The sequence below is a fragment of the Nocardioides aquiterrae genome, assembly GCF_039526625.1.
GTDB lineage: Bacteria > Actinomycetota > Actinomycetes > Propionibacteriales > Nocardioidaceae > Nocardioides > Nocardioides aquiterrae.
On sequence record NZ_BAAAJE010000019.1, the window covers coordinates 63386 to 106657 of the forward strand.

Genomic DNA, 43272 nt, shown 5'->3' on the forward strand with positions numbered 1-43272 from the left:
GCCGACTCGGCATTTGGTCCGGGTCCGAGTGGGACCTCTTCCCCTGTGGGGCGGCGGGCGGCGGCGCTGGGATGGAGACGTGCCCGAGTCCGACGTCCTCCGCATGCCCTCGACCCGCCCGCCGGCGGCCCGCGCCGTCGACCTCCTGAAGGTGTACGGCGAGGGCGCGGCCAGAGTCGCCGCGCTCGACGGGGTCAGCCTCGAGTTCGGCGCCGGCGAGTTCACCGCGGTGATGGGGCCGTCGGGCTCGGGCAAGTCGACGCTCATGCACTGCATGGCGGCGCTCGACACCCCGACGTCCGGCCACGTCTACCTCGGTGACGTCGACCTGTCGGGCCTCGGCGACAAGGCGCTGACCCGGCTGCGCCGCGACCGGATCGGCTTCGTGTTCCAGGCGTTCAACCTGGTGCCGACGCTGACCGCGCGGGAGAACATCGAGCTGCCCCTGGCGGTGGCCGGCCGCCGGCCCGACCGGGACTGGTTCGACGCGGTCGTCGACGCCGTCGGCCTGCGCGAGCGCCTCGGCCACCGGCCCGGTGAGCTCTCCGGCGGTGAGCAGCAGCGGGTGGCGTCCGCCCGGGCGCTGGTGAGCCGTCCCGAGGTCGTCTTCGCCGACGAGCCGACCGGCAACCTGGACTCCAACGCCGGCGCCGAGATCCTCGCCTTCCTGCGCGAGAGCGTCGACGAGTTCGGCCAGACCATCGTCATGGTGACCCACGACGCGTCGGCCGCGGGCTACACCGACCGCGTCGTCTTCCTCGCCGACGGCCACATCGTCGACGAGCTGGCCGACCCCACCGCGCAGCGGGTCCTGGAGAAGATGGCCCGCCTCGGCGCGGACGTCGGGGAGCCCCACCCGGTCCTGGGACGCTGACATGTGGCGCGTCAGCCTGCGCAACCTGCTGGCCAAGAAGGTGCGGCTCGCGCTGAGCGCGTTCGCGATCGTGCTCGGCGTCGCCTTCGTGGCCGGGTCGTTCATCTTCACCGACGCCCTCGGCAGCGCCTTCGACGGGATCGTCGGCGGCACCACCGCGGACGTCGAGGTGATGCCGAAGGGCGCCGGCGAGGTCGACGCGTTCGGGGTCGACGCCCGCACGATCCCCGCCTCGGTCGCCGACGACCTGCGCCAGCTCCCCGGCGCCGCCAAGGTGGCGGCCGTCGACAACGTCCTGGGCGTCTACGTGATCGGCGCCGACGGCAAGCTGGTCGGCGGCAACGGCCCGCCCGGCCTCGCGTTCAACTACACCGAGCTGACCGCGATCACCGGTGATCGGATCCTCACCCTCGCGGAGGGGCGGGTCCCGAGCGCTCCCGGCGAGATCGCGCTCGACCTCGAGACCGCCGACAAGGCGGGGTACGCCGTCGGCGACGAGGTCACCCTCGTCACTCCCGCCGACCCGCCCACGATGCAGGTCCGGCTCGTCGGCCTGGTCCGGTTCGGCTCCGAGGGCGGGCTGGTCGGCGCCACGCTGACGATCTTCGAGCGGGAGTGGCTGCAGGAGCTGTTCTTCGACGGCCGCGACGTCTACACCAACATCTCGATGACGGCCGCGGACGGGGTGTCCCGGGCCGAGCTCCGGGACGCGGCGGCCGAGGTCGTCCCGGCCGGTGTCGAGGTGAAGACGGGGGACGCCTACGCGGAGGAGACCAAGAGCGCGATCGGCGAGATCCTCGGCTTCGTCAACACCTTCCTCCTGGTGTTCGCGGCCGTCTCCATGGTGGTCGGCACCTTCCTCATCGTGAACACCTTCTCGATCCTGGTCGCCCAGCGCAGCCGGGAGCTGGCGCTGCTCCGCGCCCTCGGTGCGTCTCGGTGGCAGGTCAACCTCTCGGTGCTGCTGGAGGCCTTCGTCATCGGCGTCTTCGGCGCCACGGTCGGGATCGGCTTCGGCTACCTGCTCGCGATCGGCCTCAAGACGCTGTTCGGCGCGGTCGGCCTCGACCTCGGCCAGGCGAACATGCCGCTGGAGCTGCGCACGGTGCTCGTCTCGTACGCCGTCGGCGTGACGGTCACGCTGCTCGCGGCGTACCTGCCCGCTCGGCGCGCCGGGCGGGTGGCACCGGTCGAGGCGATGCGCGAGGACGTCTCGGTGCCCGAGTCCGCCGTGCACCGCCGGATGCTGCTGGGCGCCGTGATGGCACTGGCCGGCACCGGCCTGATGGTGCTGGGCATCCTCGGCGAGGGCTCGCGCGGGCTGCTGCTGATCGGTCTCGGCATGCTGGTCATCCTCGTCGGCGTCTCGCTGACGGCGGCGGTGCTCGGCCGGCCGGTGATCGTGGGGCTGGGCGCGGTGTTCCGGCGTACCTCCGGGATGGTCGGGACCCTCGCCGGGCAGAACTCGCTGCGCAACCCGCGGCGGACCGCCGCCACCGCGAGCGCGCTGATGGTGGGCCTCACGGTCGTGACGCTGATGTCGATCCTCGGTCAGTCGGCGAAGACGAGCACGGACCAGGCGATCGAGAAGAACCTCAGCGCCCAGCTCGTGGTCTCGAACGTGACCGGGCAGTTCTTCTCGCCGCAGTACGCCCGGGAGATCAGGAAGGTGGACGGCGTGGCGAACGTCGTCGCCGTCCGGACGGCGAGCGCGAAGTACCGCGGCAGCACGGTGTTCCTCGACGCGGCCGACCCGCGGCTGCTCGGCTCGGCCGTGCGGGTGCCGGTGATCGCCGGGTCCCTCGCCGACCTGCGCGACGACACCGTGCTGGTGCGGCAGTCGGTCGCCGAGGACCGGGGGCTGGCGGTCGGCGACGACGTGACGCTGACGTTCCCGGGCGGCCGGCGGACCTACCAGGTGGCCGGGGTCTTCCCGACGACCGGCTCGGCCACCACCGACCCGTTCCTGACCACGCTCGGCGGCCTGCGCAGGGCCGGCTTCGTGCCCGAGGACTCGGTGCTGTTCATCGTGACCGAGCCGGCGGCCGACCAGGCCGCGGTCCGGTCCGCCATCGACGACATCCTGGTCGACAACCCGACGGTGACGCTGAAGGACCAGCAGGAGTTCGCCGACGAGCAGAAGGCGCAGATCGACACGTTCCTCTACCTGATCTACGCGCTGCTCGGCCTGGCGGTGGTCATCGCGGTGCTCGGCATCACCAACACGCTGGCGCTCTCGGTGATCGAGCGCACCCGGGAGATCGGGCTGCTGCGCGCCGTCGGCGTCAGCCGGCGCCAGCTGCGGACGATGATCCGGCTGGAGTCGGTCGTGATCGCCGTCCTCGGCGCCGTGCTCGGGGTGGTGATGGGGCTGGTCTTCGGCTGGGTGCTCCAGCGGGAGGTCGCGGACGACGGGATCGACGTGCTGGCGATCCCGTGGGTCCGGCTGGCGGTGTTCATGGTGCTGGCGGCCCTGGTGGGCGTGCTCGCGGCGGTCTTCCCGGCCCGGCGGGCGGCGCGGCTGGACGTCCTGCGCGCGATCGCCACGGAGTAGGCGGCCCCCACCGATTGACCTGATCGAACAGATGTTCGAAGATGGGGTGTGGCCAGCACCCTCGACACGATCGCGCAGCTCCGCAGCCGGATGGCGGGCATGCAGGACGGCGTGCCGCGGCTCCCGCTGGAGACCCACCCCGCGCTGGCCGGGCTGGTCCAGCTGCGGGCAGGAGGAAGCTACTCGGTCGACAGCGCGAGTCTCGCGCTGGCCCTGCTGGCCGGCCCGTCGCGGGCGGGGGGCTGGTCGGCGGTGGTCGGCGTGGCCGACTTCGGGGCGGAGGCGGCGGCCGCGCTCGGCGTCGACCTGGACCGCACCGTCCTGGTGCCCGACCCCGGCGACCAGTGGCTCGAGGTGACCGCCGCCCTGGTCGACGTCGTCACCGTCGTGCTGGTCAGGCCGCAGGGACGGGTCCCCGAGCGGGTGGCCGAGAAGCTCGGCGCCCGGCTGCGCAAGCGGTCCGCCGCGCTGGTCGTCCTGGGCGACTGGCCGCGCGCCGAGGTGCGGCTGACCACCCGCGAGCCCGCGTGGAGCGGGGTCGGCGAGGGGCACGGCCACCTGCGCGCCCGCCGGATCCTGGTCGAGGCGCACCGCGGGTCGGCGCCGCCGCGGCGGGGAGCCCTGTGGTTCCCGGCCGAGGACCAGTCCTACCGCCGTGCCGAGGCTCCGTCGTTCCAGGGGGCCCCGGTCGCGGAGGTCGAGGTGGCCAGCTGATGAGGGTGATGGCGGTCTGGTGCCCGGACTGGCCGGTCGTCGCGGCGCTGGCCGACGAGGGCCTGCCCACGCACCTGCCCGCGGCGGTGTTCAGCGCGAACCTCGTGCAGGCGTGCAACGACGGCGCCCGCGCGGCCGGCGTACGCCGGGGGATGCGGCGGCGTGACGCACAGTCGCGCTGCCCGGAGCTGAAGGTGTACGCCGTCAACCCGGACCGCGACGCCCGCGCGTTCGAGCCGGTGCTGGCCTCGATCGAGGAGATCCGCCCGGGCGTCGCGCCGCTGCGGCCGGGGCTGGTGGCGCTGCGGGCGCCCGGCCGGTTCCACGGGGGCGAGCCGGCCGGTGCCGCGATCCTCGCCGAGCGGCTGGTCGGTCTGGGCGTGTGGGACTGCCGCTTCGGCACCGCCGACGAGCTGTTCACCGCCGAGCACGCCGCCCGCCGGGCCGAGCGGCAGGACTGCCTGGTGGTCGAGCCGGGGGAGTCGGCGCCGTTCCTGCGCGGGCTCCCCGTGGAGGTGCTGGAGGACCTCGACGCGGTCAGCCTGATGAAGCGTCTCGGGCTGCGCACCCTCGGCGACCTCGGTGACCTGTCGGCGACCGACGTGCGCGACCGGTTCGGCCCCGGGATCGCCTGGGTGCACCGGGTCGTGGGCGGCGACGGCGCGGTCCCGCTGCGCACCCGGACGCCGCCGCCCGAGCTCGCCTGCCACGTCGACTTCGAGCCGCCGCTGGACTCCGCGGAGACGATCAGCTTCAGCGTCCGGCAGACCGCCGACCGGTTCGTCGCCGGGCTGGCCCGGCAGGGGCTGGTCTGCACCGAGGTGCTGGTCGAGGCGCGCTGCGAGGGCGAGGCCGAGCCGGCGTCCTCGCGGGCCTGGCTGCACCCGCGCTGGTTCACCGCCGCCGACCTCGTCGACCGGCTGCACTGGCAGCTGCAAGGAGGGTTCAAGGCGGGCGACGTACGCGCTCCGGTCGACCGGGTGCTGTTCACGCCGCTGACCGTGGTGCCCGACGCGGTGCACGCCGACGGGTTGTGGGGCGGCACCGACGAGCGGGTCGAGCGCGGCATCGCCCGGGTGCAGGGGATGCTCGGCCACGAGGCCGTCGTCCGCCCGGTGCTCCAGGGCGGCCGGGCCCCGCGCGACCGGCAGGCGCTGGTGCCGTGGGGCGAGCGGCCGACCGGTCTGCGGTCCTGCTCCGGTCAGGGGGGCCCGCCGTGGCCGGGCAGCATCCCGCCGCCGGCTCCGGCGCGGGTGCTCGCGACACCGGTGGCCGCGCAGATGCTCGGCGCCGGCGGCCGCAGCGTCGACGTCGACGAGCGCGGGTCGGTCACCGCCGAGCCGGCCCGGTTCCGGCCCGGCCCGGCCGGCGACTGGCAGCCGGTCGCCGCGTGGGCCGGCCCGTGGCCGGTCGAGGAGCTGTGGTGGGAGTCCCCAGGAATGACAGAGCCGCGACGGGTCGCCCGCTTCCAGGTCGTCGGCGTCGACGGCCGGGCCTGGCTGATGACGTGGGACTCGGGCGTGTGGTGGACCGAGGCGGCGTACGACTGATGGGCTGGAGCAACCCCGCGATCTCCTGGGGCGAGCTGGAGAAGCGGCTCTCCGGGCGGATGGTCACGCCCCAGGACCCCGAGGCGCCGATCTCGCAGCGCAAGCGGAAGAAGCAGAAGGTCGACGTCGAGCGGCCGGCCGGCCCGGTCACGCCGTACGCCGAGCTGCACGCGCACTCGAGCTTCAGCTTCCTCGACGGCGCCAGCGGGCCCGACCACCTGGTGCTCGAGGCGATCCGGCTCGGGCTGCACGCGCTGGCGATCACCGACCACGACGGGTTCTACGGCGCGCCGCTGTTCGCCGAGACCGCGCAGCTGCACGGCGGTCTCGACACCGTGTACGGCGCCGAGCTGTCGCTCGGCCTCACCAGGCCGCAGAACGGCGTCGCCGACCCCGAGGGCAGCCACCTGCTGGTCCTCGCGCGCGGGGTCGAGGGCTACCACCGGCTGGCCGGCGCGATCACCGACGCGCAGCTGCGCGGCGACGAGAAGGGCAAGCCGGCGTACGACCTGCGCGAGCTCGCCGAGCGCGGCCGCGGGCACTGGCTGGTGCTGACCGGCTGCCGCAAGGGGGCGGTGCGCCGGGCGCTGGCCCGCGGCGCGTCGTACGCGGCCGACGAGCTGGACCGGCTGACCGCGCTGTTCGGCCACGAGAACGTCGCGGTCGAGCTGATCGACCACGGCTTCCCGACCGACTCCACGCACAACGACCTGCTCGCCGGGCTGGCCCGGGACCACGGGCTGCCGGTGGTGGCGACCAACAACGTGCACTACGCGCGGCCCGAGCTGCACCGCGTCGCCGACGCGATGGCCGCCGTCCGCGCCCGGCGCAGCCTGGCCGAGATGGACGGCTGGCTGCCGGCGTCCGGGATGGCCAGCCTGCGATCGGGGGACGAGATGGCGCGGCGGTTCGCGCGCCACCCCGACGCCGTACGCCGCAGCGTGGTGCTCGCCGACGAGGTGGCGTTCGACCTGCAGAAGGCCTCGCCGCGCCTGCCCAAGTTCGTGCCCGACGGCTGGACGCCGTCCGGCTGGCTGCGCGAGCTGACCGAGCGCGGCTTCGCCGAGCGCTACGCCCACGAGCCGCACGCCCGCGAGGCGCGGGCACGGGTGGAGCACGAGCTGCGGGTGATCGCGGAGAAGGACTTCGACGGCTACTTCGTGATCGTCCACGACATCGTCGCGTTCGCCCGGTCGCAGGGGATTCTCTGCCAGGGCAGGGGATCGGCGGCCAGCTCCGCGGTCTGCTACGCGCTCGGCATCACCGCGATCGACCCGGTCTTCTACCGGCTGCCGTTCGAGCGGTTCATCTCGAAAGCCCGCGAGGAGGAGCCCGACATCGACGTCGACTTCGACTCCGACAAGCGGGAGCAGGTCATCCAGTGGGTCTACGACAAGTACGGCCGGCACAACGCCGCGCAGGTCGCCAACGTCATCGGGTACCGGCCCAAGATGGCGGTCCGCGACGCCGCCAAGGCGCTGGGCCACTCCCCGGGCCAGCAGGACGCGTGGTCGAAGCAGATCACCTCGTGGACCGAGGTGGCGGTGCGCGAGGGCGGCGAGCACGACGTACCGGCCTCCGTCGTCGGGCTGGCCAACGGCCTCCTCGGGGCGCCCCGGCACCTCGGCATCCACTCCGGCGGGATGGTGCTCACCGAGCGGCCGATCGGGGAGGTGGTGCCGATCGAGCGGGCCCGGATGGACAAGCGCACGGTCCTGCAGTGGGACAAGGACGGCTGCGAGTTCATGGGGCTGGTGAAGTTCGACCTGCTCGGGCTCGGGATGCTCAGCGCCCTCGACCACATGATGACGATCGTCCGTGAGCACCTCGGCGAGGACTGGACGCTGGCCTCGATGCCCAAGGAGGAGCCGGCGGTCTACGACATGCTCTGCCGCGCGGACTCGGTCGGCGTCTTCCAGGTCGAGAGCCGGGCGCAGATCGGCACGCTGCCTCGGCTCCAGCCGCGCGAGTTCTACGACCTGGCGATCGAGATCGCGCTGATCCGGCCCGGTCCGATCCAGGGCGGCGCGGTCCACCCCTACGTGCGCCGGGCGACCGGGCGCGACCCGGTCGAGTTCGCCCACCCGCTGCTGATCCCGGTGCTCGAGCGCACCCGCGGCGTACCCCTGTTCCAGGAGCAGCTGATGGACATGGCGCGGGTGCTCGGCGACTGCAACCGCGACGAGGCCGACCTGCTGCGCCGGGCGATGGGGTCCAAGCGCGGCATCGAGCGGATCGAGTCGGTCAAGGAGAAGCTGATGGCCGGCATGGAGGCCAAGGGCATCACCGGCGCGAAGGCCGACGCGATCTACCTGCAGATCCTGTCGTTCGCGAACTTCGGGTTCGCCGAGAGCCACGCGCTGTCGTTCGCGAAGCTCGTCTACGCCAGCTCCTGGTGCAAGCTGCACTACCCGGGCGCGTTCCTCGCCGCGCTGCTGCGCGCGCAGCCGATGGGCTTTTACTCGCCGCAGTCGCTGGTGCACGACGCGCGCCGGCACGGCGTCGAGGTGCTGCGCCCGGACCTGCTGCGGTCGCGGGCGACCGCCGACCTGGAGCTCGTCGGCGCCCCCGGCCCGACGGGGCTGCCCTCGTGCCTCAGCGACGGCGAGCGCACCGAGTGGGTCCCCGGCACGCCCGACCCGACGCCCGAGCACCGGCGCGACACGGCGTACGCCGTCCGCCTCGGGCTGGACTCGGTCCGCGGGATCAGCACCGAGGTGGCGGCGCGGATCGTGGCCGCCCGCGAGGAGCGGCCGTTCGCCGACCACGCGGACCTGTCCCGGCGGGCCGGTCTCGACGCGCGGCAGCTGGAGGCGCTGGCGACGTCCGGTGCCTTCGACGGGACCGGACTGTCGCGGCGGCAGGCGCTCTGGAACGCCGGCTGGACCGAGACCGAGGAGCACCTCGAGGGCATCCGGGTCGCCGGTCCCGCGCCGACGCTGCCGGACATGGACGACGTCGAGATCACCATGGCCGACATGTGGGCGACCGGCATCACGCCCGGCGGCCACCCGTTCGAGCACCTCCGGCCGCAGCTGCGGGCGGCCGGGATCAAGTCGGTCGAGGACTGCAACACCTGTGAGCCCAACCGCCGCGTGCACGTCGCCGGGCTGGTCACCCACCGGCAGCGGCCGGGCACCGCCGGCGGGGTCACGTTCCTCAACCTCGAGGACGAGACCGGGATGCTCAACGTGGTCTGCACGGTGGGGGTGTGGCGGCGCTACCGCACCGTCGCCAACTCCGCCGCCGGCATGGTGATCCGCGGCATCCTCGAGCGCCAGGACGGCGTCACCAACCTGGTCGCCGACCGGATGGAGCCGATCGAGCAGGTGCACGCCGCGGCCGGCCGCGCCCTCCAGGCCCGCCACCGCTCCCGCGACTTCCACTGACGTTTGACGGGTCGTCCGCCTCTCGAGCGGTCATACGCCACCCTCAGGCGGACGACTCGAGCACACCGAGCGCGATGAGGTCCCGGACGACTCGCTCGGGGTGCTCCCGGAGCTCGATCGCGGTGCAGCGCACCACGATCACGCCGGTTGCGACCAGCTGGCGGTGTCGTTCGATGTCGGCACTCCAGTGCTCCACCGTCATGTGGAAGCCGCCGTCCACCTCGAGCGCCACGACCCGGCCGTCCGCGAGCCGCCACTCCGCGTCGGTGAAGCGCAGCCGACCTGCGGAGTCCGTCCGCCGGGTCTGGTGGTGCGGTCGAGGGATGCCGAACCGGTCGCACATGGTGAGTACATCGCGCTCGGCCGCGGACTGGACCCCGGCGGCCAGGTCGCCCAGGAGGCGTCGGAACGGCTTGGCCCTGCGCAGCGGCCTCATCCGGGTGATCCAGCCGTCCAGGCGGTAGGGCGTCGTCAGGCCCTGCTGCACGCACGCGGCGAGGAGGCCGTACGCGGATCGGGTCACGGGTTGGTACCCCGCCCACAGGAGCGCTGCCGGCTCGACCCGCCACGTGGGCAGCGGCTTCGACGACGTCAGCAGCTGGACCGGGCGTCGGGTCTCGACGAACCGCACGCCCGCGATGGGCTCCAGGTTGTGGGACTTCGCGACCAGCACCGTGACCTCGTCGCGGCTCCACCGCTCCAGCCCGTGACGTTCGAGCGCGGTCAGCCCGCCGAGAGCGCTCGCTGGCCCGGCGTGCAGGACACCCGCCCACATCAGTTGGGTCCTGGTGAGCTCGCCCGTCGTCGTCGCGAGCACCGTGCCGCTGATCTCCTGCCACCTCCCGGCGTCCAGCTGGGTGTCGACGTAGTGGTGGCTCAAGCCCAGCCGACGCAGCTGACGACGTGTGACCAGGCCGGCCTGCGCGTTCGCGGCCGGGAGCCACGGAGGAGGACGATTCGCCATGCCCAGACCATGCCCCGATCGCCGCACCTGGCGGGTTCGTCCTCCACAGTGGCTTGGGTCGTCCGCCTGAGTGTGGCGCATAGAGGTGCGAGAGGCGGACGACCCGACTTCGGCGATCCGGAGGGGTGCGCGCGAGAATGGGTCGGTGCCGTCCGCCCTGCCCGCTGGTGACCCCGTGCCCGAGGACGGGTCGCTGCCGGAGTCGGCGCTGGCGGGGGTGGGCACGCGGCCGTTCGGGTTCTACGTGCACGTGCCGTTCTGCACGGTCCGGTGCGGCTACTGCGACTTCAACACCTACACCGCCGACGAGCTCGGGCCGGGCGCGAGCCGGGCGTCGTACGCCGAGACCGCGATCGCCGAGGTCCGTCGGGCCCGCCGCGTGCTCGGCGACCGGGACGTCCCTGTCGAGACGGTGTTCTTCGGTGGGGGTACGCCGACGCTGCTCGACCCGGCCGACCTGGGCAGCATCCTGCGCGCGATCGACGACGAGTTCGGGCTCGCCCCCGGAGCGGAGGTGACCACCGAGTCCAACCCGGACAGCGTCGACGCGACCGACCTCCACGCCCTGCGGGCGGTCGGGTTCAACCGGCTCAGCTTCGGCATGCAGTCCGCCGTCCCGCACGTCCTGAAGGTCCTGGACCGCACGCACGACCCGCTCCGGGTGCCGAAGGTCGTCGCCTGGGCCCGCGAGGCGGGGTTCGAGCAGCTCAGCCTCGACCTCATCTACGGCACGCCCGGGGAGTCCCTCGCCGACTGGGCGACCTCCGTCGAGGCCGCGCTCGCCTGCGCACCCGACCACGTCTCGGCGTACTCGCTCATCGTCGAGGAGGGCACCGCGCTCGCCAGGCGGGTCAAGCGGGGCGAGCTGCCGATGCCCGACGAGGACGACCTCGCCGACAAGTACGTGCTCGTCGACGAGCGCCTGGGCGCCGCCGGGCTGGAGTGGTACGAGGTCTCCAACTGGGCGAAGGACGCGGCGAGCCGGTGCCGTCACAACCTCCTGTACTGGACCGGCGGCGACTGGTGGGGCGTCGGCCCGGGCGCGCACAGCCACGTCGGCGGCGTCCGCTGGTGGAACGTCAAGCACCCGGCGGCGTACGCCGAACGGATCGCCGCGCAGCGCAGCCCGGCGTTCGCGCGCGAGGTCCTCGACGACGAGAGCCGGCGGGTGGAGCGGGTGCTGCTCGAGCTGCGCCTGCGCGACGGCCTCCCCGCGGACGTCCTCGACGAGCTGGGCCGCGCCGCCGTCCCGGACCTCGCCGGGCGCGGCCTGCTGACCGAGGAGCGGGGCCGCCTGGTGCCCACCCGCGCCGGACGACTGCTGGCCGACGCGATCGTGCGCGACCTCCTGCCGTAGACCCCCGAACGGGCCTAGGGTGTGCGCCATGACCCAAGGCCCCGAGGAACCTCTCGACCCGAACCAGCAGCCGCCCGAGGGAGGCCAGTCGGCGCCGCCGCCGTACGGCCAGCCGACCCCGCCGCCCTACGGCGAGCCGACCCCGCCGCCCTACGAGCAGCAGCAGCCGCCGCCGTACCAGCAGCAGCCCTACCAGCAGCAGCCCCCGCAGCCGGGCTACGCGCCCGGCTACCCCCCCAACCCGGCCGCGCCGTACGGCCTGCACCCGGTCACCGGCGTCCCGTACTCCGACAAGACCAAGCTGGTCGCCGGCCTGCTGCAGATCCTGCTGCCCTTCGGCATCGGCCGCTTCTACCTGGGCGACACCAAGACCGGCGTGTGGCAGCTCGTCGTCACGCTGGTCACCTGCGGCATCGGCGCGCTGTGGCCGTTCATCGACGGCATCATCATCCTCGCCACCGACAACGTCACCGACGCGCAGGGACGGCCGTTGCGAATGAGCTGACGCTTCTGTCGGCAACCGAACAGAACGACGACCTCCGTCGGCTCCACGATGAGCGCGGCGCTCCCACCGGGGGAGCCGCCGGGAGCCACGGAGGTTCGTCATGTCAGGTCAGCGTGGATCGATCGTGCGGGTGCTGAGGAGCCCGGCCCTGCGCAGGATCCAGCTCGCGTTCTTCGGGTCGACCCTGGGTGACTGGGCCTACGGCATCGCGGTGATGGTGTGGGCGTACGACGAGGGCGGCGCCGCCGCGGTCGGCGTCTACCAGGCGCTGCGGTTCGTCGTCGGTGCCGTCGCCGGACCGCTCGGCGCGCACGTCGCCGACCGGGTCGGTTCGCGCAAGCGCTTCATGATGGCGAACGACGCCACCCGCGCCGGGCTGGTCGCGGCGGCCGCAGTCGTCGTCGGGCTGGACGGACCGGCGTTCCTGGTCTTCGGTCTCGCGCTGCTGGCGGCCGGCGTCGGGGCGAGCTTCCGCGCCGCGCAGTCCGGCCTGGTGCCCCGGCTGGTCGACGACCCGGCCCAGCTGACCGCCACCAACGCCGTCACCTCGAACCTCGAGACCGTCGCGATGTTCGCCGGCCCGGCGGTCGGAGCGCTGCTGCTGGCGGTCGTCGACGTGCAGGCCGTGTTCTGGCTCAACGCCCTCACCTTCGTGTGGTCGCTGTCCCTCGTCGCCGCGGTCCGCGTCCCCGTCCGCGAGGCGGAGCCGGTCGCCGAGGGCGGGGAGCACGAGGGTTTCCTCCGCGAGGTGACCGCGGGCTTCGCGCAGCTCGGCCGCGACCGCGACCTCGGCACCGTGTCGCTGCTCGCCGCGTCCCAGGGCGCCATCTGGGGCGCCCTGACGGTCTTCCTGGTCGTGCTGTCCGTGCAGGTCCTGGACGCCGGCGCCGCGGGCGTCGGCTACCTCAACACCGTGATGGGCCTGGGCACCGTTGCCGGCGGCCTGGTCGTCCTCGGCATGAACGGCGGTGGCCGGCTCGGCCGGGACATGGCGTACGGCGTCCTCGGCTGGGCGCTCCCGCTGATCGCGATGGCGCTGTTCCCGAGCCCGGTCGTCGCGATCGCCGCGCTCGCCGTGATCGGCCTCGCCGACCCGTGGGTCAACCTCGGCCTCGACACCATCCCGCAGCGGGTGGCCCCCGAGCGGATCATCTCCCGCGTCTTCGCGGCCGTGGACAGCTCGCTGATCGCCGCGATGGCGCTGGGCGCCGCCATCGCCCCGCTGCTCGTCCACCTGCTCGGCCTGCGCGGCTCGATGGCCGCCCTCGGCGTCACCGTCGCGTTCGTCGCCGTCGCCAGCATGCCGCGGATGAGCCGCCTCGACGCCCGGCTGGCCGCGCCCCCGTTCTCCGAGCCGCAGCACGTCGACCTGCTCGCGGGCATCGACATCTTCGCGCCGCTGCCGCCCGCGGCGGTCGAGGCGCTGGCCCGCAAGCTCGAGCCCGCGCCGTACGCCGCCGGCGCGACCGTGATGACCGCCGGCGAGCACGCCGAGGGCTTCTACGTGATCCTGTCCGGCCGGGTCGAGGTGACCCAGGACGGACGGCTGCTGCGGACCGAGGGCCCGGGGGAGTACGTCGGCGAGATCGGGCTGCTGCGCGACGTGCCCCGCACCGCGACCGTCACCGCGACCGAGGACACCGTCCTGCTCGGCCTCGGCCGGCCCGACTTCCTGGCCGCCGTGACCGGGACGCCGGCCGCCGCCCGGGCGGCAGATGCGGTGATTGCCGACCGGCTCGCGGTCTGATGCGCCATCCTGAGGCGGTGACGAGCTGTGGCGGCTGCGGCGCCTCGGGTCAGCCGGCGGGAGCCCGGTTCTGCTTCGCGTGCGGCGCGGCGCTCCAGGCGCCGGCCTGCCCGACGTGCCGTGCGGAGGTCGTGCCCGGCGCCCGCTTCTGCAGCAGCTGCGGCGCCGAGCAGGGTCCGGCGGCGCCCCGCCAGCCGGTCGCGTCCCGACGGGTCACGAGCGTGCTGTTCGGCGACCTGGTCGGCTTCACCGCGCTGTCGGAGACCCGCGACCACGAGCAGGTGCGCGAGCTGCTGTCCCGGTACTTCGACGAGTGCCGCGCGATCGTGGCCCGGTACGGCGGGGTGCTCGAGAAGTTCATCGGCGACGCGGTGATGGCCGTGTGGGGCGTGCCCACGGCCCACGAGGACGACGCCGAGCGCGCGGTGCGCGCCGGCCTGGAGCTCGTGAACACGATCGCCGCGATGGGCTCCGACCTCGGCGTCCCCGACCTCGCGATGCGGGTCGGCATCGTCACCGGCGAGGTGGCGGTCACGATCGGGGCGGAGCAGCAGGGCATGGTCGCGGGCGACGCGGTCAACACCGCCTCCCGGGTCCAGTCGGCGGCGCAGCCCGGCCAGGTGTGGGTCGACGAGACGACCCGGCTGCTGACCTCCTCGGCGATCACGTACGTCGACGTCGGCAGCCACCCGATGAAGGGCAAGGCCGATCCCGTGCCGCTGTGGGCGGTGCGAGCCGTGGTCGCCGCGGTCGGCGGCGCGCAGCGCGCCGACGGCCTCGAGGCGCCGCTGGTCGGCCGCGACCGCGAGATGCGCCTGGTCAAGGAGCTCTTCCACCGGGTCGAGGAGAACCGGCACCCCGCGCTCCTCGTCGTCGACGGCGAGGCCGGCGTCGGCAAGTCCCGCGTCGCGTGGGAGTTCGAGAAGTACGTCGACGGCCTCAACGACGACGTCCGCTGGCACACCGGCCGCTGCCTGTCGTACGGCGAGGGCGTGGCGTTCTACGCGCTCGCCGAGGCGATCCGCACCCGCCTCGAGAACACCGCCCTCGACCAGATCGTGCCCGACCCCGAGGAGCGGGCCTGGCTCGAGCCCCGGATCGCCGCGCTGCTGGGCGTCGGGGCGGTCGGGTCGTTCCAGCGCGAGGACCTCTTCGCGGCGTGGACCACCTTCCTGGAGCGGGTCAGCGGCGCCGGCGTCCCGGTGGCCTTGGTCATCGACGACGCGCAGTACGCCGACGACGGCCTGCTCCGCTTCGTGGAGCACCTGCTCGCAGCCGCCACCTTCCCCTGCTTCGTCGTGCTGCTCACCCGGCCGGAGCTGCTGGAGGCCAACCCCGCGCTCGCGACCAACCGGCGCTCGACCGTGGTGCACCTCGAGCCGCTGGCCGACCGGGAGATGGGCCAGCTGCTCGACGGCCTGGTCGCCGGGCTCGAGCAGGACGTCCGCGACGCCCTGGTGCAGCGGTCGGAGGGCATGCCGCTGTTCGCCGTGGAGACGGTCCGCTCCCTGATCGACCGCGACCTGGTCATCCCGCGGGGCGGGCAGTACGTCCTCGCCGGTCACACCCCGCTCGACCTGGACGCGATCGGCGCGCCCGCGTCGCTCCAGGCGCTGATCGCCGCCCGCCTCGATCAGCTCCCGGCCGAGCAGCGCCGGGTGCTCGACCGGGCCAGCATCGTCGGGCGCCCGTTCTCGCGCGACCTCATCGCCGCGCTCTGCCCGGACGTCGCGGACCTGGACCGGGCGCTCGGGTCGCTGGTGCGGCTGCAGCTGCTGCGCCAGGAGACCGGCCGCTTCAACAGCGAGGCGGGGCTGTACCAGTTCGTGCAGGCCGTGGTCCGCCAGGTCGCCTACACCACCCTGGCCCGTCGCGACCGCAAGGCCGGTCACCTCGCCGTCGTCGACCTGCTCGACGACGAGAACGCCGCGATCGCCGCGCAGCACCACCTCGAGGCGATCGACGCCGTGCCGGAGGACCCGGACGCCCCGGACCTGACCGAGCGCGCGGTCGAGCTGCTCCGGAGGGCGGCCGAGCGGGCCCGTGTCCTCGGGGCACCGAGCGAGGCCGCGGGCCACCTCCGGGTCGCGCTGGGGCGGGCGACCGACCCGCTCGTGCGTGCCGACATCCACCTCGAGCTGGCCCGCGCCCTGCAGGACACCGAGGACCCGGCCGCCGCGATCGAGCCCGCGGAGGCGGCCCGCGACGCGTTCGACGCGATCGGCGACGAGCTCAAGGCGGCCGAGGCGGTCAACGTGCTCGTCTACACGATCGCGGTCGGCCGGGGCGACTACGAGACGCCGGCGACGATGGCGCAGGAGCGGTACGACGCGCTCCGCGACCGCGAGGACGCGGCGCGGGTGCGGCTGGAGCTCGCCCAGAACCTGACGCGCATCAAGCTCCGGACCCAGCACGGGTTCGGCGACCACGCCGCCGAGCACGTCCGGCTGGCCGAGCAGTACGGCGAGGAGGCCTACATCGCGGAGGCGTACATCGGCTTCGCCCTGCACCACATGGTCAGCGGCATGCGTGGCCTCGGCCGGGTGCTCTTCACCGCCGCCGCCGAGATCGCCCGCCGCAACCACCAGGTCGTGATTTTGGCGCGCGCGCTGGTGAACCTCAACGTCACCTGGGCGTCCGACGACGCGGCCCGCGCTCGCGAGTACGGCCTCGAGGCGGTCGAGGTGTCCCGCCAGGCCGGGGTGGCGATCGGGCTCTCCAGCGCGATGTCGAACCTGGCCCTGGCCTGCCTGGTCACGGGCGACTGGGACGACGCGCTGCTGTTCGCCGACGAGGCGGTCGTCGACGAGCCCCTGGCCGAGCTGGTCCGCGCCCGGATCGCCGGCGCGCGCGGGACGGGGTGGCGGCTGCCGGCCAACCTCGACGACCCGAAGTACGCCGGCGACGACCTGTCGCTGCGCTGCTTCGTCGAGCTGACCCGTGCGCTCGAGGCGCAGGGCGCCGGCCGTCCGGCGGGCGCGCTCGCGCGCCAGGCCGCGGAGACCGCGTTCTCGGTCGGCGGGATGTACGACGACTTCACCCTGATCTGGAAGGTGGCCACCGAGGTCGCCTGGGCGGACGGGGACCGGGAGGCCCTCGCCGGGCTGATCGCCATCGTCGACGGCTACCGCGGCGGCGGGCTGCCGGTCGGCGTGCGTGCGCAGCGCAGTCGGATGGCGGGGCTGCTCGCCGCCTCGGCCGGCGACGACGAGGCGGCCGAGGCGCACCTGCGCGACGCGATCGCCCTGGCGGTGCAGTGGCACTCCGAGCCGACGGTGGCGCTCTGCCGCGCCGACCTGGCCGCGGTGCTGCAGCGCCAGGGCCGCGCCGACGAGTCGGTCGAGCAGGCCGGTCAGGCGCAGCAGATCTTCACCCGCCTCGGGGCCGCCCGGTGGGCCACCGACCAGGTGTCAGCCTGAGAGGTCTGCCAGCCGGTCCCGGTCGAGCACCGTCACCCGGCCCCGGCCGAGCTCGACGATCCCGTCCGCTGCGAGGCGCTGCAGCACCTGGTTGACGCTCGGCCGGGTACCGCCGACCAGCTCCGCGAGGTGCTCCTGGGTCAGCGGAACGACGACCGCGCCGGGCCGTCCGTCGTCGTAGAGCTCCGCGAGCTCGGCCAGCCGCCGGTGCACCCGGCGGTCGAGGCCGTCGTACATCGCCTCGAGCAGCCGCGCCGACAGCTCCTCGACGCGGCGGGCCATCAGGGAGAGCAGGAGCTGGTTCGCGGCCGGGTGGCGGCGGCGCAGCTCGCGGAACTCCGCGGCCGACAGCGACAGCGTCTCCGCGGGCTCGAGGGCCACGATCGTGGCCGAGCGGACCGGCGGGCTGCCCTCCAGCAGCGACAGCTCGCCGAAGTAGTCGCCCGGCCCGAGCAGGTTGATCGTCGCGTTCTCGCCGTCGCTGGTCGACACCCGTACGGCGAGCCGCCCGGACGCCACCAGGTGCAGGCTGTCGGACGGGTCGCCGTCGTTGACCAGCACCTCGCCGCGACCGTAGCTGCGCCGGCGCGCGGCGGCCAGCACCCGGCGTCGTTCGTCCTCGTCGAGCGAGGCGAGCAGCGACCACTCCACGGGAACCAGTGAACCGCAGTGTCAGCGAGCGAACGGAACGACCGGCCGGACAGGGGCAGAGTCGTCCGTACCGACTCAGAGAGGGGAGAGAGCGATGACCAGCACCGTGCAGCCGCCGCGTGACCTCGACATCGACCGCTGATCCGCCCCGGACTGAGCTTGCGAAGTCCGGCCAGCCAGGTCGCATCGAGACAGCACCGACGTCACCCGGTCGATCGTTCGCGCCACGAACTGGGTTTCGAGACGGGTCGCTCGGACATCGCAGGCTCCGTCCGAGCCGAGCCTCCTCAACCTCCCCGCCCCAGCGCCGTCGTGAGCGGGCTCAGTTCCTTCGCCCGCTCACCCCGGGGAGGCGGTGACGAAGTCGATCAGCTCCTCGACCCGGCCCAGCAGGGCCGGGTCGAGGTCGTGGTACGAGGAGACCTTGCTCAGGATGTGCTGCCACGCGCGGGCGATGTCGGCCTGGTCGCGGTGCGGCCAGCCGAGCTGCTGGCAGACGCCCTTCTTCCACTCGATCGAGCGGGGGACGTCGGGCCACCTCGGCAGGCCGAGTCGGTCGGGCTTGACCGCGGCCCAGATGTCGATGAACGGGTGGCCGACGATGAGCACGTGCTGCCCGACCGGTGACTTCGCGATGCCCTGGGCGATCCGGCTCTCCTTCGAGCCCGCGACCAGGTGGTCGACGAGCACGCCGACCTTGCGGTCCGGCCCGGGCCGGAAGTCGCGGAGGTGGTCGGCCAGGTCGTCGACGCCGCCGAGGTACTCGACGACCACGCCCTCGATCCGCAGGTCGTCGCCCCAGACCTTCTCCACCAGCTCCGCGTCGTGGCGGCCCTCGACGAAGATCCGGCTGGCGCGGGCGACCCGGGCCTTCGCGTCGGGCACGGCGACCGAGCCGGAGGCGGTCCGGGTCGGCTTCGCGGGCGCCGCCGTGCGCACCGGCGCGGTGAGGATCACCGGCCGGCCCTCGAGCAGGAAGCCGGGCCCGAGCGGGAAGGTACGCCGCCGGCTGCGCCGGTCCTCGAGCGTGACGGTGTGCAGGTCGCGGTCGACCGCGACGATCTCGCCGCACCAGTCGGTCGTGACCTCCTCGACGACCGCGCCCAACTCCGCGGGCGCCTCGACGGCGCGGCCGCGCTTGGGGGCGCGCCAGTCGGTGGAGAGGACGTCACTGCCGTACCGGTCCGAGCTCATCCCGCCACGCTAGGAGAGCCCGCCGACAGTCGGCGGACGGCGCGCCGTCAGTCGGCGGCGTCGTCCTCGTCACGCTGCTCGGGCGTCTTGCCGCCGAGCACGTCGAGCTCCTCGCGCGACTTCGCCTCGTCCGGGTCGAGGTCCTGGGCGAGCGGGTTGTCGTCGGTGGGCTGGAGGTCCTCGGGGAGGTCCTCGTCCTCGATCCCGGTGTTCTCGGTCATGCCGGGGGAGTACCCGCTCATAGGAGCGGCAACCGCTTCTGGCTGCGCGGCAGCTGCTCGTAGCCGCGCCGGACCGCGTCCGCGAGGCCGGCGCGCGGCCACGGCCAGTCGCCGGCGTCCAGCGCCTGGTCGACCGGGACGCCGCGCGCGGCGAGGTCGCGGATCGTCTCGGCGACGATGCCCACGGTGTTGCGCTGCTCCTCGACGAACGCACGGCCGACCGGTGCGCCGTGGCCGGGCACCACGACCGTGGCCGGGGTCGTGAGGCCCAGGACGACGTCGAGCGAGAGCGGCCAGTCCATCGGCCAGCTGTCGGAGCCGAACGACGGGGGAGCCGACTCCTCGACCAGGTCACCGGCCAGCAGGACGTCGGCGTCCGGCACCCGCACCACCAGGTCGCCGCCGGTGTGCCCGCGGCCCGGGTGCACCAGCTCGACCTGGCGGTCGCCGAGGTCGAGCACGATCGCGCTGGAGAACGTCCGGTCCGGCGGGACCGCGACCTCGGCGTCACCCCACTCCGCCAGCTCCTCGGCGGCCGTCTCGTGCGCGACGATCGGCACCTCGCCGTACGCCGCCCGGAAGGTGCCGTTGCCGTAGGTGTGGTCGAAGTGCCAGTGGGTGTTGACGATCCCTGTCACCCCGCCGGCGCCGACCGCGCGCACGTCCTCGACGACCTCCCGGGCGTGCTCGGCGGAGCCGTGGGTGTCGACGACCAGCAGCCCGCCGGACCCGCCGACGAGGGTCACGTTGACGTCCCAGTCCGGGTAGCGGCCGACCCAGACGCGCTCCGCCACCTCGGTGAACCTCACATCGACACCCTAGGGCTTGTAGGATTGGCACTCCCGACATTCGAGTGCCAGCAAGGAGGCGAGGGCCCATGCAGGAGGAGCGCAGGCTCGCCGTCCTCCGCGCGATCGTGGAGGACTACGTCGCCACGGAGGAGCCGGTCGGCTCCAAGGCGCTGGTCGAGCGGCACGGCCTCGGCGTCTCGCCGGCGACGGTGCGCAACGACATGGCGGCCCTGGAGGACGAGGGCTACATCACCCAGCCCCACACCAGCGCCGGCCGGGTGCCGACCGACAAGGGCTACCGGCTCTTCGTCGACAAGCTCGCGTCGGTCAAGCCGATGAGCGCCGCCGAGAAGCGCGCGATCGCCACGATCCTGGACGGCGCCGTCGACCTCGACGACGTCGTGAACCGGTCGGTGCGGCTGCTGTCGCAGCTGACCCGGCAGGTCGCGGTCGTGCAGTACCCCACGCTGTCCCGCTCGACGGTCCGCCACGTCGAGGTGATCGCGCTGGCGCCGTACCGGCTGCTGGTCGTGCTGATCCTCAGCACCGGCCGCGTCGAGCAGCGCCTGGTCGAGGTCGGCGGCGAGCTCTCCGACGACGACCTCACCGACCTGCGCTCGCTGGTCAACCGGGCCGCGGTCGGCGAGGTCATCGCCGACGCGGCCACCGCGCTGCGGGCGCTCGTGCCCGCCGAGGGCGGCACCCCGGTCACCGCGGCGGTCGTCGAGACGCTCGTCGAGGCGATGTCCGACCACCGCTCCGACGAGCGGATCGCGGTCGGGGGCGCGGCCAACCTGGCCCGGTACGGCGACAACTTCGACTCGGCCGTGCGTCCGCTGCTCGAGGCGCTCGAGGAGCACGTGGTGCTGCTCAAGCTGCTCGGCGAGGCGACCACCGGCGAGCTGCTGACGGTCCGGATCGGCCACGAGGGGCCGTACCAGGAGCTCGCGTCGACCAGCGTGGTCGCGACCGGCTACGGGCCGGGCGACGAGGCGTTCGCGCGACTCGGCATCGTCGGCCCCACCCGCATGGACTACCCGGGCTCGATGGCCGCGGTGCGCGCCGTCGCGCGCTACGTCTCGCGCATCCTCGACGAGGCCTGAGTGCCCGCCCCCGAACACGCACAGACAGAAGGAAACCGATCTTGAGCCAGGACCTGTACGAGCTTCTCGGTGTGGACCGCGGTGCGGATGCCGACACCATCAAGAAGGCCTACCGGCGGCTCGCGCGTCAGTACCACCCGGACGTCAACCCGGACCCGGATGCGCAGGAGAAGTTCAAGGAGATCTCGCTCGCCTACGAGGTGCTCTCGGACCCGGGCAAGCGGGCGTCGTACGACCGTGGCGGCGACCCGTTCGGCGGCATGGGCGGGGGCTTCGGCGGCCAGGGCGCCGGCTTCTCGTTCACCGACATCATGGACGCGTTCTTCGGCGGCGCGGGCGCGACCGGTGGCCGGGGCCCGCGGCCCCGCGAGCGGCGCGGCCAGGACGCGCTGATCCGGCTCGAGGTCGAGCTGGCCGAGGCGGCGTTCGGCATCACCCGCGAGATCATGGTCGACACGGCGGTGCTGTGCAGCACCTGCCACGGCGAGGGTACGGCGCCGGGCACCCACCCGGTCCCGTGCGAGACCTGCCGCGGCGCCGGCGAGGTGGCGCACGTGCAGCGCTCGTTCCTCGGCGAGATCCGGACCCTGCGGCCGTGTGCGGCCTGCCGCGGCTACGGGACGATCATCCCGGACCCGTGCCGCGAGTGCTCCGGCGACGGGCGGGTCCGCTCGCGGCGCACGCTGACCGTGAAGATCCCGGCCGGCGTCGACAACGGCACCCGCGTCCAGCTGACCGGCGAGGGCGAGGTCGGCCCGGGCGGCGGTCCCGCCGGCGACCTGTACGTCGAGATCCACGTCGCCCCGCACCCGACGTTCACCCGGCACGGCAACGACCTGCACTGCACGGTCACGCTCCCGATGACCGCGGCCGCGCTGGGCACGACCCTCACGCTGCCCACGCTCGAGGCCGACGTGGTCGAGGGCGAGGACAGCGACACCGGGCTGGAGCAGGACTTCGAGATCGACGTCCGGCCCGGTACCCAGTCGGGGACCGAGCAGGTGCTCCGCGGCCGCGGCGTACCCGGGCTCCGGGGCGGGCGGGGCGACCTGGTCGTCACCGTGGTGGTCGAGACGCCGACCCGGCTCGACGCCCGCCAGGAGGAGCTGCTCCGCGAGCTCGCCGCGATCCGCGAGGAGGAGTCGCCGTCCGGCCAGGTGCGGCCCAGCCACAAGTCGATGTTCGGCCGGATCCGCGACGCGTTCAACCAGCACTGACATGTCGCTGCCCGTCCACCTCGTGCCGAGCCTCGACGGGGTCGCGGTGGGCGTCGAGGTCACCGTCGACGGCGACGAGGCGCACCACGCGGTCGCCGTCCGCCGGCTGCGGGCCGGTGAGCAGGTCGTGCTGACCGACGGCCTCGGCACGACGGCGCGCGGCGTCGTGGTGTCGACCGGCAAGCGGGTGTTCACGGTGGCGGTCGAGGAGCTCGCCCGCCACGAGCGCCCGGCACCCGAGGTCGTGGTCGTGCAGGCGATCCCCAAGGGTGACCGCGGCGAGCTCGCCGTCGAGGTGCTCACCGAGGTCGGCGTGGCGGAGATCGTGCCGTGGGCGGCGTCCCGCAGCGTCGCGGTGTGGAAGGGGGAGCGGGCGGCGAAGTCGCTGGCGCGCTGGCGGGCCACCGCCCGCGAGGCGTCGAAGCAGGCCCGGCGCCCGTACGTCGCGACCGTCGCCGAGCTGGCCTCGACCGACGAGGTCGCGGGCCTCGTCGCCGACGCCGACCTCGCCGTGGTGCTGCACGAGGAGGCCACCGCGTCGCTCGCGGCGCTCGACGTGCCGGCGTCCGGCCGGATCGTGGTCGTGGTCGGCCCCGAGGGCGGGCTGACCGACGACGAGGTCGCCGCGCTCGTCGCCGCGGGCGCGGTGTCGGTGCGGCTCGGCGCCGAGGTGCTGCGCACCTCGACCGCGGGGGTGGCGGCGGTGTCAGCCCTGCTGTCCCGGACGGCTCGCTGGGGCTGACAGCTTCGTCGCCAGCGAACCCCGCCGCGGGCCCCCGGCCGCCAGCGCGCGAGCGTCCGGACGAGCTGCCGGCGGTGAGCCTCAACGCACGTCGTCCCGACGGGCGAGGAACACCATCTCCTTGCCCGGACGGTCGGGCGCATCCCGGACCTCGACGACCGTGAACCCATGACGCGCGAGATCGCGCTCGACCTCGGCGCGCTCGCGGAAGCGGAGGGTCGACGTCGACGGAACGTCCACGCCGTCGAGGGTCGTGACCGACTCGAAGGTGACCAGCGGCAGGGCGACGGCGGTGACGGTCCGCCGTACGACGACCTGCCGGCCGGCGCCCAGAACGACGGTCGTGGGCGCGACCTCCCACCGCTCCCAGTCGCGCATCTCGGGCCGCCGGGTCTCCATGACGAACCACCCGCCGGGACGAACGCACGTCCGCACCGCGGCCAGCGTCCGGTCTCAGTCCTCGTCGGACACGAAGACCTGTGCCACGTTGCCGGTCATCACCGCGGCGTCGGCGACGATGCCGAGGCTCGGGAGGACGGTCGCGTCCCCGTCGACCCAGGTCACCTGCTCGGCGCGTGGTTTCGATCTCGCGACGTCCAGCGACGCCGTGGCCGGGTCGACACCCGTGACCGTGAGTCCGGCCGCCGCGAGACGCACCGCGAGCGATCCGGTCCCGCAGCCGATGTCGACGACGGAGGAGACCCCCAGCTCCTCCACGATCGCGAGGTACGCGTCGAGGTCGGCCCGGTCGCCGTCGAGGTCGTCGTACAGCGCGGCAAGACGAGGATCGGCGAAGGCCGGGTCCGGGGCGCGCACAGGACGACGCTATGCCTCCGTGGGCCGGTCGTCATGCGCGTATCCGGGTCGTGTGCCTGAGCACGCGCCATGGCGCGTCGTCAGGCACACGACCCACATCCTGCGGCCCGCCTACTGCACGGTGATCGACTTGGTGTCCACCATCGGGCCGGGGCCCTCGCCGCCGGACGGGTCGTCGGTCATCACCGCGAACGTGTACTGGCCCGGCTCGAGGCCGGACACGTCGACGTCGGTCTCCCACGGGTAGAGCTTGTCCATCCAGCCGTCGGCCATCGCCGAGCCCTGGAGGACCGCCTTCCCCGAGGAGTCGCGGACCTCCCAGGGCGTCGTGGCCTCGAAGGAGCTGGAGACGCCGCTGGCCGTGAAGGACCCGCTGACGGTGGCCCCCTCCTCGGGCGCCGTGACGTTCACCAGCGACAGCGTCTTGATCGGGTCGGCGGCCGTGAACCCGTCCTCGGACGCGATCCCGAAGATCTGCGTCGCCGCGCCCGAGGAGTCGGTGAACGTGATCGGGTCGCGGGACTGGAGCACGCCCTGCGCGGTGTAGACGAGCTGCTGGACGGCGACGAGCGCGTCGGACTCGCTCATCCCTTCGGGGAGCCGGGTCCAGGAGTCGTCGGGCAGCGGGATCGCCGCGCCGCCGGAGGTGCTGAAGGTGCCCGACGGCAGCAGCGTCCCGTAGTCCGGGTCGAGGGCGTCGCCGGACGCGGCCAGGGTCAGCGCGGCGCCGAGCGCGTCGGCGGAGTCAACGCGCCGGAACTCCCGGTACAGCCGGGTGCCCTGCGGGGTGTCGCCGGTGAAGTACAGCGGCACCGTCGTCTGGCCGTCGCCGGGCTGGGAGGACTCGCTCGGCGACTCCTCGCCGCTCGGGCTCTGGTGCTTGGTCGAGCCGCTGGCCGGGCGCTGGTCCGCGCCGGTGTCGTCGCTGCCGCACCCCGCGAGCACGAGCAGGGGTGTGACGAGTAGGGCGGCGATCCGGGTGCGGCTGGTCATGGCTCCATCCTTCCGGGGGTTCGGCGTCAACGGACGATGATCGTGCGCGTGTCGGCATCCGGTCCGCCGCCCTCGCCGCCGGACGGGTCGTCGGTCATCGCCACGAACGTGTAGGAGCCGAAGGGCAGGTCGCGTACGTCGACGCGCGCCTCCCACGGATAGAGCCGGTCCCCCCAACCGGGTGTGGTCGCGAATCCCCGCCTCACGACGGAGCCGCTGTCGTCGCGCAGCTCCCACGGCACGTTCGCCTCGTACGAGTTCGCCGCGCCGCGCGCCGTGAAGTAGTCGTGCACCTCCAGGCCCTCGGTGGGGTCGTTGATCATCACCTGGCTCAGCACGGCGGGGTCGGCGACCTCGCCCATGTTCCCGCGCTGGCCCTCGAGCCAGAAGTACACCGGCAGCCGCTGGCCCGCGGCGCCCTGGAGCGTGTAGACGGCCTGCTGGACGGCGAGCCGGTCCGAGAGGTCGACACCGTCGCTGAGCTCCACGTCGATCCGGCCGTCGCGCACCGTCGCGTCCCCGAAGGAGCCCGGGGCCCAGCCGGTCGTGTAGTCGTGATCGGCCGGGGGCCGCTGGATCCTGTCGAGGGCCGCCTGCACCGCGTCGGGGCCGACCACCCGGTCGAACTCCCGGAACAGCCGAGGCCCGCGGGGCGTGTCCCCGATGAAGTAGGCGGGGACGAGCTGGGTGCCCGGCGTCGGGACGGACGTCACCTGGTCGTCGTGGTGCGTCGGCCCCGACGAGCGGGTCGAGTCGTCCAGCACCGCGAACGCCGCCACCGTCGCGGCGGTCGCCAGCACGACGGCACCGGCGGCGTAGAACCACGGCCGCCCGCCCCGGGCCGGGGCGCTCGCCGTACGCGCCCGGATCGCGTCGATCCGGTCGGCGGGGTCGATGCCGTCGACGGCGTCGTGCAGCACGTCTGCGAGGTTCACAGGTCCTCCTGGAGCAGGGTCCGCAGCGCGGCGGCGCCGCGCGAGGCGTGGCTCTTGACGGCCCCGCGGCTGATGCCGAGCGTGTCGGCGATGTCCGCCTCGGACAGGTCGAGGTAGTAGCGCAGCGCGAGCACCTCGCGCTGCCGGTCGGGGAGTGCGCGCATCGCGTCGAGCACGGCTTCCCGGCGGTCGGTGTCGGGGGTCGGGTCGGGGGCGTCGGCGGCCCGGGTCGCCGCCGCGTGTCGGGCCACCACGGTGCGGTGGCGGAGCGTCGAGCGCGACCTGTTCACGACCGCCTGGCGCAGGTAGGCCAGCGCCTTGTCCGGCTCCCGCAGCCGGGACCAGCGGGCGTGCACGGCGACGAACGCGTCCTGGACGACCTCCTCCGCGGTCCCGACGTCGCGGACGAGCAGCACCGAGAGGCGGACCAGCTGGCGCCAGTGCGCGGCGTACAGCTGCTCCAGCGCCTCGTCCGCCGTCCAGGCGGGCCGCTCGGTCATCAGGCTCACGCTAGTGCCACGCGCCGGGAGGCCATCGGGTTTACTGGGGGACGTGGAGGACTGCATCTTCTGCCAGATCGTCGTGGGGGAGATCCCCGGCGAGATCGTGCACACCACCGAGCGGACGGTCGCGTTCCGCGACCTCAACCCGCAGGCGCCGCTGCACGTCCTCGTGGTCCCCAAGGGGCACTTCGCGAACGCCGCCGAGCTCGCCGCGGGTGACCCCGCCGCCTCCGCGGAGCTGCTGACCACCGCGGCGGCGGTCGCCACCGCCGAGGGGTACGACGACTACCGGCTGGTGTTCAACACCGGCGAGGGGGTCGGGCAGACGGTGTTCCACACCCACCTGCACGTCCTGGCCGGGCGCTCGATGACCTGGCCTCCGGGATGAGGCGCTGGGCGGCTCTCGGACTGGTGCTCGCCCTCGCCCTGACCGGCTGCGTCCGGGAGGGCCAGGACCGGCGTACCGGCTCGCCCACCCAGCTGCTCCAGACGACGCCGCCCGAGGTGGAGGCCAGCCAGCTGGCCGCGCTCCCGCCCGGGAAGCTGCTGCCGCTGCGGCCCGGCGAGAAGCGGATGACGCTGACCATGCCGGAGGAGTACACGCCCTCCGCGCCGACCGGGGTCGGCACCGACGACTACCGGTGCTTCCTGCTCGACCCGCACCTGAAGAAGGACGTGTTCCTCACCGGCAGCAACGTGCTGCCCGGCAACCCGTCGGTCGTCCACCACGTGATCCTGTTCCGCGTGCCGCCGGACCAGGTGGCCGAGGCCGATGCGAAGGACGCCTCGACGCCGGGCGAGGGCTGGACCTGCTTCGGCGGCACCGGCCTGGCCGGCGACTTCTCCAACATCGACGACGCGTCGTGGCTGGGCGCGTGGGCGCCCGGGGGCGACGAGACGAAGATCCGCGACGGGTACGGCGTGCAACTCGCCGCCGGCTCCCGGATCGTGATGCAGGTGCACTACAACCTGCTCCGGGGCGCGTCCCCGGACGTCTCGAGCACCCAGCTGCGCTGGATGAAGGGCAGCCGCGACCTCACGCCGCTGCACACGTTCCTGCTCCCGGCGCCGGTCGAGCTGCCCTGCCGCCCCGGCCACGACGACGGCCCGCTGTGCGACCGCGACGCCGCCGTCGCCGACGTCCTCAGCCGCTTCGGCAGCGCCGGCAACACCAACAGCCTGCTGCACCTGCTCTGCGGCACCGACGTGAAGCCGTCCAACACCACGTCCTGCACCCGCAACGTGCTGCGCGGCATGACGGTCATCGGCGTCGCCGGCCACATGCACCTGCTCGGCCGCAAGATCACCATCGAGGCCAACCCCGGCACGGACCGGGCGAGGACGCTCCTCGACATCCCGGTCTGGGACTTCGACAACCAGGGGACCAAGCCGATCGAGCCGCTGCACCTCGACGCGTTCGACAAGGTCCGCGTCAGCTGCGTGCACCAGCAGTGGCTCCGCGACCGGCTCCCGGCGTTCGAGGGCCAGCACGAGCGGTACGTCGTGTGGGGCGAGGGCAGCACCGACGAGATGTGCCTGGGCATGCTCCAGGTCGCCTTCGACGACGGCACCTGAGGCCCCTCGCCGGGTCGTCCGCCCCAGGGCGGCGTATTCAGGTGCCAGAGGCGGACGACTCGGTCCGAGGCCCGGCACCTGACCTCAGAAGAGGTAGAACACCCGCATCACCGCGAACACGACCGGCATCCCGAAGATCACCAGCATCACCCAGGCGGTGATCCGGTGGACCGGCTTGGCCGAGTCCAGGCGGCCGGCGAAGTCGAGGATCGCGCCGTCCGGCACGTGATGGGTCAGGCCCATCCGGCGGGCGTCCGCGGGGAGGTGCTGCCCGGCGAACCAGGACGGCGGGGTGTCGTCGTCCTCGTCCTCCCACGAGTAGAGCTCCCTCTCCATGGACTCACGCTACTCGCCACCGTCGCTCGCTGGGCCGCTCTCCGGCACTCCCGTAGCATGGAGGGGCTGGAGACACCGACGGAAAGGTCGCCCACGCGGGCATCCATGACTGACACGAACGAGGGCAACCGCCCCGCCAACGCCACGCGCCACACGGTGGTGGTCCCGAACAGCATCAACATGGTCAGCCTGCTCGGCCCCGGCGACGAGTTCCTGGGCATCATCGAGGGCGCCTTCGACGCCGAGATCCACGTCCGCGGCAACCGCATCAGCCTGTACGGCGAGCCGGGCGAGGTCGCGCTGGCCGAGCGGCTGCTCGACGAGCTGGTCGCGATCATCCGCACCGGCCAGGGCGTCACGTCCGAGACCGTGGAGCGCGTGCACTCGATGCTGCGCGCGGAGACGACCGAGCGCCCCGCGGACGTGCTGAGCCTGAACATCCTGAGCAACCGGGGCCGGTCGATCCGCCCGAAGACGCTGAACCAGAAGCGCTACGTCGACTCGATCGACAAGCACACGATCACCTTCGGCATCGGCCCCGCCGGCACCGGCAAGACCTACCTGGCGATGGCCAAGGCCGTGCAGGCGCTGCAGTCGAAGAACGTCAACCGCATCATCCTGACCCGGCCGGCGGTCGAGGCGGGGGAGCGGCTCGGGTTCCTGCCCGGCACGCTCAGCGAGAAGATCGACCCGTACCTGCGGCCGCTGTACGACGCGCTGCACGACATGATCGACCCCGAGACGATCCCGAAGCTGCTGGCCGCCGGCACCATCGAGGTCGCCCCGCTGGCCTACATGCGCGGCCGGACGCTCAACGACTCGTTCATCATCCTCGACGAGGCGCAGAACACCACGCCGGAGCAGATGAAGATGTTCCTGACCCGGCTGGGCTTCGGCTCCAAGATCGTCGTCACCGGCGACGTCACCCAGGTCGACCTGCCGGGCGGCACGAAGTCCGGGCTGCGCGTGGTCGAGGAGATCCTGGACGGGGTCGAGGACCTGTCGTTCAACCGGCTCACCAGCCACGACGTGGTCCGGCACCGCCTGGTCGGCAAGATCGTCGCGGCGTACGACGACTTCGACGCTCGCGGCGGTCTCAAGCAGGCGAAGCCCTGAGCCCCCGATGAGCATCGAGATCCTCAACGAGTCCGGCCACGAGCTCGACGAGAGGCGGCTGGCGCAGCTGAGCCGCTTCGTGATGGACCGGATGCGCGTCCACCCGCTCGCCGAGCTGTGCATCAAGGCCGTCGACGAGCCCACGATCGCGCAGCTCAACGCGCAGTGGATGGAGAAGGAGGGCCCCACCGACGTGCTCGCCTTCCCGATGGACGAGCTGCGCCCCGGGCTGGTGAACGAGGACCCCGAGGAGGGCGTGCTCGGTGACCTGGTGCTGTGCCCCGACGTCGCCGCCCGGCAGGGCGAGACCGCCGGCCACGGCGAGGAGGCCGAGATCGAACTGCTCACCGTGCACGGCATCCTGCACCTGCTCGGGTACGACCACGCCGAGCCCGAGGAGCACCGGGTGATGTTCGGGCTGCAGGACGAGATCCTGGCGGCCTGGCGCGCCCAGGACCCGGTCCGGTGAACGTCTGGCTGCTGCTGGTCGCCGCGGCCCTGGTCCTCTTCGCCGGCCTGTTCTCCGCGGCCGACGCCGCGCTGTCGAGGTTCTCGCGCGCCCGCGCCGAGGAGCTCCAGGCCGAGGGGCGACCCGGCTCCAAGCGGCTGATCGTGCTGCTCGACGACCTGCCCCGCTACCTCAACACCGCGCTGTTCCTGCGGCTGCTGTGCGAGATCGCCGCGATCGTGCTGGTGACGCTGGAGCTGCACGCGGCGTACGACGCCTGGTGGCCCACCGTGCTGACGGCGATCGGCGCGATGCTGGTGGTCTCGTTCGTCGCGATCGGCGTGGCGCCGCGCACCATCGGTCGCCAGCACGCCGAGCGGGTCGCCCTGGCGTCGGCGGCGCCGCTGGCCACGGTCACCGCCGTGCTCGGACCGCTGCCGAAGCTGCTGATCCTGGTCGGCAACGCGCTCACTCCGGGCAAGGGCTTCCGTCAGGGCCCGTTCGGGACGGAGACCGAGCTGCGCGAGCTCGTCGACTTCGCCGAGGCGTCGTCGGTCATCGAGTCCGGCGAGCGCAAGATGATCCACGACGTCCTCGAGCTCGGTGACACCATCGCCCGCGAGGTGATGGTGCCGCGCACCGACGTCGTCTACATCGAGCGGTACAAGAACATCCGCCAGGCGCTCTCCCTGTTCCTGCGCAGCGGGTACTCCCGGGTGCCGGTGATCGGGGAGAACCTCGACGACATCGTCGGCATCGCCTACCTCAAGGACACCGTGCGCCGTGACTTCGAGGACCCGGACGTCGAGTTCACCCAGCGCATCGACGAGGTGATGCGGCCCGCGCACTTCGTGCCGGAGTCCAAGCCCGCCGACGCCCTCCTCTCGGAGATGCAGGCGATGCGTCAGCACATCGCGGTGGTCGTCGACGAGTACGGCGGCACCGCCGGCCTGGTCACCATCGAGGACATCCTCGAGGAGATCGTCGGCGAGATCACCGACGAGTACGACGAGGAGACCGTCGACGTCGAGACGCTCGACGACGGGTCGGTGCGGGTGTCGTCGCGGTACCCGATCGACGACCTCGACGAGCTGTTCGGCTTCTCGGTCGAGGAGGAGGACGTCGACTCGGTCGGCGGCCTGATGGCCAAGCAGCTCGGCCGGGTGCCGATCCCCGGCTCCGCGGTGGAGGCGCACGGCCTGCGTTTCGAGGCCGAGGCGGCGTCCGGCCGCCGCAACAAGATCGGCACCGTGCGGATCTCCCGCGTGGTGCCCGCGCACGACGAGAGCGAGGACGACGGTGACTGACCTGTCGGCGGAGGACCGGAAGCTGGTGACGCTGGCCCGCGCGACGCGCGCCCGGACCGGTGCGGCGGAGGGTGCCGCCGTCCGCGACAGCGACGGCCGCACGTACGCCGCGGCGACCGTCGCCCTGCCGTCGCTGCAGGTCTCCGCGCTCGGCGTCTGCGTCGCGATGGCGGTCGCCTCCGGCTCGAAGGGCCTCGAGGCCGCGGTGGTGCTCAGCGACGCGGGAGCGGTCGCCGATCCCGACCTCGCCGCGCTCCGCGACTTCGCCGGTGCGGGCGTCGTGGTCCACCGCGGCGACCCGAAGGGCGCGGTCGCGGAGACGACGAGCACCTGATGTCCGGAACCGCCACCTGACACACGCGCGACACGCGGCAGGAGTAAGTTGCGTGTCGTGAGTCTGCGCGGCTGGGAAGCACACGAGGAGGCGGTGGCCCGCCTGCGTTCGTCGTACTCCGCGATCCCGGCGGGTGCGCCGGTGCGGCTGGCGAAGCGGACCACGAACCTGTTCCGTGCCCGCGCGGCCACGACCGCGCCCGGGCTCGACGTGTCGGGTCTCGACGGCGTGATCGCCGTCGACGCCACCGCGCGCACCGCCGACGTGCAGGGCATGTGCACCTACGAGGACCTCGTCGACGCCACGCTGCCGTACGGCCTGATCCCGTACGTCGTGCCGCAGCTGCGCACGATCACCCTCGGCGGTGCGGTCACCGGGCTCGGCATCGAGTCCACCAGCTTTCGCAACGGCCTTCCGCACGAGTCCGTGCTCGAGATGGACGTGTTCACCGGCGCCGGCGACGTCGTCACCTGCCGGCCCGGGCCCGACGGTGAGCACGCCGACCTGTTCGACGCGTTCCCCAACTCCTACGGCTCCCTCGGGTACGCCACCCGGCTCAAGATCGCGCTCGAGCCGGTGCCGGGCTTCGTCGCGCTGCGGCACGTCCGCTTCGACGACCCGGAGCTGCTCGCCAAGACGGTCGCGGAGATCGCGGACAGCGGGTCCTACGACGGCGTCCGGGTGGACGGGCTGGACGGCGTCGCGTTCGAGCCGGGGGAGTACTACCTGACGCTGGCGCGCTGGACCGACCAGGGCGGCCCGACGAGCGACTACACCGGCCGGCAGGTCTTCTACCGGTCCCTGCAGCAGCGGGAGACCGACCTGCTGACGATGTACGACTACCTGTGGCGCTGGGACACCGACTGGTTCTGGTGCTCGGGCGCGTTCGGCGCGCAGCACCCGGCCGTGCGCCGGCTCTGGCCGCGGCGCTGGCGGCGTTCCGACGTGTACATGAAGCTGCTCGGCCTCGACCGGCGCTTCTCCATCGCCGATCGGCTGGACCGCCGCGCCGGCCGGCCGCTGCGCGAGCGCGTGATCCAGGACATCGAGGTCCCGGTCGAGCGGCTGCCGGAGTTCCTGGCGTGGTTCGACGAGGCCGTGGGGATGCGCCCGGTCTGGCTGTGCCCGTGCACGGCGAAGCGGGACTGGCCCACCTATCCGCTCGAGCCCGAGACGCTGTACGTGAACGTCGGCTTCTGGGGAACCGTGCACGTGGGTCCCGAGGCCGTCGACGCCCCCCGCAACCGGGCGATCGAGGCCAAGGTGCACGAGCTCGGCGGCCACAAGTCCCTCTACAGCGAGGCGTTCTACGACCCCGAGACGTTCGACGAGCTCTACGACGGCGCCAACCTGGCCGCCGTGAAGGGGCGCTACGACCCCGAGAACCGGCTGACCAGCCTCTACGACAAGGCGGTGAAGAGACGATGAGCAGGAAGTACACCATCGGCGCGGCGATCGAGAGCCTCCTCCGGGACGGCATGCCCCTGCGCTTCACGGCGTACGACGGGAGCAGCGCCGGGCCGGCGGACGCCGAGTACCACCTCGAGCTGCTCAACGAGCGCGGCCTGTCGTACATCATGACGGCGCCCGGCGACCTCGGCCTGGCGCGGGCCTACGTGGCCGGCGACCTGGTGCTGCACGGGTCGCACCCCGGCAACCCGTACGACGCGTTCAAGCTGATGATGAACCACACCAAGTTCCGGCGTCCGTCGCCGGCCGAGGTGGTCTCGATCGTGCGGAGCCTCGGGATCTCGCACCTGAAGACCCCGCCGGTGCCGCCGCAGGAGCACCTGCCCCGCTGGCGCCGCGTCGTCGAGGGCCTGCGGCACTCCGAGACCCGCGACGCCGAGGCGATCCACCACCACTACGACGTGTCGAACACCTTCTACGAGTACGTCCTCGGCCCGTCGATGACCTACACGTGCGCGGTGTTCCCGACCGAGGACGCCACCCTCGAGGAGGCGCAGGCCAACAAGTACGACCTGATCGCGCGCAAGCTCGACCTCCAGCCGGGGCAGCGGCTGCTCGACCTCGGCTGCGGCTGGGGTGGGATGGTCCGGCACGCGGCGCGCGAGTACGGCGTGCACGCGCTCGGCGTCACCCTCTCGCGCGAGCAGGCCGCGTGGGCACAGGACCGGATCAAGGAGGAGGGGCTCGACCACCTCGCCGAGGTCCGCTTCATGGACTACCGCCACGTGGAGGAGACCGGCTTCGACGCGATCTCCTCGATCGGGCTTACCGAGCACATCGGGGTCAAGAACTACCCGGCCTACTTCGGCTGGATCCGCGACCACCTCAAGCCGCAGGGCCGGCTGCTCAACCACTGCATCACCCGGCACGACAACCGCCCGCGCAACACCGGCGCGTTCATCGACCGCTACGTCTTCCCCGACGGCGAGCTGATCGGCTCCGGCACGATCATCACCGAGGTGCAGGACGCCGGGCTCGAGGTGCAGCACGAGGAGAACATCCGCGTCCACTACGCCAAGACGCTCGCCGGGTGGAACCAGAACCTCCAGGACAACTGGGACGCCTGCGTCGCCGAGGTCGGCGAGGGCACCGCGCGGGTGTGGGGCCTGTACATGGTCGGCTCCCGGATCGCCTTCGAGCGCAACGAGATCCAGCTGCACCACGTGCTCGCGACCAAGACCGATGAGAGCGGGGCGAGCGGCTACCCGCTCCGCCACGAGTTCGGCGTGTGAGCACGAGGGCACAGCAGTACGACGCGGAGGTGCTGCGCCGGGAGCAGCTGTCACCGCACCTGGTCCGGCTCGTGCTGGGTGGCCCCGGGCTGGCCGGCTTCGAGTCGACGGGCATCCCGGACGAGTGGGTCGGGCTGGTCGTGCCCGGCCAGTTCCAGAGCCGGTACTACACCGTCCGGTCCTGGGCCGACGGTGAGCTCGTGCTCGACGTCGTCGTGCACGAGGTCGGCCTGGTGACCGAGTGGGCCCAGCGGGACGTGGTCGGGCAGACCGTCACGATCACCGAGCCCAAGGGTTCATTCGCGATGCCCGCCGACGCGGCGTGGCTGCTGCTCGTGGGCGACCTGACCGCGCTGCCGGCGATGGCCCGGATCTCCGAGACGGTCGACGTGCCCACGCGGGTCTGGGCCGAGGTGCCGGACGACCTGTCCTCGTACCTCTCCGGCGACGTCACCTGGCTCGCGCCGCCCGGCGAGGGCCGGAGCGCGCTGGCCGACGTCGTCGAGTCGATCGACTGGCCGCCGGGCGACGGCTACTTCTGGATGGCGGGGGAGTCGGCGCAGATGCGGGCGATCCGCAAGCACCTGATGCGCGAGCGCCGGTTGGCCTCCTCGGCGTACGACGTGATGGGGTACTGGCGCGGCGTGGCACAGCGGCAGCCGCGCGCCGTCGACCCCGGACCGATCTGGCGGGCGGGCAAGGCGGCGGGGAAGAGCGACGAGCAGATCTGGGCCGAGTACGACGAGGCGAGGGATTCAGGATGACCGAGCACAGGAGTGGGTTCGTGTCGTTCGTCGGCCGTCCGAACGCCGGCAAGTCGACGCTCACCAACGCCCTTGTCGGTCAGAAGGTCGTGATCACCTCCGACAAGCCGCAGACCACGCGGACCGTCGTCCGCGGCATCGTGCACCGGCCGGACGCCCAGCTCATCCTGGTCGACACTCCCGGCCTGCACCGGCCTCGCACGCTCCTGGGCGAACGGCTCAACGACCTGGTGACGACCACGCTGGCCGAGGTCGACGTGGTGGCGGTGTGCTTCCCGGCCAACGAGAAGATCGGCCCGGGCGACCGGTTCATCGCCACCGAGATGGCGAAGGTCAAGCGCACGAAGAAGGTCGCCGTCGCCACCAAGACCGACCTCGCGTCCTCGGAGCAGATCGGCCAGCACCTGCTCGACATCGCGGCGCTGGGCACGGAGATCGGCGTGGACTGGGCCGAGATCGTCCCCGTGTCGGCGAAGTCCGGCGACCAGGTCGGGCTCCTGGCGGACCTGCTGGTCGGGCTGCTGCCCGAGGGCCCCCAGCTCTACCCGGACGGCGACCTCACCGACGCGCCCGAGGAGATCCTGGTCGCCGAGCTGGTCCGCGAGGCCGCGCTCGACGGCCTGCGCGACGAGCTGCCGCACTCGGTCGCCGTCGTGGTCGAGGAGATGGGCCTGCGCGAGGGTCGCCCCGAGGACAAGCCGCTGCTCGACATCCACGCGAACGTCTACGTCGAGCGCGACTCCCAGAAGGGCATCATCATCGGGCCGAAGGGCTCCCGGCTGCGCACCATCGGCACGAACGCCCGCACCCAGATCGAGGCGCTCCTCGGCACGCCCGTCTACCTCGATCTGCACGTCAAGGTCGCCAAGGACTGGCAGCGCGACCCCAAGCAGCTCCGCAAGCTGGGCTTCTGATGGCCCGCCCCGCGCCCGTCGCCGCCTGGCACGCGATCGCGGAGTCCCGGGATCCCGCGGGCCTCGACGCCCTGCTCGCCGACGACGTCGTCTTCCGGTCACCCGCGGTCCACACGCCGCAGGAGGGCAAGGCGCTCACCACCGCGTACCTCTCCGCCGCGATCACCGTCCTCGGCCCCACGCTGACCTATGTCCGCGAGTGGTACGCCGCCGACTCCGCCGTCCTCGAGTTCCGCGCCGAGCTCGACGGCCGCACCGTGCACGGCATCGACATGCTCACCTGGAACGCCGACGGGCAGCTCACCGACTTCACGGTGATGGTGCGGCCGTTCAAGGGGCTCCAGAAGCTGATGGAGCTGATGGCGGCCGAGCTGACCCGGTGACGGGCGCCGGCTCGTGGCCCCTGCACCTCCGCGTCCTCGGAGAGGATGAATGCGATTGACGGGGACGAGAGCGATGGCGGCAAGTCCTGGTGGTTGAAACGCGGGCAGAGCAAGCCTCGAAACCCCCTCGTGCCCATGCCGTCGCCTTCCGGTCCGCGGGGGATGCGACCGACGGGGACGGGAGGTGTGGTCACCGTCGGTTGGGGTTGCGGTGCTTGGTTGCGGCGGTCCGCCGGCTCGCGGTCCGCAGGGGTCGACCGTCGTGGTCACCGTCGCAAAACGGGCGTCAGGACATGCTGATGACCCCGCCGACCGTGATCAGCGGGGTCGGGTTCAGCCGATATGTCGGTGCCCCAGCGGGCTGGTCCACTCCCAGCCGAGGCCGGGGATGCGGCGGTAGGTCCAGGCGGTGAAGGTCTTGAGCCGGTGGTGTCCGCGGCACGGCGGGGCCAGGTTGGAGGTGGTGGTGGCGCCGGCGGGCCACTCGGTGATGTGGTCGTTGTCGGCGTTCGGACCTTGGCGCCACGAGGGGCGGTCGCAGTGCGGGAAGGGGCAGGTCGGCCACCGCAGCCGGGTCTGCTCCTTCTGCCGTTCGGTGGGCTGGTAGGAGTCGGTGGTGATCTCCTCGTTGAGGTCGATCACCGGCTTCACGGTCACCGTGGTGCCCGCGGCCTGGCACCAGTCCTGGAGGTGCTCGGGGGTGATCACCGACCGGGTGTTGTCGACGTCGACCGTGGTCTGGTCGGGGCGCACGTGGGCGTAGATCACGACCTCGCGGCTCGCCTCACCGCCGGTGTCGTCGGGGTCGGTGGCGCCGAGCATGCCGGCGGCGGCCGCGCGGCGTACGTCCAGGGGTAGGGCGGGGTCCAGGGTGGCGGCCTTGGCGGCGATCCGTTCGTTCAGGGCGACCGCGTCGGCCAGGTCGAGCATCCCGGTGACCGGGACCAGCCCGCCGTGGGTCATGTCGCGCAGGTGCACGTCGAAGCGCCGCTTCTCCGCGGCCTTGCGGCGGCGTTCCTCGGCGGCCTCGGGGTCGAACTCGGCGCGGGCCTTGTCGACCTGCCGGTCGATCTCGGCGAACGAACACTTCTTCAGCACGAAGTACAGCGCCCGGTCCACGAACGCCGCACCCTCCTCGGGCAGGGAGCGGGTGGCCTGGGCGACCTTGCGGGCCTTCCACACCGGCACCACCCCGGCGGTGACCTTCGCCCAGATGCGGGGGAGCCGGTGCTTCAGCTCGACCGCGTCACCGAGGTACAGGCGCCCGGAGTCAGTACTGACGCCGATGGCGAGGGCGAACTCCGCGACCGCGCCCTCGTCGATGGTGGGGGCGCCGTCGCCGGCGATCTCCAGGTCCCGCATCCCCCACGCGATGCTGGTGTCGACCTCGTCACCGGGGTGCAGCTCCACCCACTCCACCGCCTGGTGGAGCTGCTGAACCTCCAGGTCGGTGATCGCCGCACGGGTGGTGCGGGCGGCGTCGATCACCTGCTGTTCGCGGGTGACCGGCGGAGTGTTCATGACACCTACTCAAGCACTGGCCACCGACAGTGGGATGCGGAGATTTCCCTGTATCCACAGGGAATGTGGCCCATTTCGAGAAGTTCGTCAGGCAAAGTTTCGGTCGCATTCGGGGTGGTGGTTTCGAGGCTCGTCGCTGGCGCGCCTCGCACCTCAACCACCGATGCCCTGCGGCCAGCAAGCCGGGCGCCGACCGCGACCACCCACCCGCCGTCCCGCTTCGCTGCCTTGTCGGTCGCAAGCCAAAGACCACCCGCAGGCCGCCGGCAGGCCCCCGGCTTCCGGGGTCTCGACGAGCTCGACCAACGGCGCCCGCCCCCCGGGATCTCGACCCGCTCGACCACCGCCAACGGGCGATACCCGCGTAGCGTCAGTCCGGCGCCCAGCACCGTCCGAACGTCTGCCCCGCCTTCCACTGCTCGGCGGTCGGCCACTCGTAGCCCCACTGGTAGTCGAGCGTGTCCGGGGCGACGGCCGCGGCGGCGTCCCGGCAGCGCGACTGCCCGGCGGCCCGGACCTTCTCCTTGCCGGGGTACGCCCCGTCGCCGAGCGGTACGACGGCGATCGCGCGCCACGAGTGCTCGGCCGAGCAGATCACCCGCGCGAAGTCCGCCGTACCGGGGGAGGCGGTGCCGCACATCCCGTAGCGGTCACGGCCCTCGCTCGTGGACAGCACGTCCGCCATCGGGCCGGACAGGGGCGCCAGCTCGCCGTCCGCGGCCAACGCGACCACGTCGCACCGGAACCACGACGCCCCCGCGTCCGACTCCTCGACGGTCGGCGTGAACCACACCGGCCGCAGCATGGACAGCCGCCGGTCGTCGAGCGAGCCGCCGACGAAGAGCCCGAAGCGGGACGGGCACTCGGACGCGACCTGCTGCTGCACCCGGTCGGAGTCGACGGCGACCAGGTGGCCGTCGACCAGGGTGTCCAGCTGCCCGACGGCGTACGTCACCGACGTGTGCTTCTTTGCGCACGGCACGGCGCTCCCGGAGGCCGTCGGCGCGACGGCCTCGTCGTAGGACAGGGCGTGGCAGGCCTTCGTGGCCGGCACCGGCGCCGGCGTCGCCCGCGGAGGTGGCGGTGCGGTGGTCGAGGCCGAGGCCGTGGGGCTCGGCGAGGAGGAGGGCTCGGCGCCGCTCGTGCACGCGGTCAGCCCGAGCACGAGGAGCGCGGCGGCGAGAACCCTCACTGGTCCGTCTTCGCCCAGCAGACCGAACGGCGGTTGCCCGCGTCCCACTCGGCCTGGTGGAACCACGTGTAGCCGAAGTCGTAGTCGACCGGGTAGCTCAGCCAGGCGCCCACGGAGTCGGAGCAGAAGTCGCGGGTCTTCACCTCGACCAGCCGGTCGCCGGGGTAGTCGTCCTGGGCGTCGCCCAGCGAGATCGTCGTGACCGCGCGCCACTGGTGCGGCTCGGTGCAGGGGACCTTGACCGACCCGGCCACGGTCGGCCCGTCCGCGCACACCATCCACCGGTCCTTCGGGCGGCCCAGCAGCAGTCCCTTCGCCGTGTCCGGCAGGTCGACGTACTCCTTGCTCTGCTCGCCGCCGCCGACCACGTCGCAGCGGTACCACCGCGCACCCGCGTCCCAGGCGGGTTCGGTCGGCCGGAACCACGCCCAGCTGACGATCGTGCGCATCACCAGGCTCTCGTCGGCTCCGAGGAACTTCTGGAACGCGTCCGAGCACGTCGTGTACGCCCAGGCCCCCAGCTCCTCGTCGTCGTGGTCGGCGTGGTCGAACGAGGCGGGAAGTTCACCCACGGCGTACGTCTCCGCCGTGTGGGCCTCGGAGCAGTCGACCGGGTCGGTGGTGTTGCTGGGCTGCGCGACGTCGTCCGGCGTCAGCACCCGGCACGCGCCGAGCTCGGGCGGCTTCTCGTCCTCCGGCGGTGCGGTGTCGGACCCGCACCCGGCGATCGCCCATGCCGCGGCCAGCACGAGCACGGCGACGCGCAGGCGACGCGGGACGTACGGCACAGGATCTCCTCGGGCTGGACCAGCGGATCGTACCCGCCTCAGCTCAGCAGGGCGGCCACCGTGCCGCCGAGCTCGTACGCCGCCGCGCGCTCCTGCTCGCCGACGTCACCGAGCACCTCGAGCACCTCGGCCGCCTGCGTCCACGGGAGGGCGCCGGCGATCGACAGCACCGACCGCACGGCGCCGGTCGTGTCGTACCTGCCGTGCACCCACAGGCCGAACGGCTTCCGCCCGGAGCTGCCGGCACCGGCCGAGCCGTCCTCGGACAGGGCGCCGCCCGCCTCCAGGAAGATCGTGTCGAAGAAGTGCTTGAGCGCACCGCTCATGTAGCCGAAGTTCGCGGGCGTGCCGAGCAGGTACCCGTCCGCCTCGAGCACGTCGGATGCGGATGCGGACAGCGCCTCGCGCACGAGGACCTCGACGCCCTCGATCTCGTCGTCGCGCGCCCCCGCGACGACGGCGTCGGCCAGCGAGCGGACGACCGGGGTGGGGGCGTGGTGGACGACGAGCAGCCGGGCCATGGCCTCAGGCTGTCACGTCGGGGGAGCGCCCCGGCGGCAGACCGCGCTCGCTGGCCACCGTCTCGGCGACGTCGCGGAGCTTGAGGTTGTGGTCGTTGGAGTACCGGTGCAGGACCTCGAAGGCCCGTTCGTAGGAGATGTCGTACCGCGCGGCCAGCACGCCCTGGGCGATCCCGATGATGTGCCGGGACTCCAGCGCGGCGCGGAGTCCGGCCACCAGGCGTGCCTTGCTCATCGCCTCGGTGGCGTGCGCGGCGTAGATCAGGGCGACGTCGCCCGACTCGCCCGAGAAGGTGCCGGGCGTCTCCGCGAAGAGGTTCAGCGCGCCGAGCGTCTCGTCCCCGGCGTGGAGTCGGATCGCCATCAGCGACCCGACTCCCTGCACGCAGGCCTCGGCGCTCCAGCGCGGCCAGCGGGTGCCGGCGGCGGTGTCGTCGACCACGACGTTGCCGCGGTCGAACGCCGCGTCCAGGCACGGACCCTCGCCGAAGTCGTACTGCACGCCGTCCAGGCGCTCGACCATCTCGTCGGTCGCCGCCACGGTCTCGGCCGTGCCCCGTCGCTTGCGCAGCGTGATGGTGGCGTGCGTGCAGCCCGGCACCATCTCGACGGCGCGCGTCACGACCGAGTCGAACGTCGTGCCGACGTCCGACTCGCCCAGCAGGTCACCGCTGAGCTCCGCGAAGCGCGCCGCCAGGCGCTGTTCATCGGTCACCCGGCTTGGAGCTCCTCCCGCAAGGTCCCGAGGATGCGGCTGAGCAGGCGGGAGACCTGCATCTGGGTCACGCCGAGGTCCTGGCCGATCTCCTCCTGGGTGCGGTCCTCGAAGAAGCGCAAGTAGAGGATGCGCCGGTCCCGCTCGGGCAGTCGCCGGACGACGGGGGCCAAGGTCACCCGCGCCTCGCTGGCGTCGGTGTCGTGGTCCTCGTCGGGGAGCAGGTCGCCCATCGAGGCCAGCGAGTCGGCGGTGGCCGGCTGGTCGAGGGACGTGGGCTGGAAGCACCCGAACGCGGCCACGGTCTCCCGGTACTCGTCGAGCGAGATGTCGAGCTCGGCCGCGATCTCGACCGCGGACGGCTCCCGCTCCAGCTGCTGGGTGAGCCGCTCGACGGCCTGGTTGACCAGCCACTGCGTCTCCTGGATGCGGCGGGGCGGACGGACCGTCCAGCCGTGGTCGCGGAAGTAGCGCTGCAGCTCGCCGCGGATCGTCGGCACCGCGTAGGTCAGCAGGTCGTTGCGCAGCTCGGGGTCGAACCGCATGACGGCCTTGGTGAGGCCCTCGAAGGCCACCTGGTGGAGGTCCTCGACGGGAACGCCGCGCTGGCGGTAGCGGGCGGCGACCGCCTCGGCGACGCCGCGGTTGATGACGACGACGCGCTCGCGCAGCTCGGCGGCGAGCTCGGGGTCGTCGGTCTCGGCGACCTGCTGGAGCAGGGCGCGCGTCTGGTCGGCCCGCTCGACGCGGCTGAGGCCGCAGTCCGCGTCCGCGGACGTGATGGTGGGAAGGCCGGCAAGGGTGCTGGGAAGAACGGGGGTCGTGGACATCTACGGCGACTCCATCCCGCGAGTGATGGCTGTCTTGCCGGCTTCTTCAGCAAGGGAGGACGTCCGGAGCTCTCTTCGACGCTACAGGGGGAGAGGAAGCAAGTCCACGAGCTCTGGGCGCTGGCCGGCCCGTACCCCGTCCGGAGGGATGTATCCGCGTCTGTCGCCGTTTCTCAGCAACCTCCGGGGGTACTGCGGCGGAAGACGACCCGACCAGACCGCGGAACCGACGACACGGAGGAAACCCTGTGAAGGCAGTGACCTGGCACGGACGACAGGACATGCGGGTCGAGGAGGTCCCCGACCCCACCATCCAGGAGTCGACCGACGCGATCGTGCGCATCACCACCACCGGGCTGTGCGGGTCCGACCTGCACCTGTACGACCCGCTCTCGCCGTTCATGACCCCCGGCGACGTCGTCGGCCACGAGCCGATGGGCATCGTCGAAGAGGTGGGCCCGGGCGTGCGGGACCTGAAGGCCGGCGACCGGGTCGTGATCCCCTTCAACGTGAGCTGTGGGTCGTGCTGGATGTGCGACCGACACCTGTACAGCCAGTGCGAGACCACGCAGAACCGCGAGCACGGCACCGGCGCGAGCTTCTTCGGCTACAGCAAGCTCTACGGCCAGGTGCCCGGCGGCCAGGCGGAGCTCCTGCGCGTCCCGTTCGCGGACTTCATGCCCATGCAGGTACCGGAGGGCCCGCCGGACGAGCGGTTCGTCTACCTCTCCGACGTGCTCCCCACGGCCTGGCAGGGTGTGGAGTACGCCGCCGTGCCCGAGGGGGGCACGCTCCTGGTGCTCGGTGCCGGGCCGATCGGCGACATGGCGGCGCGCGTCGCGATGCACTGGGGACACCGGGTGATCGTCGTCGACCGGGTCCCGGAGCGGCTGCACCGCGTGGCGGCCCGCGGCGCGGAGACGATCGACCTGGACGCCGTCGACGACGTGCCCGCCCGGGTCCGCGACCTGACCGGCGGCCGCGGCGCCGACAGCGTGCTCGACGCGGTGGGCATGGAGGCGCACGGCTCGCCCCTGGCGGAGGCGGCGCAGAAGGCGCTCGGACTGCTGCCCAAGAAGGTCGCCGGCGCCGTGATGACCAAGGCCGGCGTGGACCGGCTGGACGCGCTCTACACGGCGATCGAGTCGGTCCGCCGCGGCGGGACGATCTCGATCTCGGGCGTGTACGGCGGCGCCGCCGACCCGATGCCGATGATGCAGCTGTTCGACAAGCAGGTGCAGGTACGCATGGGGCAGGCCAACGTGCGGGCCTGGACCGACGACATCCTCGCCGTACTCGGGAAGGACGAGGACGTCCTCGGGGTTGAGGACTTCCACACCCACGCGCTGCCCCTGGCGCGGGCACCGGAGGCGTACGCGAAGTTCCGCGCCAAGGAGGACGGCATGGTCAAGGTGCTCTTCAAGCCCTGACCGTTCCCACCAGAGAGCCCGCACCGGAACGGATGACATGGACCTCGACCCCGATCGGCTGCAGGCGGCGTTCGAGCAGGCGCCGCAGGCCATCGCGCTGGTGGACGTCGGTGACCTCACGGTGCTCGCGCTCAACCGAGCGGCCCGCGCCCTGGTC

General features: G+C 72.9%; 42 protein-coding genes. 25 read left to right on the forward strand and 17 right to left on the reverse strand.

The features are described 5' to 3' along the window. Window positions 1-103 precede the first annotated feature (103 nt). The 5 genes from ABD086_RS17780 to ABD086_RS17800 are packed head-to-tail and all read left to right on the forward strand — an operon-like array spanning window position 104 to window position 9081. The gene (locus ABD086_RS17780; protein WP_343909024.1) at window positions 104-874 is read left to right on the forward strand and encodes an ABC transporter ATP-binding protein; all 771 of its coding nucleotides are present in this window, start codon (window positions 104-106) and stop codon (window positions 872-874) included. Between the two features lies 1 nt (window position 875). Beyond that, on the forward strand, window positions 876-3428 hold the full coding sequence (locus ABD086_RS17785) for an ABC transporter permease (protein ID WP_343908944.1): 2553 nt from the start codon (window positions 876-878) through the stop codon (window positions 3426-3428). A gap of 48 nt (window positions 3429-3476) precedes the next feature. After that, the gene (locus ABD086_RS17790; RefSeq protein WP_343908945.1) at window positions 3477-4142 is read left to right on the forward strand and encodes a hypothetical protein; all 666 of its coding nucleotides are present in this window, start codon (window positions 3477-3479) and stop codon (window positions 4140-4142) included. Continuing rightward, complete coding sequence (locus tag ABD086_RS17795; protein ID WP_343908946.1) at window positions 4142-5692, forward strand: DNA polymerase Y family protein; 1551 nt, start codon at window positions 4142-4144, stop codon at window positions 5690-5692. The genes ABD086_RS17790 and ABD086_RS17795 overlap by 1 nt, the downstream gene beginning before the upstream one ends. Beyond that, window positions 5692-9081, forward strand: a complete 3390-nt coding sequence (locus tag ABD086_RS17800) for an error-prone DNA polymerase (protein WP_343909025.1) — start codon at window positions 5692-5694, stop codon at window positions 9079-9081. Before ABD086_RS17795 ends, ABD086_RS17800 begins: the two co-directional genes overlap by 1 nt. 43 nt (window positions 9082-9124) lie before the next feature. On the opposite strand, the gene ABD086_RS17805 is transcribed toward ABD086_RS17800, so the two are convergent. Continuing rightward, window positions 9125-10045 carry a hypothetical protein gene (locus ABD086_RS17805; RefSeq protein WP_343908947.1) on the reverse strand — a complete coding sequence of 307 codons (921 nt, stop codon included), beginning with the start codon at window positions 10043-10045 and terminating at the stop codon, window positions 9125-9127. A gap of 145 nt (window positions 10046-10190) precedes the next feature. Here ABD086_RS17805 and hemW point away from each other — a divergent pair, with 145 nt between their 5' ends. The 4 genes from hemW (at window position 10191) to ABD086_RS17825 (ending at window position 17073) form a co-directional block, all read left to right on the forward strand. Beyond that, entirely contained in the window at window positions 10191-11402 is a 1212-nt protein-coding gene (gene hemW, locus ABD086_RS17810) for a radical SAM family heme chaperone HemW (protein ID WP_343908948.1), read from the forward strand. Window positions 11403-11430: 28 nt separating this feature from the next. Then, window positions 11431-11907, forward strand: coding sequence for a TM2 domain-containing protein (locus ABD086_RS17815; RefSeq protein ID WP_343908949.1), 477 nt, complete (start codon window positions 11431-11433; stop codon window positions 11905-11907). 100 nt (window positions 11908-12007) lie between these two features. After that, window positions 12008-13654 (forward strand): MFS transporter, encoded by a 1647-nt coding sequence (locus tag ABD086_RS17820; RefSeq protein WP_343908950.1) that lies wholly within the window; start codon window positions 12008-12010, stop codon window positions 13652-13654. Window positions 13655-13671: 17 nt separating this feature from the next. Continuing rightward, window positions 13672-17073 (forward strand): ATP-binding protein, encoded by a 3402-nt coding sequence (locus tag ABD086_RS17825; RefSeq protein WP_343908951.1) that lies wholly within the window; start codon window positions 13672-13674, stop codon window positions 17071-17073. Here the strand turns inward: ABD086_RS17825 and ABD086_RS17830 are convergent. The 4 genes from ABD086_RS17830 to ABD086_RS17845 form a co-directional block, all read right to left on the reverse strand. Next, window positions 17065-17724, reverse strand: coding sequence for a Crp/Fnr family transcriptional regulator (locus tag ABD086_RS17830; protein WP_343908952.1), 660 nt, complete (start codon window positions 17722-17724; stop codon window positions 17065-17067). The two genes, ABD086_RS17825 and ABD086_RS17830, sit on opposite strands and share 9 nt — an antisense overlap. Before the next feature lie 339 nt (window positions 17725-18063). After that, complete coding sequence (locus ABD086_RS17835) at window positions 18064-18918, reverse strand: DUF3097 domain-containing protein (RefSeq protein ID WP_343908953.1); 855 nt, start codon at window positions 18916-18918, stop codon at window positions 18064-18066. Between the two features lie 47 nt (window positions 18919-18965). After that, window positions 18966-19139, reverse strand: a complete 174-nt coding sequence (locus ABD086_RS17840) for a hypothetical protein (protein ID WP_343908954.1) — start codon at window positions 19137-19139, stop codon at window positions 18966-18968. A 17-nt stretch (window positions 19140-19156) separates the two neighbouring features. Then, a complete protein-coding gene (locus ABD086_RS17845; RefSeq protein ID WP_343908955.1) occupies window positions 19157-19948 on the reverse strand; it encodes an MBL fold metallo-hydrolase in 792 nt (263 codons plus the stop codon). A 68-nt stretch (window positions 19949-20016) separates the two neighbouring features. Here ABD086_RS17845 and hrcA point away from each other — a divergent pair, with 68 nt between their 5' ends. Genes hrcA through ABD086_RS17860 form a run of 3 tightly spaced genes read left to right on the forward strand, consistent with a single transcriptional unit; the run spans window position 20017 to window position 22992 of the window. After that, entirely contained in the window at window positions 20017-21033 is a 1017-nt protein-coding gene (hrcA, locus tag ABD086_RS17850) for a heat-inducible transcriptional repressor HrcA (RefSeq protein WP_343908956.1), read from the forward strand. A gap of 41 nt (window positions 21034-21074) precedes the next feature. Next, window positions 21075-22250 carry a molecular chaperone DnaJ gene (gene dnaJ, locus ABD086_RS17855; RefSeq protein WP_343908957.1) on the forward strand — a complete coding sequence of 392 codons (1176 nt, stop codon included), beginning with the start codon at window positions 21075-21077 and terminating at the stop codon, window positions 22248-22250. A gap of 1 nt (window position 22251) precedes the next feature. Further along, window positions 22252-22992, forward strand: coding sequence for a 16S rRNA (uracil(1498)-N(3))-methyltransferase (locus ABD086_RS17860; RefSeq protein WP_343908958.1), 741 nt, complete (start codon window positions 22252-22254; stop codon window positions 22990-22992). 81 nt (window positions 22993-23073) lie between these two features. Here the strand turns inward: ABD086_RS17860 and ABD086_RS17865 are convergent, their stop codons facing one another. From ABD086_RS17865 to ABD086_RS17885, 5 genes are all read right to left on the reverse strand, one after another. Next, window positions 23074-23391: a hypothetical protein gene (locus ABD086_RS17865; RefSeq protein ID WP_343908959.1), complete on the reverse strand. Its 318-nt coding sequence runs from the start codon at window positions 23389-23391 to the stop codon at window positions 23074-23076. A gap of 54 nt (window positions 23392-23445) precedes the next feature. Continuing rightward, the gene (locus ABD086_RS17870; protein WP_343908960.1) at window positions 23446-23808 is read right to left on the reverse strand and encodes a class I SAM-dependent methyltransferase; all 363 of its coding nucleotides are present in this window, start codon (window positions 23806-23808) and stop codon (window positions 23446-23448) included. Between the two features lie 111 nt (window positions 23809-23919). Beyond that, window positions 23920-24801, reverse strand: coding sequence for a Gmad2 immunoglobulin-like domain-containing protein (locus ABD086_RS17875; protein ID WP_343908961.1), 882 nt, complete (start codon window positions 24799-24801; stop codon window positions 23920-23922). Window positions 24802-24827: 26 nt separating this feature from the next. Then, window positions 24828-25736: a Gmad2 immunoglobulin-like domain-containing protein gene (locus ABD086_RS17880; protein ID WP_343908962.1), complete on the reverse strand. Its 909-nt coding sequence runs from the start codon at window positions 25734-25736 to the stop codon at window positions 24828-24830. After that, window positions 25733-26236: a SigE family RNA polymerase sigma factor gene (locus ABD086_RS17885; protein ID WP_343908963.1), complete on the reverse strand. Its 504-nt coding sequence runs from the start codon at window positions 26234-26236 to the stop codon at window positions 25733-25735. Before ABD086_RS17885 ends, ABD086_RS17880 begins: the two co-directional genes overlap by 4 nt. 52 nt (window positions 26237-26288) lie before the next feature. Between ABD086_RS17885 and ABD086_RS17890 the strand changes: the two genes are divergently transcribed. Both ABD086_RS17890 and ABD086_RS17895 read left to right on the forward strand, forming a co-directional pair. Then, window positions 26289-26627 carry an HIT domain-containing protein gene (locus ABD086_RS17890; protein ID WP_343908964.1) on the forward strand — a complete coding sequence of 113 codons (339 nt, stop codon included), beginning with the start codon at window positions 26289-26291 and terminating at the stop codon, window positions 26625-26627. After that, complete coding sequence (locus tag ABD086_RS17895; RefSeq protein WP_343908965.1) at window positions 26624-27814, forward strand: hypothetical protein; 1191 nt, start codon at window positions 26624-26626, stop codon at window positions 27812-27814. Before ABD086_RS17890 ends, ABD086_RS17895 begins: the two co-directional genes overlap by 4 nt. A gap of 84 nt (window positions 27815-27898) precedes the next feature. Here the strand turns inward: ABD086_RS17895 and ABD086_RS17900 are convergent, their stop codons facing one another. Beyond that, entirely contained in the window at window positions 27899-28150 is a 252-nt protein-coding gene (locus ABD086_RS17900; RefSeq protein WP_343908966.1) for a hypothetical protein, read from the reverse strand. Window positions 28151-28255: 105 nt separating this feature from the next. On the opposite strand from ABD086_RS17900, the gene ABD086_RS17905 reads away from it, so the two are divergent. The 9 genes from ABD086_RS17905 to ABD086_RS17945 are packed head-to-tail and all read left to right on the forward strand — an operon-like array spanning window position 28256 to window position 36118. Beyond that, complete coding sequence (locus ABD086_RS17905; RefSeq protein WP_343908967.1) at window positions 28256-29266, forward strand: PhoH family protein; 1011 nt, start codon at window positions 28256-28258, stop codon at window positions 29264-29266. A 7-nt stretch (window positions 29267-29273) separates the two neighbouring features. Further along, a complete protein-coding gene (ybeY, locus tag ABD086_RS17910; RefSeq protein WP_343908968.1) occupies window positions 29274-29735 on the forward strand; it encodes an rRNA maturation RNase YbeY in 462 nt (153 codons plus the stop codon). Continuing rightward, the gene (locus ABD086_RS17915; RefSeq protein ID WP_343908969.1) at window positions 29732-31021 is read left to right on the forward strand and encodes a hemolysin family protein; all 1290 of its coding nucleotides are present in this window, start codon (window positions 29732-29734) and stop codon (window positions 31019-31021) included. Before ybeY ends, ABD086_RS17915 begins: the two co-directional genes overlap by 4 nt. Further along, window positions 31014-31355, forward strand: coding sequence for a cytidine deaminase (locus tag ABD086_RS17920; protein WP_343908970.1), 342 nt, complete (start codon window positions 31014-31016; stop codon window positions 31353-31355). Before ABD086_RS17915 ends, ABD086_RS17920 begins: the two co-directional genes overlap by 8 nt. 57 nt (window positions 31356-31412) lie before the next feature. Next, complete coding sequence (locus tag ABD086_RS17925) at window positions 31413-32783, forward strand: FAD-binding oxidoreductase (RefSeq protein WP_343908971.1); 1371 nt, start codon at window positions 31413-31415, stop codon at window positions 32781-32783. Then, window positions 32780-34057, forward strand: a complete 1278-nt coding sequence (locus ABD086_RS17930; RefSeq protein WP_343908972.1) for a class I SAM-dependent methyltransferase — start codon at window positions 32780-32782, stop codon at window positions 34055-34057. Before ABD086_RS17925 ends, ABD086_RS17930 begins: the two co-directional genes overlap by 4 nt. Continuing rightward, on the forward strand, window positions 34054-34821 hold the full coding sequence (locus tag ABD086_RS17935; protein WP_343908973.1) for a siderophore-interacting protein: 768 nt from the start codon (window positions 34054-34056) through the stop codon (window positions 34819-34821). Before ABD086_RS17930 ends, ABD086_RS17935 begins: the two co-directional genes overlap by 4 nt. Further along, window positions 34818-35735 carry a GTPase Era gene (gene era, locus ABD086_RS17940; RefSeq protein WP_343908974.1) on the forward strand — a complete coding sequence of 306 codons (918 nt, stop codon included), beginning with the start codon at window positions 34818-34820 and terminating at the stop codon, window positions 35733-35735. The genes ABD086_RS17935 and era overlap by 4 nt, the downstream gene beginning before the upstream one ends. Further along, window positions 35735-36118 (forward strand): nuclear transport factor 2 family protein, encoded by a 384-nt coding sequence (locus tag ABD086_RS17945; protein WP_343908975.1) that lies wholly within the window; start codon window positions 35735-35737, stop codon window positions 36116-36118. Before era ends, ABD086_RS17945 begins: the two co-directional genes overlap by 1 nt. Before the next feature lie 333 nt (window positions 36119-36451). On the opposite strand, the gene ABD086_RS17950 is transcribed toward ABD086_RS17945, so the two are convergent. The 6 genes from ABD086_RS17950 to ABD086_RS17975 form a co-directional block, all read right to left on the reverse strand. Then, window positions 36452-37639, reverse strand: a complete 1188-nt coding sequence (locus ABD086_RS17950) for an HNH endonuclease signature motif containing protein (protein ID WP_343908976.1) — start codon at window positions 37637-37639, stop codon at window positions 36452-36454. Window positions 37640-38009: 370 nt separating this feature from the next. Further along, on the reverse strand, window positions 38010-38831 hold the full coding sequence (locus tag ABD086_RS17955; RefSeq protein WP_343908977.1) for a septum formation family protein: 822 nt from the start codon (window positions 38829-38831) through the stop codon (window positions 38010-38012). Then, complete coding sequence (locus ABD086_RS17960) at window positions 38828-39619, reverse strand: septum formation family protein (protein WP_343908978.1); 792 nt, start codon at window positions 39617-39619, stop codon at window positions 38828-38830. The genes ABD086_RS17955 and ABD086_RS17960 overlap by 4 nt, the downstream gene beginning before the upstream one ends. 38 nt (window positions 39620-39657) lie before the next feature. Continuing rightward, window positions 39658-40140: a flavodoxin family protein gene (locus ABD086_RS17965; protein ID WP_343908979.1), complete on the reverse strand. Its 483-nt coding sequence runs from the start codon at window positions 40138-40140 to the stop codon at window positions 39658-39660. A 4-nt stretch (window positions 40141-40144) separates the two neighbouring features. Continuing rightward, entirely contained in the window at window positions 40145-40855 is a 711-nt protein-coding gene (locus ABD086_RS17970) for a GAF and ANTAR domain-containing protein (protein ID WP_343908980.1), read from the reverse strand. Then, on the reverse strand, window positions 40852-41685 hold the full coding sequence (locus ABD086_RS17975; RefSeq protein ID WP_343908981.1) for a SigB/SigF/SigG family RNA polymerase sigma factor: 834 nt from the start codon (window positions 41683-41685) through the stop codon (window positions 40852-40854). Before ABD086_RS17975 ends, ABD086_RS17970 begins: the two co-directional genes overlap by 4 nt. 248 nt (window positions 41686-41933) lie before the next feature. On the opposite strand from ABD086_RS17975, the gene ABD086_RS17980 reads away from it, so the two are divergent. Both ABD086_RS17980 and ABD086_RS25350 read left to right on the forward strand, forming a co-directional pair. After that, window positions 41934-43115 (forward strand): zinc-dependent alcohol dehydrogenase, encoded by a 1182-nt coding sequence (locus tag ABD086_RS17980; protein WP_343908982.1) that lies wholly within the window; start codon window positions 41934-41936, stop codon window positions 43113-43115. A 37-nt stretch (window positions 43116-43152) separates the two neighbouring features. Further along, window positions 43153-43272, forward strand: a 120-nt coding sequence (locus ABD086_RS25350; protein WP_425571653.1) for a PAS domain-containing protein, incomplete at its 3' end; no start/stop codon positions are given.

Excerpts from the sequence above, each read along its gene's own strand:
- ABD086_RS17780 (WP_343909024.1), top strand. The coding sequence starts at position 104 with ATGCCCTCGACCCGCCCGCCGGCGGCCCGCGCCGTCGACCTCCTGAAG.
- ABD086_RS17785 (WP_343908944.1), top strand. The coding sequence starts at position 876 with ATGTGGCGCGTCAGCCTGCGCAACCTGCTGGCCAAGAAGGTGCGGCTC.
- ABD086_RS17795 (WP_343908946.1), top strand. The coding sequence starts at position 4,142 with ATGAGGGTGATGGCGGTCTGGTGCCCGGACTGGCCGGTCGTCGCGGCG.
- ABD086_RS17800 (WP_343909025.1), top strand. The coding sequence starts at position 5,692 with ATGGGCTGGAGCAACCCCGCGATCTCCTGGGGCGAGCTGGAGAAGCGG.
- ABD086_RS17805 (WP_343908947.1), bottom strand. The coding sequence starts at position 10,045 with ATGGCGAATCGTCCTCCTCCGTGGCTCCCGGCCGCGAACGCGCAGGCC.
- ABD086_RS17815 (WP_343908949.1), top strand. The coding sequence starts at position 11,431 with ATGACCCAAGGCCCCGAGGAACCTCTCGACCCGAACCAGCAGCCGCCC.
- ABD086_RS17820 (WP_343908950.1), top strand. The coding sequence starts at position 12,008 with ATGTCAGGTCAGCGTGGATCGATCGTGCGGGTGCTGAGGAGCCCGGCC.
- ABD086_RS17835 (WP_343908953.1), bottom strand. The coding sequence starts at position 18,918 with ATGAGCTCGGACCGGTACGGCAGTGACGTCCTCTCCACCGACTGGCGC.
- ABD086_RS17840 (WP_343908954.1), bottom strand. The coding sequence starts at position 19,139 with ATGACCGAGAACACCGGGATCGAGGACGAGGACCTCCCCGAGGACCTC.
- hrcA (WP_343908956.1), top strand. The coding sequence starts at position 20,017 with ATGCAGGAGGAGCGCAGGCTCGCCGTCCTCCGCGCGATCGTGGAGGAC.
- ABD086_RS17860 (WP_343908958.1), top strand. The coding sequence starts at position 22,252 with ATGTCGCTGCCCGTCCACCTCGTGCCGAGCCTCGACGGGGTCGCGGTG.
- ABD086_RS17865 (WP_343908959.1), bottom strand. The coding sequence starts at position 23,391 with ATGGAGACCCGGCGGCCCGAGATGCGCGACTGGGAGCGGTGGGAGGTC.
- ABD086_RS17875 (WP_343908961.1), bottom strand. The coding sequence starts at position 24,801 with ATGACCAGCCGCACCCGGATCGCCGCCCTACTCGTCACACCCCTGCTC.
- ABD086_RS17885 (WP_343908963.1), bottom strand. The coding sequence starts at position 26,236 with ATGACCGAGCGGCCCGCCTGGACGGCGGACGAGGCGCTGGAGCAGCTG.
- ABD086_RS17895 (WP_343908965.1), top strand. The coding sequence starts at position 26,624 with ATGAGGCGCTGGGCGGCTCTCGGACTGGTGCTCGCCCTCGCCCTGACC.
- ABD086_RS17900 (WP_343908966.1), bottom strand. The coding sequence starts at position 28,150 with ATGGAGAGGGAGCTCTACTCGTGGGAGGACGAGGACGACGACACCCCG.
- ABD086_RS17905 (WP_343908967.1), top strand. The coding sequence starts at position 28,256 with ATGACTGACACGAACGAGGGCAACCGCCCCGCCAACGCCACGCGCCAC.
- ybeY (WP_343908968.1), top strand. The coding sequence starts at position 29,274 with ATGAGCATCGAGATCCTCAACGAGTCCGGCCACGAGCTCGACGAGAGG.
- ABD086_RS17930 (WP_343908972.1), top strand. The coding sequence starts at position 32,780 with ATGAGCAGGAAGTACACCATCGGCGCGGCGATCGAGAGCCTCCTCCGG.
- era (WP_343908974.1), top strand. The coding sequence starts at position 34,818 with ATGACCGAGCACAGGAGTGGGTTCGTGTCGTTCGTCGGCCGTCCGAAC.
- ABD086_RS17945 (WP_343908975.1), top strand. The coding sequence starts at position 35,735 with ATGGCCCGCCCCGCGCCCGTCGCCGCCTGGCACGCGATCGCGGAGTCC.
- ABD086_RS17950 (WP_343908976.1), bottom strand. The coding sequence starts at position 37,639 with ATGAACACTCCGCCGGTCACCCGCGAACAGCAGGTGATCGACGCCGCC.
- ABD086_RS17965 (WP_343908979.1), bottom strand. The coding sequence starts at position 40,140 with ATGGCCCGGCTGCTCGTCGTCCACCACGCCCCCACCCCGGTCGTCCGC.
- ABD086_RS17975 (WP_343908981.1), bottom strand. The coding sequence starts at position 41,685 with ATGTCCACGACCCCCGTTCTTCCCAGCACCCTTGCCGGCCTTCCCACC.